This is a genomic window from Rugamonas aquatica, assembly GCF_009380215.1.
Lineage (GTDB): Bacteria > Pseudomonadota > Gammaproteobacteria > Burkholderiales > Burkholderiaceae_D > Rugamonas > Rugamonas aquatica_B.
Window position 1 is genome coordinate 450,547 of sequence record NZ_WHUG01000003.1, and the last position, 57,671, is coordinate 508,217.

A 57,671-nucleotide genomic window follows, 5' to 3' on the forward strand; every position below is an offset into this window, starting at 1 on the left:
TGGCCGCCGCTTCGGGTGCGCAAGCGCAGGAAGTGGTCCGCCTCGGCAACCTCAAATTCGCCCATTACGGCGCCGTCTCGTACATCAAGGAAATCGCGCCCAAGTGCGGCATCAAGGTGGAAGAGCACGTCTTCGCCAAAGGCCCGGACGTGATGCAGGCCATCCTGGCCGGCGAGCTTGACGTCGGCGCCACCGCTTCCGAGGCCGCCATCTCCGGCCGCGCCAACGGTGCGCCTATCTACGTGGTGGCCGGCTTCGCCAAGGGCGGCGCGCGCCTGGTCGCTCGTCCCGACAGCAACATCAAGTCCATCAAGGATTTGAAGGGCAAGCGCGTCGGCGTCACGCGCGGCGGCATCCATGAGGTGCTGCTGATCGCCGAACTGGCCCAGGCCGGCCTGACCGCCTCCGACCAGCCGGGCAAGGACGTGCAACTGGTGTTCCTGGCGTTCGCCGACCTCAACCAGGCGCTGATGGGCAAGAACCTCGACGCCATCATGCAGAGCGAACCGCAATCCTCGCAAGCCATCAACAAAGGCTACGGCGTGGAAGTGATGAAGCCCTACGACACGCCGATCGGCGCGCCGGTGCGCACCATGGTGATGAGCGAGAAGTTCTACAAGGAACACCGCGCCACCGCCGCCAAGTTCATGAACTGCTTCGTGCAGGCCACCAAGCTGTTCATCGACAACAAGCCGGTCGCCGAGAAATACGTGCGTGAAGTGATCTTCAAGAACCAGATCACCAAGGACGATTTCGACGACGCCATCAGCAACTCGCCGTACAGCTACGACATCAGCCCCGAGCACATCCAGATCACCACGGACGTGATGGCCAAGCACGGCACGGGCAAGATGCGCGCCGCACCGGTGGCCAAGGACTGGGTCAAGACCGACCTGCTGGAAGCGGCCAAGAAAAGCCTCAGCATTCAATAACGGAGACCCACCATGAGCAAGCAAGACTGGCGGCAAGCCGCCTCGGGCGCGGTTGTGCCCATCGTTATCATCGCCTTCTGGCAAGCCAGCGCCATGCTGGGCTGGATCAATCCGCAAGTGCTGCCGTCGCCGTTCGCGGTGGTGCACAAGTGGATCGAATACCTGCTGCCGCTGACCGCTTACGATCCGGCCGCGCAATCGTGGCTGAGCTGGGCGCTGTCCGGCGAACTGCTGGGCGACACCTTCAGCAGCATGTACCGCGTGATTGTCGGCTTCGCCATCGGCGCGGGACTGGCGCTGCCGCTGGGCTTGCTGATGGGATCGAGCCAGCGCATGTACGCCTGGTTCAATCCGCTGATGCAGGTGCTGCGGCCGATTCCGCCTATCGCCTACATTCCGCTGGCCATACTGTGGTTCGGCCTGGGCAATGCGCCGGCCGTGTTCCTGATCGCGCTGGGGGCGTTCTTCCCGGTGCTGGTCAACACCATCGCCGGCGTGCGCCAGGTGGACGGCATCTACATCCGCGCCGCCCGCAACCTCGGCGTCAGCCAGCGCACCATGTTTGTCCGCGTGATGCTGCCGGCCGCCGTGCCCTACATCCTGTCCGGCGTGCGCATCGGTATCGGCACCGCCTTCATCGTGGTCATCGTCTCCGAGATGATCGCCGTGAACAACGGCCTCGGCTTCCGCATCCTCGAAGCGCGCGAATACTTCTGGTCCGACAAAATCATCGCCGGCATGATCAGCATCGGCCTGCTGGGCCTGATCATCGACGTCGGCATGAACAAACTGAACAATCATTTGCTGCGCTGGCACCGCGGCCTGGAGAATTAAGATGACCCATATCGAAGTCAAAGCCGTCAACAAGGTCTTCAAGACCGACAGCCGCGAAGTGATCGCCCTCAAGGACATCAACCTCGACATCCCGCAAGGCCAGTTCGTCTGCCTGCTCGGGCCTTCCGGCTGCGGCAAGTCCACGCTGCTGAACGCGATTGCCGGCTTCTCGCTGCCATCGTCCGGCACCATCACGGCCGACCGCAAGCTCGTCACCGGCCCCGGCCCGGAACGCGGCATGGTGTTCCAGGAGTACGCACTATTCCCCTGGATGACGGTGGAAAAGAACATCGCCTTCGGCCTGGAAATCAAGGGCATGCCGCAAGCCGAGATCGCGGCCAAGGTCGACCAGCTGCTGGGCATGCTGTCGCTGAGCGACTTCAAGCACCGCTTCCCGAAAGACCTGTCCGGCGGCATGCGCCAGCGCGTCGCCATCGCCCGCGTGCTGGCGCTGGACTCGCCGATCATGCTGATGGATGAACCCTTCGGCGCGCTGGACGCGCTGACCCGCCGCAACCTGCAAGACGAGCTGCTGCGCATCTGGGCCGAGCTGAAGAAAACCATCATCTTCGTCACGCACAGCATCGAAGAGGCGATCTACCTGGCCGACCGCATCGTCGTCATGACTTACCGTCCCGGCACAGTCAAGCGCGACCTGATGGTGGACTTGCCGCGCCTGCGCGATCCGTCCGCTGCCGAGTTCAACGCCCTCAAGCGCGAGCTGGGCCAGCTGGTGATGGAAGAGCAGCAGCGCCATCACAACGACGAGATGCGCATGGCGGCGGTGGACTGAGCAGGTGCAGTAGAATCTGCGTATGCGCGCCCAAAAAAACCTGCTGCTGTTCGCCTTCACGTTCGCATGCGCGTTGGGCGTGATTGCCGGCTCCTACCTGGCCGGCACCTGGCGCGCGCGCGAAGAGCTACGGCAGCAGGGCCAGCGCCAACTGCAACTGATGGCGCCGGATCTGCAAACGCTGCTGCAAAAATATGAAACCCTGCCTTTCGTGCTGGGCTTTCAGCCCGACCTGATCGAAGCGCTGGCGCATCCGTCCGATGCGCCGGCGATCACCCGACTCAACAGCACGCTGCAAACCATCCAGCAGCAGGCCAAGGTCGGCGCGATCTACGTGATGGACCGCGACGGCCTGACCATAGGCGCCAGCAACTGGGACCAGCCGCTGGGCTTCGTCGGCAAGAACTTTTCCTACCGGCCTTACTTCGACGCCGCGCTGCACGGCAGGGCGGGGCGCTTCTACGGCATCGGCACCAGCACCAGCGAGGCCGGCTACTTCATCGCCCAGCCGGTGTACCGCAACGGCACGGCGGGCGGCCCTGTCACCGGTGTGGTCGCCGTCAAGATCAGCCTGGCCGATTTCGAACGCACCTGGCGCAGCAGCGACGACACCATCGCGCTGGCCGACAGCAGTGGCGTGATCTTCCTTAGCAACCGCCCGGACTGGATCTACCGCAGCCTGCACGCGCTGGACGCCGCCACTGAACGCCAGCTGGCGCACACCCAGCAATACACGGGACAGAAGATCACGCCGCTGAGCGGACGTGCCGACCTGTTCGTCACGCAATCGGTCGGCCAGCTAGGCTGGCAGTTGATGCTGTTTCCCGGCCAGTCGCGTGTGCTGCGCACCGGCGCGCAATGGGGCGCCGCCGCCGTGCTGCTGCTGGCCTGTGCCGCCGTGTCGAGCTGGGCGCTGCACCAGCGTCGTCGCCGACTGGAAGAACGCATGGCCTCGGCCGCTGCGCTGCGACAGGCCGCCGCCGAGCTGGACGACAAAATCGTCGAACGCACGCAGCAACTGCGCACCACCAACCAGCATCTGGAAAGCAAATACGCCAAGCTGCAGGAAACCGAACACCTGCTGCGCTCCACGCAGAACGAGCTGGTCCAGGCGGGCAAGCTGGCGATGCTGGGGCAGATGGCGGCAGGCATCACCCATGAACTGAACCAGCCGCTGGCCGCAATCCGCGCCTTCGCCGACAACGCCCGCGTGTTCCTGGAGCGCGGGCAGGGCGAGCAGGTCGCGGGCAACCTCGGCCACATCAGCGAGGCCAGCGCGCGCATGGGTGCCATCATCGGCCAGCTGAAGGGCTTTGCGCGCAAGGATGAAACGGTGGCGACGGTCCACCTGGCGGCGTCGGTGCGGGCCTCGGCGTTTTTGCTGGAGAGCGAATTCCGCCGCCACGCCGTCGCGCTGGAGATCGCCGCGTCCGACGGTCTCAAAGTGACGGGCGATAGCGTGCGTATTGAACAAGTGCTGATCAACCTGCTGCGCAACGCGCTCGACGCGGTGGAGACGGCCGAGCGGCGCACGGTCGTCATCGGCCTGGAGCGCGATGGCGCTTGCGCGCTGGTCAGCATCAGCGACAGCGGCGCCGGCATACCGGAGCAGGTGGTGGCGCATCTGTTCGAGCCGTTCTTCACCACCAAGCCGTCCGGCAAGGGATTGGGACTGGGGTTGGCGATCTCGTCGTCCATCGTGCAGGCCATGAACGGCCAATTGACGGCGCATAATCAAGCCGGCGGCGGCGCGCGCTTCGAGCTGCGCCTGCCGCTGCAAACCGAGGGAGCATAAAGTGCAGGCTATTTTGATCGAAGACGAAGCCGCGCTGCGCCTGGCCACCAGCCAGACGCTGGAACTGGGCGGCTTCAGCGTGCAGGCCTGCGCCAGCGCCGAGGAAGCGCAGGCGCTGCTGCGCGCCGACTATCCCGGCGTCATCGTCACCGACGTGCGGCTGCCGGGCCGCTCCGGCCTGGAGCTGCTGGCGCAGGCCGCCGCGATGGATGCGGAGTTGCCGGTGATCGTAGTCACCGGCCATGGCGATGTCGAGATGGCGGTGGCCGCGATGCGCAGCGGCGCCTACGACTTCATCGAAAAACCCTTCGCCGCCGAGCGCCTGCTGGACGCGGTGAAGCGTGCGCAGGAACGCCGCCGGCTGGTGCTGGAAAACCGTCAACTGCGCACCGCCCGCGCCCAGCATCCCGATGTGCCGGACCTGGTCGGCCGCTCGGCCGCCATCGAGCAGTTGAAAGTCCTGATACGCAACATCGCTCCGGCCGGCGTGGACGTGCTGATCAACGGCCAGACCGGCACCGGCAAGGAAGTGGCCGCGCGCCTGCTGCACGCGGCCAGCGGCCGCAAGGGCAACTTCGTCGCCATCAACTGCGGCGCGCTGCCGGAGTCGGTGTTCGAAAGCGAAATCTTCGGCCACGAGGCGGGCGCCTTCACCGGCGCGCAGAAGCGCCGCATAGGCAAGCTGGAGTACGCGCAGGGCGGCACCGTCTTCCTCGACGAGATCGAAAGCATGCCGATGGCCTTGCAGGTCAAATTGCTGCGCGTGCTGCAAGAGCGGCGGGTGGAAAGATTGGGCGCCAATGAGACGGTCGCGCTCGATTGCACGGTGGTCGCCGCGACCAAACTTGATCTATTACAGTTGAGCGCGCAGGGCCAGTTCCGCGAAGACCTGTATTACCGCCTCAGCGTGGTCAGCATCGACCTGCCGCGCCTGCGCGACCGCCGCGACGACATCCCGCTGCTGCTGGCCCACTTCGCCGCCGACGCGGCGGCCCGCTACCATCGTCCGCTGCCGGCATGGAGCGCGCAGCAGATGGCGCAATGGCAGGCGGCTGAGTGGCCGGGCAATGTGCGCGAACTGCGCAACTTCGCCGAGCGGCTGGTGCTGGGCATAGCCGCCACCGCTGTGGTTGCCGTGCCGGCGCCGGCGGCTGAGGGCGGGGTGCTGTCGCTGCCGCAGCAGGTCGACCATCACGAGCGTGAGCTGATCGTTCAGGCGCTGTCCTCCGTCGATGGCAACGTCGCGCTGGCGGCGGACAACCTGATGGTGCCGCGCAAAACCCTCTACGACAAGCTGAAGAAATACCAGATCGCCGCCGGCCGCAAATAGTCCGGGCGTAAAAAAACCGGCCGCTGGGGGCCGGTTCTTCTGCAAAGGCGGGCGCTTACTTGGCTGGCGCCGAAGCTTCTGGCGCGGCTGCTGCGGCCTTCGGGGCCGGAGCTTCAGGTTCCTTGAACTTGGCGCCTGCCTTGTTGGCCATGTAGACCACGGCGCGGGCGACTTCGACATCGTCCAGATCCGGGTTGCCGCCTTTGGCCGGCATGGCGCGCAGGCCTTCGATGGCGTGCTTGATGACGGTATCGTAGCCCTGGGCGATGCGGGCGCTCCAGGCGCCGCTGTCGCCGAACTTCGGCGCACCGGCGACGCCGGCGCCGTGGCAGGCTGCGCAGGTCGAGGTGTAGATGGCTTCGCCGGTTTGCAGCACTTTCGGCGCGTTCGAGTCTTTCAGGGTAAAGCCGGCGTCGGCGACGGGAGCGATACGGGTGGCGATTTCTTCAGCGGCCTGGCTGTTGGAGCCGGCGCCGGTCAATTTGTCTGCGGTCACGAACTGCACCAGCAGGATGATACCGATTACTGTGACTCCAAAGAAGCCGATAACGGCAGCAACAAGCTGCTTGGGCGTTCTGATGGCGGATTCGTGTTCGTTATGTGCGTCGCTCATGATTTCCTTAACAGACTAATTTCGAAGCCGGGTGGCGTGAGAAGAAATGGATCAACCAGCTGCCTTGCAAAACCTTCACCAAACGGGCGATTATAGACTCAAAAATGCCTGCATGGAAACGCAAAGATGCTCAAAACGACACTTTCCATGGACGGCCCTCGATAAAAACGGTATCCTACGGCACACTTCAGAAATTCCCCCAGCGCGGCTGTAGCTCAGTGGATAGAGTATTGGCCTCCGAAGCCAAGGGTCGTGGGTTCGATCCCCGCCAGCCGCACCAAAATTCCCCAAGTAAATCAATGAGTTTTGTGCCTAGACCCATAACCAGGCCTTTTGGCAAAGTTATGCGTCCGTTTTGCTGTGGCAAAGATATGCGTCCGAAGTTTAGCGACGACGATAGGGCGGGTTTTGCCGGATTACTACCGCTACTGCCCTCAAGGTATTCGTTTGCTCGAAGAGTTGACTTATTGCTGAGCAGTCTGGAAACGATATGAGCATGGGCGGTGCATCGATATCTCGTCGAGGGGCAGAAATAGCCTTGAAGTGACTATTTAGGGATGCAGATTCTGGAAGGGCCGAATACCTTTAGAGGTCCACCTAGGTCGGATACCGGCTTGGCGTCTAGCGCGAAACGCAGCGTCACAATCCCGTTACTTGAAGTGGGCTGTGGGGCTGCAGGCAGTCGCTGCGCGCTGCGTTGTGCCAGTCTATCCGCAGCCCGTTTCTTGTATTCGGCGACCATGCATGCTTCGTGCTCGTTCTGGGTCATCGCACCTCCTAATACAATTAGTTGTTACGATTTCAATCTTCCCAGCCACCAATCAGCAAACTTTAACAAGTCGCTATGTCGCGAGTCTACCCTAGTGAATTTCTCTTCAATGTTGGGGCTTCCATTTGCTTCTCGCAAGATCAACGCAGCGTGAATAGACGGGGAAATATTGCGGAGATATGGCAAGTAGTCGTCGACAAAAGCAATTGGCATAAGCTGCCGCAAGGCCTGAGCTTTCGGACTCACGTCGCCAACAGTGCTGGCGGTTGTGACAACTCGCTCAATCGGGAACCCATGGTCGCGAAGATTTTGTAGCCTCGCTTTTTGAAATCGCTCGTCCAGGGCGGTCACGCAAACCAGCTCGTAGCCGGCGTCAGAGAGGTTTTTGCAAGCGTCTTTTGCTCCACTAATAGCGGGAACAGTGCGCCAAAATTCATGATCAAAATACGAGCGGAAATGACGAAGGTCTTCACCATCTAGCCAGTGAACATCCCAACGATCGATCGGCCAATATGCGTCAGGATCCTTTAGGGCTGGGAGTGAGCCAAACGCTTTATGCCAGGCTGTGCGATATGCCGAGTGGAAGTCCAGCAAGACGCCATCGCCATCGAGACAAATGATCGGTTTCATGGTAGCCCCATTTTACGCTGCTATTTGGGACCGTGATCTATTGTCGGAGGCGGGGCCTCACGAGCCAGTCCCGCTGTCGTGCGGGTTCGATGTAGCGATGCCATCCTGTACGAACTCAAGCTCTGGCCGGCGTTACTGTAGCCGACTACAGCCTCACGTTCGATGAGTGGTAACTTCCATCCCATCACTGTCGGCACCCCCAATCAAGAAGTTGCCTTGACTCAGGACCAAGCCACGCAAAGCACGCTCGGAGGGCGAGTTGTGTATCTCACGCTTTCGCTGCTACAAAATCTACGATGAGTTCACACCCTTCGGCCGGGCAGATTTTGAAGTCGTAAGAGTGTCCTGGCTCAATTTTCCCTGCTCGACCAAGTTTCTTTATCGTGGCCGACGTGTATGTACGCCTGACTCGAGGACGCTCAATCTTCTGTCCGAATAGGATGAGCGGAGCCAAATACTCAATGTCGAATTGAATTACGTGGGGGATCAAGCACATGCGGTCAATTTCTTCGGGTTTCGCTCCGGGAAAAATTGAAATCTTGATCGTGGCTGTCGCCACCTTTTTTCCTCTAAGCCCCTTTTGGGAGAAGAGTGTGCGGTAAATTTCTTCGGCGAATTGGATTTCTTTTGCAGTAGCAGAAAATTTCTCATCGAAATCCACGTCGAATCCCAGCAATTCGAGTATTGCCCGGGCGTTTCGGATGTAGCGAAACAGCCAGTAGAACTTGCCGAATTCCGGATTGCTGGCGTTGAATGATCCACTGGCGGAAATCGCGGTCATTCCTTCGATTTCAATGTGCGTCAGAAGTCTGTCACCTCTTTGCATGGCTTCGTAGAATTCGTAGACCTTATTGAAATAAGGAAGGGACCGAAGTGGGCGCCCATACCAAGACGTAAGTTCAACAGTCGCGTTCACGGAGCAGGATTTTTTCGCGCCTGAAACAATGGGACAAGTTAGTGTGAAAACTATAATTCCACCAAATGCATTCCCGCGGAACGTAACTGACTCTGCTCCCCCGACCAGTTCTCCGTGTATGTCATCGACACGAAGAGGGCTGTTTTTTCCTGTGGTCTCGAAAACGCATTTAAGCACCGCAGCTTTTCGTGCATGGGTGCTAAGGACTAATTTTCCTGCTGAGCTTTCGTTGTGTTCAAAAAGGGGCGAGCCCTCGAATTTGACGGCGTCGGCATCGATTTCCAAATCTTTACCGTGTTTTATGAGATCGGAATATTTCTTCTTGAATTCGGCGCCGAAGTCGGGTTTTACTCCAAAAGACATGCTAACCGGCAGCCTCGGGTTGAACGTATAAGATGTGGACCCCGCTTGATATTGAACATCAACTGAAAACCTGGGATCGAGCTTCTCCATGGCCTCCGCTGTCAGCTTTCCGATGCGCGATACAGCATCGGAAAGTCCGATCTTCTTCAGACGTCCGAATGCAAGATCTTCCAACGCGGAATAGTCTTGTCTCGACAATGGAGGCTTGCCAAACTCCTCTTCGGCATGCTCTTCCGCCTTCTGTTTCCATTCGTTCAGGAGGCGGATGTGATAACGGTCGGCATCCCTATCGATTTTGGTCGCGCAATTTGAACAGAGCCAAATGGCGTTGTCGATGCCCGCTCTTTGATCCGGCGTGATTTCGTCGTCATAACGAGGGCCACCTCGTGCCGCCGCCGTGATATGAGCTGCGATGCCAACGTTGTTCGCTTTGTCGACCTTAACCGTCGGCCCTGAGGTGGGTACGCGGCAATCTGGATTCGAACATTTGGCGTTGACGCGCCGCTCTAGCGTCTTAATGATCGCACTGGAAAAATTGTCCCGGCCCGTTTTTTTCATGTTGGTACTTGATTGTGTGGGCTTGATTTTTGGTACCGCCGTACCGGAAACGATGACAACGATCAGGGATTCAACAGGATGCTGCTGCTTGCCCCGTCTACATAGCCATCCGCCGTGCCTGCCTTTGCACATTAGTAGTTTTTGGTCTTGTAGTCCGCGTCCTTTAAGTCTGGCCTCCAATCTGCACCGAGGTAATGATCAGCTGGTTGGTCACATTGTACATATGATTTTTGATACAACCAGTATCTCAACAGCGATTTGTCGAGTTCATCCACCACTCCTGTCATCTCCCTATTTTGCATCGCTAAGTCGGCTACGTCGGCCTTGAGATCTCACACACGGCTTTGAGATATTCTTGGAATATTTCCGGCCTGGCCAGGGCTAGTCCATGCTTTTTGATCTCTTGGTCAACCTTACGCCGAGTTGGATCAATACCAGCGGAGACAAGAGTAGCTACCGCTGCTCTAACAAACCTGACTCGTTCAGCCGCGGCGCTTTGAGCGGCAAGGCGGAAAGCACGTGTGCGTCTTTCACTGATGCGTTGGCACAGATCTGGAAACCAATATCGCAGTGCGCTGCGACCTAGGCCATATGGTAAGCCCGCCTCTCGCATTGAGGTCGTAAATGATTCTCTTGAGACTTTAGTATCCAGTTCCCGAAAATACTGACCGCGCTGCTGCTGAGTCAACTGTGGGCGACGAGCGCGCGAAACCACTTGTCCCACCTTCGATTGTGGCGGACGTAGACTGGGACCGGTTCGTCCCGCACAAAGATCAACCACGGGCGTGCTGAAGCCGTGTCCTAGCTGGAGAAGCTTTGGAAGACTTACTCGTTCGCCTTTGTCGAGCCAGCCGTTTAGCGCCCATTTATTCCATCCCATGGCATGGCATAGCCCTGCGCGTTTTCCTTGGAACTGTTCGGTGACGATACATTTTAGCGTGTTGCACAGGAAATCTCGCTTCACCGTTTTTTGCACTCTGGTTTGTTCATGCAACATGGCTTCGAGAATCTCTTCGTATCCTTGCGTTCGATTCGCGTCGACGTGAGAATTAAGGATAGCGGATGCGTCATTCGAGCGAGCAAGTGACGTTCTGCAATGATCGCATATTGACGCGTCGGCAATTCGTGGAACGAATGCTTGAGCTTTGCCACAACACGCACAGGTCTCCTCTATAGCGCAACCGTGCACGACGCAACGGCGATAGGGAGTCAAAGCCCAAAGCAGTGGCGTGTAGGTTTCATTATTTTCGTTAAGCTGGTCATGAAAACACATCGGACACCACCTTGGCCGTCTAGCAATGAATCCTTCGCTCTGTTCGGGAATGATGTCAGCCCAAGGAAGCATCGTAAGGATGTGAAGGTCAGTTCGTGATGTCAGCTGGTTGGCGGCCGCGGCTAGCAATTTCGCGTTTCTTCCTAGCCCGTTGATGGTTGCGGCATATCTGGTGTAGAACGTGTTGTCCGCCAATTTTCTTATGGCCGCATCTTCCTTGCCGAAAACGTATTTAATAAGATCGCGCGGGCTTATGCAATGTGCCCGAGCTAGACGGATCAGATAGGACGTTAGGGACTCCTGGCGATGACTGTTCATCTGCATCGGTACGATGTTGTAGAGCACGCTGCGGTTAAGTTTTGGCATGCCACTGTCGTTGGGCGAAGTATCTTCAAGCAGTAGCATATGCGCCTCCCACTGGATCGCGCGTCGCGGCACGTCGACCGACCGGCGGCCTTGTAGAGGTGCGCGGATTGGCACGCGGGATTGTCGGCAATCCCTCCTTCAGGAGTTTTTCAAGTTCATCTTCAGAGATGTCCGACAATTTCTGCTCGCCGACCAGGGCCTCCTCAATGATCGTCTTCAATGCTTTCTTTGTCAGCGCGAACGGCTTGATGAAGTCCCAATCGAATATCTTATTGTTTGTCTCCAGGTGTCGAGCATACGCTCTGGCGAGCCACTCTTTCAGTATCCCCACACAGCCACCGGAATATAGATAGAATTTTTCTGCGTGTGTTCCGAGCGCTGGATGTGTCGCAAGCGGCAGATGGTTCTGGAATGTCTGAAGTACGGCGTTAAAAGATGCTTGATCCTGCTTAGTGCGTTCGTCGTAACGAGGAAAATGGACAATCTCACTCCGTCGAACAAGTTGTCCACTTTGATCGCGGATGTCGAGCAGTCGGTAAGTTCCGATCAGAACAATTGTTGCCTTTGTTTCGATCGCCAGAGACTTCAGCGATTCAAACTGAAATTCCAGTTTCTTGGGATTGTTCACCATGAGAACGTGGTGTGCCTCATCGATGATCAGGACCTTCGTTCGACGGCGGCGCATGCATTCTTCTACCGAACGACGTAGGGCATCGGACGTCGTCTTCTCATGTAGAGACGAAGTTCTATCGCTGGGAAAGAAACTTAATTGACGAGGTGCTAGGACCTTCCGATCAATTAGCGGCTCCATAGCTCGACCGAGAAGCCGAACATAAAAGTCCTTCCAACTGAATGACGAACCGTTCGGTGCGATGGCGTTACCGTACAAGACGGGTACAAGGTCGAGTTCACTTTCCATTTGCGTTGCATATTGTTCTCGTACCTTGCGATACATGTGTGTTGCCAGCGTAGTCTTGCCAGCGCCAGTTGGCCCAGCGACCAAAATTACCTTGGGTGCCGCATGACCGGTAATTGCGCCCATCGCTTGTTTGAATGCATTTTGAAGTGCTGGGTGTGCGATAGTTAGCTTCTCGAAATATGTGATGCGCGCTTCAATCGAGTCGTCAAGCAGCGCTGCCGGGAATTGTTGGATATTTTTCATTGCAGCACCTCAAATGATTCGCCTGTGAATTCGCTCCATGGGGCTGCGTAACCGATGCTAGGTACATCGAGTGGATTGGCTTGTTGGGAGATATCATCGCGCTCAGAAAAATGTCGGAGCTGCGCATCGTGTTTTTGTTGGCGTAGTACTTCTTCCGTTTGATCGACGCCAGCCATGTACCTCGCAATCTCCTCGGCATTAATTTTTCTACGTCTTGCAGTACCAGAATTTTTGCCGCGAATCTCGCTTGAAATTAGCTTGATTTCGCGCTCGCTTCGACCGTCAAATACACCTGCGAACTCCGAAAGACATGGTCGCCACTCACCAGCAATAAAAGCATATGCCTTTGAGATGTTGAAAGGATCGTAGCGCGCGAATACTCGACTTCCTTCGTGTTTTGGATCACGCATCATCGGATGCCAGTAGTAGATGTAACCAATCTTGATGCCCTTTGCTCCGACGATCATCGCCGTTTCTCCTTTCACGTAAGGAAGACAGAGCAACTCGAGATCTGGTGTAATCGGGATCAGGCGTATCGACCGCAAGCCGGTTCTTTCCATACCGACTTTGATCGCGTCGTTCGGGCTTACGCCGAGCGCTGAGTGCTCCATGTTTCCATAGAGATCGTAAGCAAATTGCGCGAACTGAGGAATGAAGGTCGGCAATGTCCATATAGCCTGTGAACGTGGATCATGGGTCGCAGACATTTGGCGGGGGGGTTGTAGCGGCTTGTTGTTGCCCTGAAGGTTATGCAAAAACTGAGTGTTGCTAATGCCGAAGAAGCGCTCCATTACGGAACCAAAGCGGCTCTTGTGCGGCGGCCGGCTCTTCTTGGTGGTTCCGACGCGGGCCAGAAGCTGCTCGAAGTATTCGCACTCAAAGTCCTTGCCGTTGTCGACGACAATTGTTGCCGGCACGCGTCCATGCCGGCGAATGCATTCACGCATAACCAGCATGCAGCTGCGATAGCTAGGCGGATCAAACAGGACCACGAAGGCTAAGACCGCTCTGGAGTAAGCGTCGAGCATGAGGGTCAGCCAGGCACGGCCTAGCTTCTCGCCGAACTTGGTGCCCACAAGCTGTAAATCGATTTCTGTGTGATCGATGTGCCCGATTTCAAACGGACGGTCACCATGTCTTGGGGTGGAGCGATCAAGTACGAAATAAAATGGTTCATGCTTGTAAGCGGATCTCGCACCTTCGCGCGCCATGGTAAGGTCAAAATTTGTACGTGTACGCGCAATTTCGTTTCTGAATGCTTTTTCGCTCGGAGCAGTCAACCCTACGTCTTTGCATCGGTTAATGACGATTCCATAGCAAAGTGTCTTGGACTTCGCATGCCCGGTCATGAGCTCGTTCTCGATCACGTTTTGCATGACATCGATCACCTCTTGATCGAGTTTTCGTTGAGTGTTTCCTCGTTTTCCGGTCCTTGGAATTAGACCGATGAACGAGTCTCCATATATGACTTCGCCTCGCCGTTGGAGGTGCTTCCAATAGCGAAGCGTGCGAGCACTTCGTCCGCAGGAATTTCCATTAGATGTCGCCGAGTGTTCGAGTGCGGCGAAGCGCTTCGTCGCTTGCGCTAAATCGTCAGGCCCGGCTTGCATAACGACCTGTTCTGCCGCGAGCTGCGATTGATCACACGAGGTTGACACTCCTTTGATATCGCCGGATTTTACGAACTTCTCTACCTGCGCCCTCTGCAGCTTAAACACTCCTTGGTTTTGATCTTGAAGGTAGACATGCTCTTGGCTGACAGTCGTGATCGTGAACAAGTTCCCATCCCAGTCGATTTTTTCGTTAGCTGCGAAGTTCACAATACGCAAGTTCAGTTCTGCGGGAGAATGAGCGAGGACGCTGACGTCGCGAAGACGATGGGCGTTCGCAACCTCGCGGTTTGCATACACCTTGGTCCATACGGGTTCTGCCAAGAGTTGCTGCTCCAAGTCGACACAAAGATCATCGCGCGCGATGGCGGTGTAAATATTTTCGGTGTGAGTTGAACCAACTGCTGATATCAAGTCGGACAGCAGCCAGCAGTTCTTCTCTCTAAGCAAAGCAGAAAATTCGCTTTTTGCTATTTCGTAGTTTGGTGGCAATGGCGCGTTCCAGTAGTCGGAAAGAAACGTTAAATTGCGAATGTAGGTCCAGGGATTCTCGCTGGATGAACGTACTTTGAACCCTAGTCCAAATTGAGACGCGTAGTTCTGCGCCGGAGGGGAAGCCCAGCCCAATTCTGGTGTCCGCGTAAACATCTTCGATCCCTCCGCCGCGCGCTTAGACAGCCACTCTTCAAGCTTACATTCCACCCAACCGATAAAATCGTCTTGGATCACGAAGAAGTCCGGGGTCGTCAGATGCCCAGTCCGCTTTCCGGATGCATCGACATAATTTAGTTTGATCTGTTGGGGTTGGTCATAGAACTCGTATGTTTTTGCGTCATGATCCCAGAGATAGATGGCGGCCAGTTCGTTCTTATGGCTCTCTGCTTGGATCGTTACTCCCATTTTCTTACTCGGATAGCGGCAAGCGACATTGTTCATTTTGCTTCCCACCCTTCTGGAAGGTTGAGAAGCGCGTATACGCATGACGATTGCTTGCCCCTGCTCGGTAACGTTCATTCGTGTCATCAATTGCTTAAGCTCGATTTCAGTCAACATATTGCCTCCTGCATTTGCTGATTTACGGTATTGGACCCGCGTCTCACGTTGCTTGACGCAAGGTCGGCCAACGCCGTTCATGTGTTTGGTATGGACTTTTAATCCATGTTTTGACTATAGTTCGCACATTCCTCGATGCCACCCAATTTTTAGTTACATGTGTAACTCATTGATTTGTTAAGAAATAATGCGAAAAATAGTTAGAATTTCAGAAAATGAAGGGCGGCCAGTCCGCATGCGGTTTAGTCGGCTTCGTACAAGACTTTGGGCGGAAGCGGTTCGTCGGGCCGTCGGATGCCGGTGCTTCCAGGATCTGGAACTTGTATTGGGGATAGATGGGAGGTGGGAAGGAATTTGGTCTCGCTATAGCCGTGGCCTAGCTAGCCCGTCAGAACGTCATATCCGGCGAATAGAAAAGAAGTATCCAGGAACGGCTAAGCACTTTCTCGCGCGATTCTGGGATCTACTTCAGGAAAGAGAGTACACATGGGAGGAGCTCGATGCCTGCTTCTGGTCTCTTCCCGATGAGCTCCAGGCGCTGGCGCCAGGCGGAAGAAACGACTCATTTGGACACGTTCGGCAATCGAATGAGGATTTACAAAAGTTTATTGTGGAAATCCATATCGCGTTAGAAAGTCCTGATAACTATATGCATGCTCTGACTGCTCTGCTTTACGCGCTACGTCAAGCGTATATGAAGCGGGATGGTGTGATGGTGCTTTGGTACTACCTGGTGATTGCGGAAGTAAGCTCTTCATTATCACAGCACCTTGTCCTCGAACCCCTCTCGGTTTGGCTTATGCTGCATATTGTTGAGCCGATGAGATATATGAGATTCGGTGATCCGGAAATTGACGAAATATGGTTTCTACATCGTACCGATTATATTGATCGAACGAAGTCGACAGCCGAGAGTTTCAATTTATTGAAATGTCTGTTTGAGTTATGTTTAGCCTTGCATGGCTAGATTTGCATGCGACAGTGAGACCTCGCCAATTGCTAGGAAATCTCATGGATCCACGTAAGCCTTGTGTAGTAGCCATTGACCTAAACGCATTCCAAATCAATGAAAACACCACATTACTTGTGCAAGTTACCGATAAACAAACTGAGGAATCTAAGCAGGTGACGTTGGACCGTCAACAAGGGGAGGTGGTCGACGTAGCTATATCGGAATTTCGCGACGAACCAATGTTGCTGCGCGCGTCACTATTGAGCGGTGTTGTGACTTGGGAGAGCGAACTGAATCCTGATTGTCCGAAGAACGTTCTGAAACTTATACGAGCAGTTCAGTTTGCTCAAAAAATGCTGATAGGACGAGGTGGTTATAGCAGTAACAATGACTATACCGATAGCCAAGTGCCTCAGTAGCGCCGTGCTCGATAGCGAACAATTAAGATGTGAACTGTGCCGCTCGAAAGAGACGGTATTGTTATCGCTTACTGTTTGTCTTTTTCAAGGCACGGATCAAGGTCACCACTGCCTTGCGACCCTCGCACGAAAGTTGCTCAATTTCCATGAGGTCTGCATGTGCGAGTTGCGACATTTTTCTAACTGGGTCATCGAGTTTACTGGTGGAGATGACAGGTTCTCCCTCATTAGAAAAGAGCCAATCGATGTTGGCTCGCTTTCCATCTGGGGTTCTCCAACGCGATATTGCGAACAGTTTGTCGGGGCCGGGGATAGTCCTTCCATCCCTAACTGCGTCCAAAGTGCTCCGATTTGAGTAGCCGAGAATTTTGGCCGCATCTTGCCACTCTAGGCGTAGATGTTGCTCCACCATTTCAACGAAACGGGCGGATATTTCCTGTGTTATTTGTGGATCGACTTTGCCTCTCATGTTATTATCATACAGTAAATTATAAAAACATCTAATGAATCCTAACGCACTCAAACACTGTCAAGTATCAACTCCCCCAGACGTCGTAGAGATGATGTGGCGAATGACTCGCGCGCGCCGTGCTGTTTTTACCAATGTTTTGGATCTTGGCGCAGGTGACGGCCGATTTGCGATTGGTCGCGGTTCCTCCTCTTACGTAGGCTACGAAATTGATATTGAGAAAATTCCTCAATCTCGCGCTTCAGGGCGGAAATTTGAAAACCGTGATGTACTCGAGTGTGTCAAAAAGAACCATGATCTGTGCATAGGAAATCCACCATACATTCGGCGTGAATTAATTGACAACGAATGGCGGGCAAATGCTATCAGCATTCTTAAGAGCGAATCTGATGGAATAATTCCTCGTTCAGACGCAAATGCCTTTGTATATTTTCTGTGGCTTGCATTACTAAGAACAAAAAAAGATGGGTTGATTGTTCAACTTGTTCCATTTGAGTGGGTGAGCCGGCCCAGCGCAGGGCCACTTCGGCAGTTCATTAAAAATAACCAATGGAGTGTTGAGGTTTTTCGATTTTCATCAAATATTTTTGATCGAGTACTGACCACAGCGGCTATCGTAATTATTGATAAATCGAAAAAAAATAATGAGTGGAAGTACTTTAGTCTTGATAGAAATGGTCATGCTACGCCTACTGAAAACGCAACCGGAAGTGCGTCAATGGCACTGGAATACAGCGCACGAGGCGCCAATGCATATGCACTACGAGGACTCAGTCCTGGCGGACAGGATATCTATGTGCTGAATGAAGAGGCCCGCCTCTTTCAGGGTCTCAAGATAGGTACAGATGTTACCCCATGTGTGACCACTCTGCGACACTTGGACTCGTCACAACTCGCTTTGACCGAAACATTATTTGACAACGAATTTGTAAAGGCGGGTCTTCCATGTTGGTTGATTAGATCCGACAAAGACGAACGATCAAATGCACTTGAAAGCTACCTAGCTTCAGTCAAAGAGTCTGCGATGCGCTATACCACCAACTCTCTTCGCGGTGACGATTGGCATCGCTATCGAGCTCATCCAGTGCCTGACATTTTGGTAGCTTCCGGATTTCGTGAGAAGGCGCCCAAATCATTTCTGAACCATGCCGGAGTGATAACTCTTGGATCTGTCTACGCAGTCTTTGTTCAAGGTCGAGATCGTCAGGTTGCAACTCTCAAAGCACTTCGAAATTTTGATTTTGAGGCGCAGGTTGTAGCTCATGCAAAAGGGTTAAAGAAAATTGAGGTTAAACAACTTAATTCCGTATTGTCACGGATTGTTGTAGGATAGCCAATATCATTCCGTCGAAAACCATTTAGTAGGAAAAACGATGCAGCCACGCAAGAAACCGAAGCCGCTAACTGCGGTTTTCAAGGTCGAATCTGCACTGCTGGAGGAGCTTGGTGAGCGTTTAGTTAGCTCTGCAGAAGTTGCCCTCACAGAGCTGGTAAAGAATTCCTATGATGCCGATGCAACTTATTGCCAGGTGATGGTTAATCCGACGGAAATCACCATTGAAGACGATGGTAACGGCATGCGGTTGGACGACTTTCTTAACCTTTGGATGGTCATTGGTACACGAAATAAAGCTCGAAATGGACTGTCTCAAAAATACCAACGCAAGGTTTCCGGTTCTAAGGGGATTGGGCGTTTCGCAGGGCGATTTTTGGGTGAGAAGATGGTCCTTGAAACTGTTGCAAAAGATGGCAACGGAAAGCGCCGAGTCACAGCCATTTTTGACTGGCGATTGGTAGAGGCAAATGGCGATCTGCAGACAGTTACTGTCCCTTACAAAGTTGATGATGTGGCGCCCAGTGTAAAAGTTGGAACGACAATCACGATAACGGAACTGCGCACACGGATCGAGCCAGATGCAGTCAAAGAAATTAGCGAATCTTTGCTTAGTCTTGTGAACCCCGTTGATGGCTTCGAGAAACCAGATTTCCTGACGTCGAGAGCAGCGGCAAAGAACCGAAAGTTGGATCCCGGTTTTACCCCATACATTGGAGTTTCTAAGCTCGAAGGTAGGGAAAATTTAGCGTCTTCGCCAGCCGAAAAGATCTTATCTGGTTTCGTTGCCAAGGTTCGTATCGAGATTAGCGATTCTGGTGATGTTGATTTAAAAGTGCTTTGGAATCGAGGCGAAGAAGTAGTTCATGAGTTGCAGTCGTCGTTACGCAAGCTCTACGGCGTCGCCAACATTGGATCGCCCGTGTTGATGGACATCCGCTACTTTCCACAGCGAGGAGGTGTGCTCACTTCTTTGGGTATAGACGGAAGGATTGCCCGCAGCTGGCTTACGGCAAATTGTGGCGTAAAAGTTGTTGACAACGGTTTTCGAACTAAACCGTATGGCGATAAAGATGACGATTGGCTTGTGCAGAGTGCCGATAAGGCTATGAGTGCGCGGGCGGAGTGGCGATCTAGACTGATGAAGGAGTTTTACCCGCTAACGGGATTGCAGCTTTCTCCAAGAGATAATCCCATGCTGTACTTACCTGGTATTAATCAAGCGACGGGGATGATTCATGTCGCCACAGGAAAGTCGGCTGTGGCAGCGGTGGGTGCTGTCGGAAGCCCTAAGAAGGTTGATCTAATACTCACGCCTTCCATGGATCGACAAGGTTTTCTTAACAATAAGGCGTTCCAGATTGTTCGCGATCTCGCTCGGTTTGGGTTGGAGCTAATTGCATTCTACGATCATAAACAAGTACGTGAAGAAGAGCGCCGGCTGGAAGCCGAGTCGTTGCATAACGCAGAAGATGATCTGAAGGCAGCAGTTCGAGATATTGAAACTTCTAAGTCCATTCAGCCCGCTGAACGTAAGCGGCTTACGGGACTATTGAAGAATGCTAGTCAGAATTATGCTGAGGTTGATGCATATCGGAAAAAGACGCAAGACTCCTTAGAAATCATGTCCCTAATGGGAGTACTAGCTGGATTCATGACTCATGAGTTTGAAAAAACATTGTACCGCTTGACCGAGTCGACCAATATAGTCAGAAAATTAACAAAAAAACATCCGGAATTGCTGCCGGAATTGCAAGAACTTGACGTTTCACAGAAGTATCTTGAAACTTATTTGGACTATAGTCGCCTGTTTACCGAAAGTTTGGCGCGAACTGATCATAAGCCCTTCCTTGCTAAGGAGCAGATTGAGATGGTAATGGACACATTATCACCTATTGCCGTGAAAAATAAGATTAGTTTTGATATTCAAGTTGATGATGATACGTACGCACCAGCAATTCCAGTCGCGGCTTATAGTGGCCTGTTATTAAATTTAATGACAAATTCCATGAAGTCACTTATCGCTAGGGCGGATAAGGCTGAAAGAGTGATTAGAATTATTGCAATCAACACTTCAAATAAACACCGACTAATAGTTGCAGATAATGGGATAGGTATACCTTCACGCCTACGAGACAGAATCTGGGAACCATTATTTAGTGCGTCTACAAAGACTGATAGCCCTCTTGGCACTGGAATGGGGCTGGGGCTTGCGCTGGTAAAACGAGTTACAAATAATTTGAAGGGTAAAGTTGAATTAATGGACACCCCTCCTGCTGGATTCTCAACTTCGTTCTCTCTTGAATTGCCTCGAAAATGAATAATAATCAAAAAAAACTGCGTCTGATCTATGTGGAAGATGAGGATGAGTTTCGTTTGAACCTAATAACCACGCTGGAAAAGAAATTTGATTTAGCTTCTATTGATGTTGGCGAATTTTCCCAAGAGCAAAATGGCGGGGAAATCGGCGAACAATTTCTCAGCTGGTTAAAAAAAACATTGGGCGACAATCAGACTATCGACGGTGTAATTTTGGATAGCGATCTGAGTGGATTTTCCAATGGTATTTCTAAAGAAATGCTTCTTTCCGCATTTAGAATTATAGGGTTGCCGGTATGCCGTTACTCAAAGCGACAAAAACAAACTTCAAGTGAACGCCTTAAGCATTTTGCAACCTTGGCTTCTGAAGGTGCATCATCTATTCTTGTGCCCAGCTTCCTTCTGAACGGCCCCACGGAAAATACGCAGGCGCGGTCGGAACAGTTGACTGATTGGCTCTTTGCAACGTTTAGCGGCTTTTCATACCTTCGTGAAGCCTATTCAGGTCTAATAGAAACTGATATCGCGCAACATAATGCTGCAGAATTATTAGCTAAGTTGCTTAAGCGACCAAAGTTGGAATTGGATTTTGTTGGTTACACCGGCGCAAGCTTATTTTTCTTTGGGGATGCGATGGCAGCGCCAGAGGGTTCTTCTTCCTTGGTAGAGGAGCGAGCTCGCCATGTTTCTACAAGACTTGGTTATTGGCTAATGAATTATATAATTGCATTCCCGGGGCCAATTTTAAATTTACCGTCTGCGGCTGCACTTGTCGGTGTGAGAAGCGACACTATAGCGGTTGACTCTTTCAAAAAAGCGTTCCCCAATACCGACTACTCGGGCCCATTTTCCGGATGCCTTCCTTTATTTTTTAGAGAGGACATTGAGGACGTAATGTCAAATATGGGTATGTTTGGTATGGACGTATTAAAATCAGCAAAGATTAGTGACATGTTGCCGTTGTATGATGGCGAACCCTCTAAAAGCGGTGCATATTGTGTAGCGACGGATGCGTCAATCAAACGTGAAGACAGTGTCGGGCCTTTTGATTGGATTCCTCCAGGTGCGAGTGAGCTTTGCCGGATTGAAAAGAAGACATATGCGCGTTTTGGCCCTTGGCTAAATGTGTGAGGCAATATGATTGACATTAAAGACCGCCAGGGATTCGAAAGATTTTGGGGTAAATGGAAAAGGCAACTTAGTAGCTTGGTGACTGGAACAGGTGGCAAGCTTCTCTGCCCGGAGCAAGGAGACATGTCTTTTACTGAGACGGAAGATGGATTTGAGGTAAAACCAAAATATCCAGTTTGTTTTTTTTCAATTCCTCAAAAAAATAGCTCAGCCTCTGATAAATTAGTTGTCTTCATCGACGGCACTTTTGAATTTCGAAAAGGAAGCCAGAAGGGGGAAGCTGCGACATTGACTAGCACTCATAGTAACGTCGCATTTTTTAAACCGCGAGCGGATGCGGAAAGTCTCAAACTGGATTTGATAGATGCCTATCATTTTGATCATTTTAATGAGGATCCATTGAAAAGTGCGCCACATCCAGTATTTCATGCACAACGAAATATTCGGACGGACGATACTTTCGGTAAATTTCGCCAGGCTTTAAAAGAAAATAATAAAAATAGCGAAATTATTGATATGGATCAAAAGAGGAAAAATGATCTGTTTGGGTTGAAAACATTCCGGCTACCAACGCCTCAAATTGACCTTTTTTCTCTTTCAGCTATTTTAGCTGCCGATCACTTAACCGGGCAATGTCAAACGAACTCGAAAACGTATAAATCATTTAAAGATTTTCTTGATTGTATTAGTGATACCTCAGTTCAAGCGATTCAATTAAGTCATCAAAATGTAACTCGCGCTGAGTTGGCGGATCACTCCCATCGTTTTGTGTGGAAATGGTATTCGAGGCATTGAGGAAAGTGCTACTAAAATCAAAAGGACGGAGTCTTGTAAATGTTAACCCGGTCCTTGGCAATTCAACGATTCAATCTCGACTCATGTCAAGGATAGCCTGTAAAAGTAATGGATAGTCCGCCGCTACAGAATCAACATGATTCACTCCCCGAGCCCGTAGAGTTGGCGGCGAAAATCTCGCCATCAAAGGAATTGTTCCAAATATTTGATGCTGAACTGGATACCGCTGCGACGGCGGAGAGCCGCGGGCAGAAGGTCTATCAGAGCTTAAAGAGTGTCAGCAAGATGATCGGCGGTGAGTACGGCAATCGAGTAATCTACGAACTGCTGCAGAACGCTCACGATGCCCAACCTGGTGGGCAGGGTAAAGTTCTGATCCATCTCATCGTGAATTCTCCGCAGGAAGGGGAGTTGTTGATCGCGAACGGAGGCTCCGGGTTTACGCGAGAGAATCTGGACGCTATCCGGAACATCGCCAGCAGTACAAAAGAAGTTGGCGAGGGTATCGGAAACAAAGGTGTTGGCTTCCGAAGCGTTGAGGCGCTCACAAACGACCCCAAAGTGTACTCTTGCAGAGATGTCGCAAAGCTTCGCGGAAGTTTCGACGGATACTGCTTTCGACTTGCGACTCAGGCCGAAATCGAAGAGCGCATGATCTTTTTGGGCATGGAGGAGCATGCTATTGCCGTAGCAACGTCAATGCCGCGCTACTTGGCCGCTGTACCGATTGAAAACCAACCAGAGCACATTAGGACGTTTGCCTACGAAGGCTATGCCACGGTAGTCGCCTTACCTTTGAAGTCTGCTGAAACAGTAACCTTGGCCATCCAACAGCTGCAGGAGCTAATTAACGCTGAAGCCCCAGTATTGCTATTTTTGGACCGCATTGCTACTTTGACGGTCCAAGCAACAGGGGTCCCAGCAATAAGGCCGTCCCTTGTATTCACCCGTAAGGCGGACCCGCTTGCGCTTACTCTTACTGACGAGGCTGACGCTCAGTTCCAGGTCGTCGTGCTGGGCCCTGATCGGATGCGCTGGCTCGTGGCTAGGCGTACTCTTGGCATGGCGCAGGTGCTAGATGCTGTGAGACGCAGCATTAGTCTCGAAAGCAATATTGAGAGATGGTTGAGTTGGAAAGGTGAGGCGACAGTCAGCTGCGCTATTCCGTTAGATGGCGGTGGCTTGGCTAAAGGCCGGCTTTTCAATTTTCTTCCAATGAGCGCTGATTCTAAGTCCCCATTTCGAGGACATCTTGACGCTCCGTTCTATACATCTATCAACCGAGAGAGGGCTAGGAGTGACCTCCCTCTAAATATCTATCTGCTCAACATCGCCGCTGAAGTGTGTGCGGAAGCAGCTTTGGCGCTGAGGGAGCATGTCGAGCTACCTCCGCGCTGCATCGTCGATTTTGCAGCTTGGGTTCCTGCTGAATCAGCGCGAATTTCAGGCGCATTTAATCGTCGTGGAGTCGACATACGCTCTGCGGAGGTTTGGCCTACCACTGCTGGTGCCTGGAAGAGTTTTGGACACGTTGTTTCCTGGCCATCCGGCAGTTTCAAAGTCTTTACATCTGCTAGGGCAACGAAAGCGGGCGTGCCGCATATCATGAGCAGCAAACTGGCGCCTGATCGTGTGGAAGCCATTGATGCATTGGCACGCTGCTTCGAAACTTCCTGCACCCCGTCCCAACAGACAATGGCCAGCTGGGCTGAAATCATAGCCGAGTCACTCACTCCGTCACCAAAAGATGATCGTTGGGGGAAACTTTATTCTGAACTTCTTCATGTGTTTGGACCTCATGGGCTTAATTCTCTTGTGGGGCGCAGGATTCTCTTGGACCGGAACGCGACCGTAGTCGCTGCGGGCAAGGACGTGTATGTTAGGCATGATAGTGGCAGGCGGCGCAAAGGGGATGGCCCGCCTTTACCGCCGGCTGCATTAGCTCGCAAACTTACTATCCTAGCCGAGGAAATTATCGTTCGCGAAACAGCTGGGCCATTCGAGCGTGCAGGACTTTGGCGGCCATATGACGCGACAGAAATATTGGAGCGATTACCTTCGCTCTTCACTGAAAGACAGGCCGACTCTCGTCGCGAAGCCGCTTTGTTGTGGGCTTTTGATGTCTGGCGCCACGATGCTAATGCGGTAACACGCGTGCTGCGATCCGCAGATGTTCACGTTCTTACTGGCCTGGGATGGATTTCTGCATCGTCCGCATCATTCTCCCAGACGTGGACAGAAGTCGGGGCAGATCTCAGTGTATATCTTGGTGAAGCGCGGAGCATTTGCGTCGAGAGCGCTAACGCGGCACAAGCTATGCTGGTCGACATCTCGGCCTGGCCCGGTGATGCAAAGGGATTGAAGCAGGACTGGGTTCGATTTTTGATTTCTGCTGGTGTATCGGATGGGCTCATCCCAGTCCCCGCTAAGGTTCCCGATGGACCGATGGCCGGCTCAACTTGGGCATATTATTTTCGGACTGGCAAATTTCCGGCACTTGATGCGATTTGGCTTTCGAAGGCTAACTTTGTCGATCCCCATCACCCACAGACTTCCTATTGGCGCATGGGCCAAGCATGGACCCTTCCAGGTCAGTTGATCGTCGGTGGCCTGTCGGACGACGCTAGGCGCCGATTTGCTGTCTTAGTCGTTAAGCATTTGCAGTCGCACGGTAACAAGTACTTTACATTCTCCTTGCATAGACGAGGGCGTGAAGCACGACACCAAGATATTCAGACATACTTCACGCCGTTGGTAACCTTTTTGGCCTCGGCAGCTTGGTTCCCGATGGAGTCTCCGGGTACCCTTCAGTTTCATCCGATTGCAACGGGATGGTTATTAACTGAGCGACGCAGTGAGCCCAAGTTTATTGCGCAGGCTCCCGAAGAAATTGTGGCACTTCTTACTAAGGACGACGCTACCACAGCTATATTGTCAGATCGGCCGTTTCGCTTAAACGTGTGGAAGGCAAAATCGTCGGCACCTCAGCGCTTACAGGCTTTGGCTGAAGTCTGTGAAATCGTAACGCAGCATGAGCGCTCCTTGTTCCGTAAATTGTACGAGCAAGCATGGAAGGATTTGCTGGAGCTTGACCTAAAGCTTGTTAGCAATACCTCTTTGGTCGTAGAGCGCCCACCTGGGTTTGCGAAGCTAATTGGCAGCACTCCAAAAGTAAGTATCTATCTTCGGGATATTGGGGCGTCAGAACTCGCGCGGCTGTTGGCTGACACAGGTTCCCCCGTTCTGGCCGTCAGTTTCGAAATCACACCGAAGGCGGTCCAATCTAAGATAAATGTAGTGGGAACGTTCAATGCGTTGTTCGTTGCAGACGCGGAAGTAAGTCTTCTTGTTGATGGCGAACCATTTGAAGGTAGCGCGGGTAGCCCATCCCTGCTTGACTCAGTTCCTTGGCTGATGGAAGCTCTTCTGTTGGGTCACGAATTTGGCGCCGGTGGCTTTGAGCGTAACGTCAATTTGTTGCAGATCCAGGAACGTCTTCGAAGACTTAGACTTAGCAAGGTCAAATCGATCGTTTTGACATCTCAAACCGGCTCTGCTCAGGCGATGGAACGCTATCTACATCGTGATGACAGTCGCCCAACGCTACTGGTGACCGGAGCATTCGACTCCCGCCAGCTGGTTGAGTCAGCCAAAATTGTGTCGGCCTATTTGCATCCGAATCTTCACACGTTCGAGATGTTGCTAGTTCGCCTAGTTCTCTATTTGAACGATGATCAGGATCTGCGTGCACTTATTCCTACGGATGCACAATATGCAGCTGCTGCGCAGGCGCCAATTGAGACGGTACGAGATTACTTGGCTGCATTCCGACATGACGATGCCAGCAGGGTTGACGCCATCATACCGTTGCTGGCCTACTTTAGCAGCGTTGTGACAGCTCGGCAGGTCGGTGCATTGTTAATCGGCGAGCGCGTATCCAAGTGGCACGCTATTCTGGCTGAGGTGATCTCAGCCGAAACTGCTGAACGGTTGCTTCTCGAAACAGAAAAGAACTTGGATCTTTTCACGCTCATGCGAGAACTTGGCATCGATTATGCGCGGCTAAACGAATTGATTCTAGAACTTGGCAGGCCGTCCTTGGTCAGCGAGGCAGATCTGCGCAGACAATTCGAAGTCTGGAAGAACGATTTGCGCCCCCAGCTACTTGATTGCCTTCGCGAGCACTTTGTTGATAAGTTTGATTCCATTGTTGACTTCACTCCATATAGCGCGATGCGTGACCTTGAGATCCTCACTTACGACGAGGCTTGGAGCGGGTCCAAGCAAACGGTTGAGCGTATAGACGTTTTGGCTCGTGCTAATGAAGCGTTACCAGGATTGTTGTTGGGGAAGACTAATACCAAACTTCCCCCAGTCGGCGAGCTTAGAACAGTCAATCGCAAGGTCATCATGAAAGTTGCTATTCTTGCTAAGACCGTCTTTGATGCTATTGGCGTGCATCAGTTGCATGAGGTATGGAACAACGGCCCCGGCGATGTTGCGGCTGCTATGGATCGCACGGGTCTGTTAGATTTTCACTTTCTAAGCGAAGCCACAGCCCTCACTCTAATTGTACGTTCTGGCCTTTGGCCAAGAGGCACACCACAGTCACTCAGTTTGGTTGACCACGGTCTTACCGCAGAGGATGTTGCCAGTGCGCGAAAGCGTGTGGAGCAGCAACAGGTAGAGGAAAAGCGACGTAGAAATCTTATTGTGTACGGAGATGCAGAGTTTGATGCAAGCGATGCTGATTTTGCGAGGCAATTTGCTGAGATGGCTAGCCAGGCAATTTCGGTTGGCGGCTGGGCATCTCGTAGCACTCGACGACTAGCATCCCTCGTCGCCCAACCGGAGAAGGAAGTAGCCAGCAAAACGGGGAGTGGCCGTGGCATCTCTCGGCTTGCACCCAAAATTCCTGAAACAATTCGTGGCGCAATTGGCCTTGCTGGTGAACTTCTTGCGTTCCGGTATTTGGAAGCGAGGCATAAAAAGAATTTTACCGACAGCTGTTGGGTTTCGGAAAATCGCAGGAGTCTATTTCCAGAGAACGGAGACCTCACCTTGGGGTATGACTTTAGAGTCGTCACAACCGAGCGCGAATGGTTGTACGAAGTCAAAGCTACACCTGGCGATCTTTGTGAGTTTGAGCTGAGCGACAATGAGTACCGTCAAGCAATTTCAGCAGCACCAGATCGTTCGCGGCGTTACCGGATTTTGTTCGTCTTTAATGCTCTGGATCCTGCTCGTTGTCGAATTGTTGAATTACCCAATCCAGCTTCGGAAACAGGTAATTCTCTTTATAAGATCATTGGTCGCAGTTCGACGCGCATGCGATTTGAACTTGAAGAGAAGGGTAGGTAGTTGCCCCTAGCAGTGCGACGCCGAGCTTAATACGTCGCTGAGCAGCCGCTTAGCTAACCACGCAAGCCTTTCGCATCTGGCAGCACCTTCTGATACCAGCTCTGGCCGCACCCGGCGCCAGCGGACGCACGTGCCGTGCTGGTCCAGCTGCTTGGCGTTGATGGCCTAGTCGCAAGCGCAGCGCTTTTGGATCAGCGCGCCGCCGGTGGTCGCTTCAAGGTTGATGGCGTGGTGTTGCCGCTCGGAGCGGCTCCGTTGATGTTGACCTGGTAGTAGCGTTCGACCTGATTCAATTTGTAGTGCATGGTATATTTGCCCGTTCTTATAACGGAGGCGATATGCGATTTAATTTTGATTTCAACGATTCGAAATATTTAGCGGAAGTTTTTATAGAGCCGAAGACTGAATCTGCGACAGTCAAGATCAGTGAAAAAAACAGGAGCACGGGTGTCGCAGATACCATTGGTGCATATCTCCTCAATACGGTGCCACCAGATGAAATGGAAACGGAGAAAATGCAGCGTCGAATTGCGCAGCAAGCAATCGAACGTTTCGCCGGCGGAAGCCCTAAGAATTTCCACTTTAATTTCGACTTAACGAAACACGATGAGCCGATGAATTTGGATCTTGCTGGCTGATTGCATCACGCCACCCTCGCAGTTTCACGCTCGTGTATGAAATTCGCCAGGATCCGTGCCCGCGCCATCGGCGGACACACGTTGTTTCCGCATATGTGTACCTGCGCCGATTTCGTCAGCTTCACGCGCGGCAGCGCAAGTGGATTCCCCTCAGCCTGGTGGCCGTCCTTGCAGAGTTTGAGCGCGGGCAGGATTGCCTCCAGGCCATTGAAACCGGAGCACATGTCGGTGGTACTGGCGGCGAGCCAGACTGAATCGCCCTTGAGTTGACTAAACGCTCGTTAGCCTCAAAATACTGACCGAGGACAGCTTATGGTCGACGCCCAGAAGGCAAGAATATGGTTCCGGAATCTGGCAAGGGCAAAGTTATGGTTCCGGTCTGAAAAAATGCGGGCCAAACTGACTTAATATTTCACGGTGCCGGGTGGTGAACTGAGGATTTCGCGGCAAAGTTATGCCATCCGGTGGCGGCAAGGTTATGGGTCTAGGCACAAGTTTGTTACTGGAACCATAACTTCGCCGTTGGGCAAAGATATGATTCCAAGTCGCGTCCAGGGACCTTGCCCCGGACTATCCCACGTTTCAGTAGGTGTAGAACATGCGCTGGATTTCCTTGCTGTCGCTGGTCTTGGTCAGGGCCAGCATCAGCAGGATGCGCGCTTTTTGCGGGTTCAGCGTATCGGAAACGACGAAGTCCAGCTCGTCGTCATTGGCTTCGCCGTTGCGCGCCACGATGCCCTGGCCGACGCGCGCCGAACGCACGATCAGTACGCCTTGCTTGCGGGCCGCCGTCAGCGAAGGCACGACCTTGGAAGCCAGGCTGCCGTCGCCGACGCCGGCGTGGATGATGCCCTTGGCGCCTGCGCCCACCAGCGCGTTCAGTGCCACCGGATTGACGTTGGCGTAGCCGTAGACGATGTCGACCTGCGGCAGCGCGTCCAGCTTGCTGATGTCAAACTCAGTGTCGGCCGTGTGCTTGCGGGTCGACGCGTGGTAGAAGTAAGGCTTGTTGCCCTGGAAGTAGCCCAGCATGCCCAGTTCCGGGGTCTTGAAGCTGTCCGGGGTCGAGGTGTTGGTCTTGGTGACGTCGCGGGCGCCATGGATCTGGTCGTTCATCGCCACCAGCACGCCCTTGCCGACGGCTTCCTTGCTGGCCGCCAGCAACACCGCGTTGTACAGGTTGATCGGGCCGTCGGCCGACAGCGCGGTGCCCGGACGCATGGCGCCCACCAGCACTACCGGCTTGCGGCTCTTGACCACCAGGTCCAGGAAGTAGGCGGTTTCTTCCAGCGTGTCGGTGCCGTGGGTGATGACGACGCCGTCCACGTCGGACTGGGCCAGCAGCGTGTTGACGCGCTTCGCCAGCGTCAGCCAGTGTTCGTTGCTCATGTTTTCGCTGGCGATCTGGAACACTTGCTCGCCCTTGACCTGGGCCACCTTGGCCAGTTCCGGCACGGCCGCGATCAGGCGATCGACGCCGACCGTGGCGGCGGTGTAGCCGACCGTGGTGGTGGTGGTGGCGCCGCTGCCGGCGATGGTGCCGCCGGTGGCCAAGATGGTCACATGGGCCGATGGCGTGGCGTCAGCGGCGCGGACAGCTGGAACGGCCCCGGCCAAGAGCGCCAAGGCGCACAGCGCGGACAAAACACGGGAAGAAATAGGAACGAACATAGAGTCTCCAAGAAAGATAAGGTAATGGACAGGGTCTGATCCCGAAAGAGGCCAGACCCCGGTGCTGCTTTGTGGGTTTTATTCGCCGGGATGTCAGAACTTGTGTCGGATCCCGACCGCCAGTGCTCGCGATCCATTTCCAGCAGCCGGCGCGCTGCCGCCGCTGGAGGCATCGCCCACCACATTGGTGGCGGCCAGCTCGTTGCGGATGGTGCCGTATGAACTGTAGAGGTTGGTGCGTTTGGAAAGCGTGTAGGTATAGCCCACCGCAAACTGTCGTCCGCCCTGCTTGGTCGCGGAACGGTCCTGCTTTTTCACATACGAGGCCAGCAGCTTGCCCTGTCCGAGCGGCACGGAGGCGCCCAGCAGGAAGTCGCGGAAATCACCGCCGATGTCGTTCTTTTCGGTTTCAAACGCGGCGTGCACAGTCGCGGGGCCGAAGTTGTAGCTGGCGCCCAGCAAGACCTCTTTCAGCGTATTGAAAGAAGTGACCTTCAGGCTGTCATAGGCCAGGGTTCCCACCAGCGGGCCTGCGGCGTAGTCGACGGAAAAAGCGATGGTACGGCCCAAGGAGCTATCGCCGGCCTGTTCGCCGAAACCATACATCACGGTGGCCGACAGTCCATTCAGCTTGGGCGTTGCATAGCTGACGGTGTTATTGGTACGTGCCGTGCCGATGCTCATCAGGTTGGTGGCGGAGCCGGTAAAGCCGGTTTCAAAAGGATCGATGCCGTCCAGCGCGATGAAGATCGGGTTGCATTGACGGCCCAGGTTGATGGTGCCGGCGCTGGTAGTCAGGCCGACATAGGCATGGCGGCCGAACAAGGCGCCGTTCTGGCGCGCCTTGCCGGTGTCGAGATCGAGCCCGTTCTCCAGCACGAAGTGGGCGTTCATGCCATTGCCCAGGTCTTCCTGCCCCTTGAAGCCCAGCCGGCTGCCGGACTGCACGCCAGTGGCCAGCTTGGTGACCGAGCCTTCGGCGCCACCTGTTTCGCGGGCGATGCCCGCGTCCAGTATGCCGTAGACGGTGATGCCGGATTGCGCCGAGGCGGCGCCGGCTGCGGAGGCGAGCAAGAAACCAGCTACTAATGATGCTTTCATAAACGATCCAATAAGAGTGTGTGATAGGTACAAACACGCGACCGGGCGCACTGGAACGCCGCACCCGGGAAATCGAGGGCGCAGCGATACCCGCCGGACCTGCGGGAGCAAGGTCCGGGCTCGGTCAGCCGTGAGTTAGCGATGGAGTGGCGCGCAAGCGGCGCCGCCAGACAGGCGGTGCCGGCGCTTACGTCAGGAAGCTGGCCTGCGCGTTTGGGCGGGAATTACTTTGTTCATTTTTCTTTGTCTCCGTTGTTGTGTAGTAAAAAGCGATTCGAAGCGAATGACCGTCATCGAATATACTTTTCACAACAGAGATAGCACTATCCGTGCCATAGGAATGGCAAGCCGGACTATTGAACCAAGCTATTGATTACTTGAGGTTTTTTTGAGATGGGTGGGGCCAGGCGCCGGTGCCAGAGTATGAATTGTCATACTCGGACCGTGAGCTGAGTATTAATTTCGTTACCGCCGCCGCGAATTCACTTACGCGCCGTATGGAAGGTGATCGCGTAACCATCGGGATCAGCCGCGACAAAGAAGCGACCGAAGGGGCCGTCGGCCAGTGGGCTGAGGATCGCGCCGCCCCGCTGGACGACCAGGTCGTGCAATGCGTCAGCGTCGGCGCACGCAATCCAGAGTGCCATGCCGACACCGAGAGGCCCGGTTTCGGGAAGCACACGCAGAGGCACGCGCAGCGCCAGGGGGATAGGCTCAGTCTTGAAAATCACTGCACCCGGAGGACAGTGCTCCGAGGCCTCGAAACCGAAGATTTCGAGGTAAAACTTGCGCGAGGCGGCGAGGTCCCGCACTTGCAATGCAATGAAGTCGGGGCCGATTGGGGTTGTCATAGAAGCTCCTATTGAGTAATATAAGGGTCCTGATGTTAATGTAAGGTCCCTGATATGTCAACAGCAAAGCCAGCAGCTCGCAGCGGAGTCGACTGGATCGGCTACAACCTCAAGATCACGCAACATCGGTTGAGGCAACGCCTGGATGCCGAACTCGCGCGGGTCGGCATCACGGCACCGCAGAACGCCGTCCTGCTTGCCGTCGCGGGCAATCCGCGCATCTCGAATGCCGAGTTAGCGCGCGCGGCGTTCGTGACGCCGCAAACCATGCAAGGAATTCTGGTCAATCTTGAACGCGGTGGCCTGATTATGCGTAGCCCGCACCCGGACCATGGCCGGGTCATCATGACTGAGCTGACAGCGACGGGTCAAAAGGCTGTCGCCGAGGGCGCGAAGGCTGCGGACGTTGTGGAGCGGAAGATGCTCTCCACGCTGTCAGATAAAGAGGCGCAGCTTCTTTGCGAGCTGCTCAAGCGGTGTGCAGCTGCGCTGGATGACGAGGCCGCTACGCCTACGGCTTGATGTAGGCATAGCCTTCCAGCGCCTGCAAGCGGCTGATTTCCGCCACGCCGGATGGGACGATGGTCGCTTCCGGCAGCACCTTGTCCTTGCCGATGCCACGCGCTTTCAATGTGTTGTTGCAGACGCGGAACTGCACATGGCGGGCCGCCAGCTCCTGCACCACCACTTCATACGGATTGCCGTTCTTGTCCTTCTCACCTTCGAGCAGGAAATCGATGCCCGCGCCCAGCGCCACGACCACGATCTGCGCATTGGGGCTGGCGTCCAGGTGGTTGCGGATGTTGCGCAAGCCGCCCATGGCATTGCCGCTCTCGCTGAAGTGATAAACCACTTTTTCCACGCGCGGCGCCTCGGCGTGCGACGCCTGGGCGCACAGCAGCAGCAGGGGCAACATCAAAATACGGAACAGTTTCATTTGGACTCCTTGCCAGTTTGCAGAGATTCTTTTTCCATCAGCAGATAAGTGCCATAGGCGTTGAGCCGGTTGGCCTGGCTGAAAGCGGGATAGTCCTTGAACGCGGACCAGTCGGTGCGCGCATAGGCCTCTTCAAAGGATAGCAGTTCCTGCACGGCGTTGCCCATCTGTTCGCGCAGGTAGCGCAGATAGCGCTGGGTCAGCAGCATGTCCTGGCGCGGCTCACGCGAGGCCGGGCCGTGGCCGGGGATCACCACGGACGGCTGCGCATCGAGCATGCGGTCCAGCGCCTGCAGCCAGCGCTTGCTGTCCGCGTCGCCGACATACGGCAGGCGGCCGCTGAAGAACAGGTCGCCTGCGAACAAAACGTGGTCTTCCTCCACCAGCATCAGCAAGTCTTCCTGCGAGTGGGCGCCGCTGCTGTCGATCACGCGGAAGTGCAGGCCACCCAGTTCGAAGCGCCACAGCTGGCCGTCGGCGAAGTCCAGCCAGCGGTCGGCCGACACCAGTTCCGTTTGCTCGTTCACCCACGGCGCCAGTTCGGCGCGGCGCTGCGCCAGCCGTTCGCGCGCCAGGTCCGAGCGCAGATAGTCGCGGCCGTTGCGGTGGGCGGCGATCACCACACCGGGCTGGCGCAGCGCTTGCAGGCCGTAGAAATGGTCGGCGTGGTAGTGCCCGACGATCACCATCTTCAACGGAGCCTTTGTCACCAGGCGGATCGCCCGCAGCATGGCGGCGCCCAGCGCCGGCGTGGCCAGCGAGTCGTACACCACCACGCCGGCGGGTGTGACGACAAAGCCGGCGTTCGACATGAAGCCCTGGTTGGCCTGGCTGGCCATGCCGGCTTCCCCCTGGAAGTAGTAGACGTGGGGACTGACCTGGATCGGCTTGAGGACGATGTCCGGCGCGGCCTGGGCCGGCAGCACGGGCAGCAGCGCGGCCAGCAACAGCAATCGACGGAAGAGGTTCATTTGGTTTCCTTGGGCGAGGCGAGGGCGGCAGCTTGCGCCTGTTGCAGGCGGCCCTCCAGATAGGCGCCGTAAAAGCCGGCCTGGTCCAGACCGGGCAAAGGGGCGGCCAGCGTGCGGCCTGCGCTGCCGAGAAATAATACCGTGGGAAAGAAACTCACATGCAGCTGTCGCAGCACTTCGGCGATGGGCTGCTGCTGTCCGGCCGCGTCGATCAACTGCTCCACCGTATCGCTTTCCAGCTCGCGCAGCACCAGGCGCGGATCGCCTTCGCGCAGCAGCGGCGCCAGGTAGTTGCGCCGCACCTCCAGGCAATACGGACAATCCTTGCGCGACACCAGCAGCACCAGCACCGCCGATGAGGCCGCCAGCGCGGCCAGTTCCGCCCGCAGATCGCGCAGCGGCGGCAACAACGGAGAGTGCTGAGCGTCGGCCACGACAGCTCAGGCAGCCATGCCGGGATTGCCGGCCGTACCCACCAGCGTCGGCTGGTCGGGACGGCGTGCGCGCACCACCGAGTGGGCGCGCAGATAGGTTTCCATCACGTCCCAGATTGGCGGGCCGCTGGCGCCCTCGGCCACCGGCGCCCAGCCGGCCACCTTGTAGATCTTGTCCGCATCGAGCAGCTTGCCGTTCAGCCGCATGTCGCTGATGCGCCGGCCGGTGGCCGCCGCCGGCGTGCAGGTGTAGCTCATGCCGCCCACGCGCACCATGTCGCCGCCCTGCTGGTAGTAGGGATCGGGGTGGAACAGGTTGTCGCACACGTCTTCCATGATGGTCTTGATGGTGGCTCCGGTCATCTCGGTCAGCGTGGTGGCCGGGTAGGTAATCGCCAGCTGGTCCATCAAATCGCCGCGCGTGATGGGCGCGCCAGGCAGCAGCGACGTACCCCAGCGGAAGCCCGGCGAGAACGCCAGGTCGGCGCCCTTTACCGCCAGCAGGCCGTCGACGATCAGCTGGTCCCAGCTGCCGTTGAAATTGCCGCGCCGGTACAGCAAGCCTTCGGTGACGGCCAGCGTTTCATCCAGCCGGGCGCGGAACGGCGCGCGCACCGCATCGATGTGCGCCTGCATGGCGCGGTCGGCCGGCAGCAGATTGGAGAACACCGGCAGCAGGCGGTACTGGTAGCCCTGGATGCGCCCGTCGCGCACGTCGAAATCCAGCACGCCGAGGAACTTGCCGTTCGAGCCGGCATTGGTCACCAGCGTCTGCCCGCCCTGGTTGGACACCACCACCGGCGTCGGCACGCCATCGTGGGTGTGGCCGCCGAGGATGGCGTCGATGCCGGTGACACGGCTTGCCAGCTTCAGGTCCACGTCCATGCCGTTGTGCGACAGCAGCACCACCACCTTGGCGCCCTTGGCGCGCACTTCCTTCACCAGCGCCTGCAAGCGCTCCTCCTGGATGCCGAAACTCCAGTCCGGCACCATGTAGCGCGGGTTGGCGATCGGCGTGTACGGGAAAGCCTGGCCGATCACGGCCACCGGCACGCCGTTCATTTCGCGCCAGCTGTAGGGGGCGAACACGGCATCGCCGAAATCGGCCGTCACCACGTTCTGCGCGACGAAATCCACCTTGCCCTGGAAATCCTTCTGCACGATTTCCTGCACCCGCTGCGCGCCCAGCGTGAACTCCCAGTGCGGCGCCATGATCTCCACGCCCAGCAGCTTGGCGGCATCGACCATGTCCTGGCCCTTGGTCCACAGCGCCGTGGCCGAGCCCTGCCAGGTGTCGCCGCCGTCGCACAGCACGGCATGCGGACGGCTGGCGCGCAGCTGCTGGACCAGCGTGGACAAATGGGCGAAGCCGCCGACCTTGCCGTACACCTTGGCGGCGGCGGAAAAATCGAGGTAGCTGAAGGCGTGCGCGCGCGCCGTCTTCGGCGCGATCTTGAACTGCTTGAGCAAGGCGTCGCCCACCAGGTGCGGCGCCTTGCCGGCCGCCTCGCCGATGCCGAGGTTGACGCTGGGCTCGCGGAAATACAGCGGCCGCAGCTGGGCGTGGCAATCGGTGATGTGCAGCAGGCTGACGTTGCCGAACTTCGGCACCGCATACAGCTGCTCGGCGGCGCCGGGCGTGGCGGCCAGTGCATCCTTGCCCGCCAGTGCCAGGCCGCCGGCGCTGGCGATGGCCAGCATTTGCATGAATTCGCGTCGTTGCATGAGGTAGCCCGGCTAAGGATGAATTACTGGTTGACCGGCGATTCAGGCGCCAGCAGCAGCGCCATCACATCCTGCATCTGCTTCTCCGTCAGGATGCCGGCGGCGCCGAAACGCGGCATCACCGAACACGCCTGGAAGGCATGCGAGTTGTAGATCTTGGCCCAGGTGTACTTCAGGATTTCCGGCGTCGGGCCGCCGCGCAGCTTGCCGTACTGCTGCAAACTGGGGCCGATATTGCCGAAGGCGATTTCCTTCTTGTCCATCTGATGGCAGGCATAGCAATTGCCGCCGGCCGCCGTCCCTTTCGGATCGGATGATTGCAGGCCGCGCCCGTTCTGCGCGACCTTCTCGCCTTCCTTCCAGTCGCCCAGATAGTTGCCGTCGGCCGGATAGCGCACGGCGGCCGTGGCCTGCTGTTCGATCTGCTTGCGTTGCGCGGGCTTCAGCGGGCGCTGCGCATCCTGCGAGCACAGGCGCTGAGCCTCGGTCTGTTCCAGGCGGTCGACGGTGGCTTCGTTCTTGTCGCGGAACGAAGCCTTGAACGCAGCGAGGTCGGCGCTATCCTTGGCTGCCGGCCCGGCGGCTAGTGCAGCGCTGGAGGCCAGCATGCCCAGCAGGACTGCGGTGATGAGTTTGCTTTGCATGGACACTCCGTATCAGCGTTTCAAGCCCGGCGCTGCCATCACGCCGCCCTTGGCGTTGACGCCGAGGTAGGTGATCAGGTCGATGGCTGCCTGGGAGTTGTATTCCAGTTGCGGGAAGCGCTGCTGGCGGAAGCAGTCGGCCATGCGCCACTGCATGGTACGCACCGCGCCCTGGCTGACGCGGTAAGCGGGCCAGCTGGCAAAGGCGCCGCGTGCGGCGGCCGCCTGTTGCAGGTTCGGCAGGTCTTGCAGGCGGATGCGCTGGTCGTTCTTGCTGTGGCAGGAGGCGCAGGAAAAATCATGCGGGCCGGCGCGGTAGAAGAACGCTTGCTTGCCTCGTGCATACGCGGCCTTTTCCTCGGCATGCTGCTGCGGCAGATTGATCTTCACGTCACGCGAGGCGGCCGACACATAGGCCGCCAGCGCTTCCATGTCGGTGGCGCGCTCGCCCTGTTCGGAAAATGGTTTGCGCACGATGTCGGCCCGCTCAATGCCTTGCAGCGTCACCATGCAATGCACCAGGCGCGCTTCGGCGTCCATCACCTTGCCCGTGTCCTTGAAGTAGCGCGGTAGTTCGGCATAGGCGCCGGCAATGACGCCCGGGCCTTTGCCCAGGTCGCATGCTTCCAGCGTCGCCTGCTTGGGGCCGCGCTTGCTGGTCCACAGTACTTCGCCCTGGCCTTCCACCAGCTCGGCGGGATTGCCGTCGGCCAGCATGGCGCGGTACTTTGCGATTTCATCGCTGGTGCTTTGCGCTACGGCGCTGCCTGCAACGACCAGCCCCAACAGGCTGGCCCAGGTGACACGGGATAGTGGCATGGTGGCGGCCTCAGGCTACGGTGACTTGATCGGTGCGGCTTTCGCCCAGATTGTCCTGCCAGCTGACGCTGACCGTATCGCCCTTGGCGCCGCCCTTGAACTTGAAGGCGAGATAAGGGTTCTGCGAGACCGACTGGCCCCACTGGCATTGCAGCACCACGCGCTCGCCGTGCTTGACGGTGACGTCGGTGATGTAGTGCGCAGGCACCACGTTGCCGGCCGCGTCCTTGCGGATGCCGGCCTCCATCGGATGGGCCATCAGTACTTTTACTTCCGTAACGCCATTGGCGGCGTTGGCACGGATTTTCATTGGATCTGCCATGTCTGCTCCTGTCCTGATTCTGATTGGGGTCAGCCGCCGCAGCCGCCCAGCGTGACCTTGGTTTCCTTGGTCGCCGAGTACAGCTTGCCGTCGGCGGTCTTCACCACGGCCACCACGTTGGTGCTCTGGCCCATCTTCAGGCGGCTCTGCACGGCGGTGGTGGTGCCCTCAGGGATGATGAACTTGGCGGCCAGCGGGTTCGGGTTCTTTTCAACAAAGAAGTAGATTTCGCTGGTGCCGGGAATATTGGATGCCACGCTCACCGGCACCACGGCGCCGTTTTCAGCGATGTCGGGCGAGGTGATGACGATGTCCTTGCTGTCGGCCGGCGTGCCGCCGACGGCGGCCAGCGCATCGGCCAGGCTCTTTGCGCTGAAGCCTTCGCGGCCGGTGGCGGCCAGCGCTTGCCTGCTGGTCACGAGGCCACAGGCCACCAGCAGGCCCAGGGCCGAGCTGGTTTTCAATACGGTACGACGGGTGGGGTTCATGCAGTCTCCTGGTGGTTGCGGATAGGCCCGCTCATTGCGCGCCGCTGGCCAGCCATTGAACGATGGCTTGCATGTCGGCTTCTTTCAACTGGCTTTGCGGCGGCATGGGCATGGCGCCCCATGCACCGGCGCCGCCGCTGCGTATCTTGGTTTGCAAATAGGCGGCGCGGTCGGCGCGGCCCTGGTACTTGGCGGCGACATCGCGCAAGGCGGGACCGATAATTTTGTTGGTCACGCCGTGACAGCCGAGGCAGCCGTTCTTGCTTAGCAGTTGCTGAACGTCGCTGCCGGCGGCGGCCTTGGCTGGGACCACGGTCGGCGCAACTGCGGCTGCGGCAACGGCGGCGGCCGGCGCCAGCACGGCGCGCGCGGGACGCGTGGTATCGGTGCCGCGCACGCCGCCCAGTGGACGGTTTTGCTCGGCCAGATTGCCATGCGCGTTGCGGGCGAAGTCGGGCAGGCTGGAAGTCTGCTTGGCCTCGGTCGGGCAATTCGTCATGCAGGCGGTATTGAGCACATCGGGCTTGCCCTTGATGTCCCACAGGCCGGGCTGGCGCACCAGGCCGTCGCGGTTGGGAAGGCGCTTCTGCACGTCGGCGATGTTATCGTTGCTCAGCACGAAATCGGACGGCACGACGCCGCCCAGGTTCAGGATGTGTGCGGTGACGGCATACACCTCATCCGCGCTCAGCGACTTGGGCGCATCCCACGGCATGGCGCGGTTGATGTAGTCCCACAGCGTGGACAGGCGGGCCACCTTCATCAGCGTCGTGCGTTGCGGCACGCTGCCGTTGGACAGGGCCGCCACATGGCCGCTCTTGATATCGGCGTCGGTGGTGCCGCCCACGATGGGCGTGAACACCTCGTTCGATTCGCCAAAGCTGCCGTGGCAGCCGGCGCAGCGGTTTTCCCAGATCTGCTCGCCCTGGGCGACGGAACCCCGGCCTTTCGGCAGTCCCTGGAAATCGGCGCGCACGTCGATATCCCAGGCCTTGATTTCAGCCGGCGTGGCGGGGCGGCCGATGGCTTGCCATGGCGCGTCGGCCGCTTGCACCAGAAGGCAAGCGCCCAGCAGCGCGGCGGCGGCGAGTATCGATTTTTTCATCAGCTCACCTGCACGTTGGAGACTTCGCCGTTCGGCGACACCTGCCAGGACTGGATGGCGTTGTTGTGATAAATGGAGCGCGTGCCGCGCACGGCGCGCAGCTGGTTGATCTTGGGCTGCACATAACCGCTGTCGTCGATGGCGCGGCTTTGCAGCACGGCGTTGCCGCCATCCCACACCCAGTCGATATTAAATCGCGTCAAAGCCTTATTCTGCACCGGTCCTTCGATGCGTGCGGTGCGCCAGTTGCGGCCGCCATCCGTGCTGACATCGACGCGCTTGATGCGGCCGCGCCCCGACCACGCCAGGCCGCTGATGTTGTAGTAGCCGCGATCGAGCAAGGTCTGGCCGCCGGACGGCGTGGTGATTACGCTCTTGCATTCCTGGATCGAGGTGTACTGGCGATGCTGCCCGTCCGGCATCAGGTCGACGTAGTGGATGGTTTCATCCTTGGTATCCCACGGCTGGTCGCCCACTTCGATGCGGCGCAGATACTTGACCCAGCTGACACCCTGCACGCCCGGCACAACCAGGCGCAGCGGGTAGCCGTTTTCCGGCCGCAGCATTTCGCCGTTCTGGCCCCAGGCCACGATGACATCGTCCAGCGCGCGTTCGATGGCGATGGTGCGCGTCATGCTGGAACCGTCGGCGCCTTCGGCCAGTACAAAACGGGCGCGCTTGCGGTCGATGCCGCACATGTCGAGCAGGGTCGACAGCAGCACGCCCGTGTATTCCGAGCAGGCCAGCATGCCGTGCGTATATTGCACCGTCGGCAGCGCGACATTGCCCCACTCGGCGCCGGTATTGGCGCCGCATTCGATGAAGTGGATGCGCGACACGGACGGCAGGCGCATCAGGTCGTCCATGGTGAACACACGCGATTCGCGCACCAGGCCGTTAATCATCAGGCGGTGCTGGCTGGGGTCGATGTCATGCCAGCCTTGGTGGTGGCGTTCGAAGTGCAAGCCGCTCGGCGTGATGATGCCGAACAGTCCTTGCAGTGGCGTGAAACTGACGGAAGCCTGGCGCACGCGGGTCAGCCCCGGGCTTTCGCGGCGCAGCACATTGCCCTCCCACTTGGACGGCTGTCCATAGGGCTGGGCGGCGACTGGCTGGCCCAGGGTCTTGCTGTGCGCAGGCAAGGTCAGGATGGCGTCGTCGCCGGCCGCGTTCTGTGCGGCGGCCACGCCACCCGCAGCAACGCCGGCACCCATGGCCAAAGCCTTACCCATGAAGCTGCGGCGCGCGGTACGCGCCTGTGCATGCTGGGCCTCACCGAGATGATGCTCGGGGGCTTGCAACAGCCTGCCGATAGTGCGTAGCACATCCGTCACGGCCGGTCTCCTTGTGTTTTTATGGGGATAAGCTTAGCCTGTACAAGTTCCTCAACGCAAGAGATTTCCTGTCCCGTACTGTTGTCATAAATTTAAAATATCCAATCAGGGGAGAACACCGATGAAGTTACGCGACAAGATGGTGCTGTGCATGGCTGTGGTGTGTTGTGCTTTCCTCGTCGCGCTCGGGGTGGCGTTGATGGGCATGCAAAGCGCACGCAACCAGTTCCAGCAATTCCTGGAGGTGGATCAGGCTTTGTTGCAGACCACGACCAACCTCTACGCGCAAGGTCTGCAGATGGGACAGGCGCTGCGCAACGTGGTGCTCGATCCCAGCAACAAGGCCGGGATCAAGAATATCGAGGATGCCAGCAAATCTTTCGCAGAACACATGCAGGTGGCGCAGGGCCTGGTCGCACCGCAAAGCGAGGCCGGCAAGATGTTCGCGGACGTGGCGCAACTGCGCGAGAAACAGGCCGCGCTGCAAACGAAAATCATGGCGCTGGCCAAGGATGACCAGCCCGCTGCGATCCAGGTGTTGAACAAGGATGAGACGCCGGTCTGGCGCGTGATGCGCGGCCATCTGCTGGACTTCCTCAAGGCCAAGAAGGATGACGTCAAGGCAGCCGAAGCCAGCGTGATCGCCTCCACCCAGCGCACGCTGTGGATCAGTCTGGGCCTGGCGCTGGCCACGCTGGTGGCGGCCGGGTTGGTCACTTACTGGCTGGCGGCCAATGTGATGCGCCAGCTGGGCGGCGAGCCGGACTACGCGGCCGACATCGCGCGCCGCATCGCCGCCGGCGATTTCACCGAAGAGATACAGACGACCGGCGGCGATCGCGACAGCCTGCTGTCGGCCATGAAGTCGATGCAGCAAAGCCTGGCCGGCATCGTGGCCCAGATCCGCAGCGGCGCCGAGACCATTTCGACGGCGTCGAGCGAAATCGCCGACGGCAACCTGGACCTGTCCAACCGCACGGAGCAGCAAGCCACTTCGCTGGGCCAGACCGCCAGCGCGATGGACCAGCTGACCGGCACCGTCAAGCAGAATGCCGGCAGCGCGCGCCAGGCCAGCGGCCTGGTGGCGGCGACGGCGGCGGTCGCGGTCAAGGGCGGCGCGGTGGTGTCCGAGGTGGTGACGACGATGGGCGAGATCAATCAATCGTCGCGCCGCATTGTCGACATCATCGGCGTCATCGACGGCATCGCTTTCCAGACCAATATCCTGGCGCTGAATGCGGCGGTCGAAGCGGCACGTGCAGGCGAGCAGGGGCGCGGCTTTGCCGTGGTGGCGTCCGAGGTGCGCAACCTGGCCCAGCGCTCGGCGTCCGCCGCCAAGGAAATCAAGGAACTGATCGGCGTATCGGTGCAAAGCGTGGAGCAGGGCGCGCGCCTGGTCGCGCAGGCCGGCACGACGATGGACGAGATCGTGGCCAGCGTCAATCGCGTCAGCGCCATCATGGGCGAGATCGCCGACGCCAGCGAAGAACAGACCTCGGGCATTGAGCACGTCAACAACGCCATCGTCCAGATGGACCAGGTGACGCAGCAGAATGCGGCGCTGGTGGAGCAAGCCACGGCGGCGGCGCAATCGATGCAGCAGCAGGCCGCCGAGCTGGCCGGCGCCGTCAGCGTCTTCAAGCTGCGCCGCTAGGCCGGCTCATTTCTCTGCATTGTCATCAGTTGGTAATTTTGCAAAAGTACACTGACGACATGGAAGTTCCCGGCGTCGCGTTCTTGCGGCTCGGTTTGCAGTCCATGTGATCCCCACGCGACAGACGGGCGGACCCGGCGAGACATTTTCGTGTCCTTTCGAGACAGCGGCCGCACAGGTGAATCGTACGGCTGCCAGCGTAGGTAACATGAACTGTTTGCTAACTTGAAGTTGATGGGAACGATGGCAGCCTGACCGCCGCGCTATGATGGCTCGTGCGACCGGGGCTGCTGTACGTCGTAGTGCGAGAAAATCACATAATGAGCCATCTTGCAGAGACTCTGATCGGAGACACCCCATGTCGTACACCCGCTTTCACAAGAAGTCGTTGCCTACGCTGTTGTCCACTCTTGTCTTGCTCGCCGTTGGGAACCATGCGGCGGCCAGCACCCTGAACCAGAACGTTTCCTGGACCATCGACCGGCCAGGCACCAGCACCGTTTATCGCGTGGTGGCTTACGGCGATTCCATCTTTGCCGGCTACAACGGCTCCGTCACCAGCGCCGCCAAGTACTCGGCGCCGACGGTGGATGCGGAATACCTGTCCGCGCTGTGGAACGCCGATATCGAGAGCGTGCGCCGCACCAAGTCTGGCGCGGTCGCCTCGGATGTCTACAACAACAAGATCGTCGCCGAGCGTTCGTATATGCAGGCGAGTAACACCCGCGTGGTCGCCTTCGAAATGTGCGGCAACGATGGCTTGCAAGCCCGCACCGCTTTCAAAGGCCAGTCCGGCACCTGCGACGACAGCGTGCTGACGGCGGCGGAAAGCAGCTGCAAGACCTATGTCGCGGCCGCGATGGACTACATCAACGCCAACGCCTATTCGGGCGTCAAGCTCAAGCTGGTGTCGAATCTGCACTACCCAGGCTATGCAGCAGACAACGTCCAGAGCTCGTGCAAAGATCCATCCACCGGCAAGACCGTGAACATGCAGGACAAGTTCCTGCCGTCCCTGGTGCGCATCAACTTTGCGATGTGCGATCTGGCCCGCCAGAAAGGCTTTGCCTGCGCCGACAACTTCGCCCAGTACATGGGCGCGGACTATGACAGCAACGGCGACGGCAAGATCGACTCCGAGGCGCTGCGCTATGTCGCCGGCGAGAGCCAGGCCAGCTATGTCACCCGCATCACCACCACGCTGCGTTCGACGCTGCGCGACGCTAACACGCACTTCGTGTCGTCGGGCAGCAGCTACGACTACATCCAGTCGGACGACACCCACCCGACCTACAACGGCAGCACGGTAACGGCCGGTCTGTTCGGCGGCAGCACCGGCACGGGAGCGCCACGCTACAGCTCCTTCTCCGGCGGTAAGAATCCGATCTGGAATCAGTACGGCCACGAGCGGATGGGCTGGGCGGTGTCGACCTACAACGTCGCAACGCCTTGAGGCACAGCTGAGACTATCCCTTGGATAAGCCTCCGAGCACCTGGCATCCGCGCGCCGGCTATCTTGCCGTCGCGCTGGTGCTGGCCGTGATCGGCTGCGGCGTGCTGGTCTATCTGGTGACGACGCCCGACGCCAATCTGGTCGGGCCGCCGTTGTCTGCTCAGGCCAGCGCGGCGTCTGCCGCCGGGCCTCAGCCCGCGTCTGCTCCGGCGATACCGCAGCCTGTGGCGCAAGCCTCATCATCATCAACGCCGCCGCGCCTGCCGGAAGGCGACGCCGACCCGACCCGCGACCTGAAAAGCTATGTGGCCCGTGGCGAGAAGCCGACCATGCCCGAAGTGATAGAACGCCTGCATGAGCGCGGCGTGTACTCCGGCCTCGGCGCATTTTCTCCGCCGGGCACTCGTCCGCCCATGGTCGGACTGGCTGTGCCCGAGAACTTCGAACTGCCGCCCGGCTACGTCCGCCACCACCAGGCCACCGACGACGGACAGCGCATCGAAGCCATCCTGATGTTCGCGCCGGATTTCCAACTTTACGATGCCGCCCACCAACCGATAGCCATGCCCAAAGACCGCGTCGTACCGCCTGAACTGGCTCCGCCCGGATTGCCGATCCGGCGCATCGTCATTCCCAAGCCCGTGGACCCGACCGGCCCCGGCCGCTGAAAAACATGCGACAACTATTGAACTCTTCAACGACCCGTATGGCGGCCGGCATCCTGGCGAGCGCCGTTCTGTCGGCCTTGTATGCGCGTGGCGGCGCCGGTTGGCTGCTGGGCTTTGTGATGCTGGCGCCGTGGCTGTTCACGCTCAACGCCAGCCGCACGCTGGCTACAACGCTGGGCTGGGCCTACCTGATGTCGCTGGCCTTCACGGCGGCCGTGTTTCCCTGGTTCGGCACCGCGCTCGGACGCTACACGCAGACCGGCGCCACCACCGGACTGGCCGTGCTGCTGCTGGCCGCGCCCTTGTTCCAGCCGCAGTTCCTCGTGTTCGCGCTGGTGCGCCATGTGGCGGGACGCAGGCACGGCCCGCTGCTGCGCGCACTGGCTGCAGCGGCGGCGTGGGTCGCTGCCGAATGGCTGCTGCCCAAGCTGCTCGGCGACACGCTCGGTTATGGACTGTATCCATCCCGGTTGATGCGGCAGGGCGCCGCTGTGGCTGGCGGCGCGGGCCTGACAGTGTTGCTGTTGCTGGCCAACGAAGGCGTCGTGGCCGCGCTGGCGCATCGTCGCGATGGCTGGCGTGCGATCGCCCGGCCGCTCGCGCTGGCCGCGTTGGGGCCGCTGCTGTTGGCGGGCTACGGGCTGGCCGTGCTGCCGGATAAAGAGGGCAATGTCGTCGCCGGCAAGCCGCTGCGGGTGGGCCTGGTGCAGGCCAACCTCGTTGACTATGAAGGCATGCGCCGCCACAAGGGCGCCCGCGCGGTGGTGCAGGAAGTACTCGCCACGCACTTCGCCATGAGCTACGACGCGGTGGTGCGGCGCCATGCGGAAGTGGTGCTGTGGTCGGAGACCGCTTATCCGACCACGTTCGGCCATCCCAAGAGCGAGGCCGGTGCGGAGTTCGACCGCGAGATTCTCGCCAACGTCCGTGCCGCCGGCGTGCCCTTCGTGTTCGGCACCTACGATATCGACGGCGATGGCGAATACAACGCGGCCGCCTTCGTGCAGCCCGGCGCCGGCCTGACGGGTTTGTATCGCAAGACGCGGCTGTTCCCCTTCACCGAATACGTGCCTGACTGGCTGGACGGGCCGCGCCTGCGGCAGCTGCTGCCGTGGACCGGCAACTGGCGCGCTGGCAATGGCGCGCGGGTCTTCCCGCTGAAGCTCGCCGACGGCCGCGAGGTCCCGGTGCTGCCGCTGATCTGCCTTGACGATGTCGACGCCGGCCTGGCGATCACCGGCGCCAGGCTGGGCGCGCAGGCGATCATGACGATGTCGAACGATTCCTGGTTCACCACCGATCCCGAGGGCGCGCGCCTGCACCAGACGGTGGCGGCGTTCCGCAGCATCGAGACGCGGCTGCCGCAAGTGCGCGTCACCACCAACGGCTACAGCGCCGTGTTCGACGCCACCGGCAGCCAGCTGGCCGGCACGCGCATGGGCGAACCGGCGCTGGTGATCGCGGACGTGGTGCCAGGCCAGCCGGCGCCGACCTTGATGGTCCGCTGGGGCGACTGGGTAGGACGTGCCGCCTGCGTATTCCTGCTGTTGCTGGCGGCCAGGGCGGCCATTCCATCCTGGCGTTCGGAAGGCGAGGGGGCCTTGTCGCCCGCGCAGCCTGCCATGCGTTTCCCGGTTCGTGTCGCGGTGCTGCCGCCGGCGGCCCGGTTTGCCGCAGCGCTGTTGCGGGCCCTGGCGCGCGCGGGCCTGCTCGGCATCTGCGTGGCGCTGCTGCTGAACGAACCGTTGCGCACCAACACCCTGGCGCAGATCCGCCTGTTCAGCGGTCTGTTCCTCGCGCCGGAAATCGCCTCGTGGTGCGTGCTGCTGGCGTTTGCCGCGCAAGCATCGATCGATGGCGGCGTGCTGGTGCTGACGCGGGGCGCACAGCGCATCGAACTGGCGCTCGGCGAGATTGCATCGGTTGAGTTATGGCGCTTGCCGATTCCGGCCGCCGGTGTCGCGCTGCGGCTGGCGTCGGGCCAGCGTTGGCAGTATGGACTGGCGTTGGCCAACCCCATGGCGTTCGCCGTCGCGCTGGGACTGAAGCAGGAGCAGCCGGGCGCGGTGATGGGCGTGTATGCGCGCGCCCGTCTGGCGCTGCGCCGCCGCAAGCTCGACCGGCCGCTGGTCAAGTTCGTGCTGCTGCCGCTGGCGCTGGCGATACCCGCGTTCCACCTGCATCAGCATATCGCCTACGGCAGCGCGTTCGGCGAGTACTACACCTACGGATTGAAGGCGTATCTCACGGCGTTTTCGTTGTGGTGGGCCGCCTGGTCCATCGGCGTCGTGCTGAGCGCGGCCTTGCTGCGGGCGGCGATTGAAGTTGGCGCCTTGATGGCGGCGTTGCTGCGTCCCGGGCAAGCCATCGCAGTGCGCGGCTGGCTGGAGCGCGCCGGCCGCCTGGCCTTGTATCTTGGCCTGCCGGGATGGTTGCTGGCGAACCTGTACGGGACGTAGCAGGTTCGCCGCTTGCCGGGTGTTTACAACTGCGGCTTGTTGTCGCGCACGGTATTTTCGAGATTCTTTTTCTGTTGCTCGCGTGCGGCCGCCTCGGCATTCAATGTGCCGACGTCATGCTGCAGTGGCGGCGCGACGATTTGGACCGCATACCGGTCGAGCATGTCCTGATTGCCGGTGCGCAAAGCCGAGGTGTTGATGGTGATGGCCATGGAGCAGGTCGGCGCGTACTCTTCATAAACACTGATGTTGTCTGAAATCGGGGTGTACCTTGAGTACGGTACTTCACGGCAGGGAGTGTAATTGAAGTTGGTACTGAACGACGCGATCTGCTTGCCCGCCATATCGTACACCCACGCCATGTTGACCGTGATCTTGTCGCGATACATGACCTGGCCGCCGGGTTGGTCATATTTTGTCTTCAGCGACTGGACCAGGGTATCTTTCAGTATAGCCTTGCTCGGTGGCAGGGCTTGGTCGCGTTTGATCGCCCAGACTGTACCCCCCTCGTTGAACAGCACACTGAAGAAATCCGCGCCCTTGGGATCGCTGGTATTGGCTCCGACCGATGCCTGGAAGCCGACCTCCCGCTTCGAGCCAGGATGGATGATGGGGATGAACTTGTAACCGGGATTGAGCTTTTGCACCGCCTGGCGCGCTTCGTTGGCGGTGAGGCCGACCCGGATGCCGGCGATATCCGGTCCACCTGAGCTGAGCAGCGACGCCGGCATGGTCCTGCCGGTGGCGGCTCCAGCCTGCGCACTGCCGCCGTTGGCCGTCGCCGTGGCGCTGGCTGGCTCTTTGCCCAAGCCCTTGTCCACGCTCTGCTTGACGATTTGTTTCAGGTCGATGCCGCCGTTAGCTTGGCTTTCCACCGAAGCCGTCAATGCCAGCGCGGCGATAAAGAGTGCCGAGGTTTTCATTCTTCCATCCTTATTTATTCGATAATGTTAATGTACAACATTTTGCGCGGCGCGCGCCAGATCCGGTTTCAACAGGACTGTTATGATGGTGGTTCTTTCGCCAACATTATGATGAGGTGAGACCATGGAATTACTGGACGCATACTTTGCGCGCATCGGCTACACCGGCCCGCGCACCCCCACGCTGGACACGCTGCGCGCCTTGCAGCAGCTGCACCCGGCCGCGATACCCTTCGAAGCCATCGACGTGCTGCTGGACCGCCCGGTGCTGCTGGCGCCGCAGGCGGTGGACGCCAAGCTGATCCACGCCGGGCGCGGCGGTTACTGCTTCGAGCAGAACAGCCTGTTCCAGCGCGTGCTGAACGCGCTGGGCTTCAAGGTGGAGCCCCTGATCGCCCAAGTGCGCTGGATGGCCGGCCCCGAGTCCCAGTACCGGCCGCGCACGCACATGGTGCTGCGGGTGACGGTGGACGGCCAGCCCTGGCTGTGCGATGTCGGCTTCGGCAGCTGCGTGCTGACGGCGCCCATCCGCTTCGACCTGACCACGCCGCAATCCACGCAGCACGAGCGCTTCCGCCTCACGCCGCAGGGCAACGAGCATTTGCTGGAAGCGCTGCTGGGCGATGACTGGATGCCGGTCTACATGATCTCCCCGGCGCCGTGCCGCGAGGGCGACTACGAGATGGCGAACTTCTACTCGTCGACCTATCCGTCGTCGCACTTCCGCCACGACCTGATCGTCGCGCGCAGCACGCCGGAAGCCCGCCACGCGCTGCTGCGCAACCGCCTGACGATACGCCGCCCGGATGGCGGCGGCGAGCGCCGCTACCTGTCGGCCGACGAGCTGGAAGCGGCGCTGGCCGAGATTTTCCTGCTGCCGGTGACGCCCGACTGGCGCCCGGTGCTCGAACGCGCGGCGGCGACGGTATGGGAGCAGCAGGGCGGCTAGCGTGCGCCGCGTAAATTTCCTTTCCGATAATCTTCCCCTATAATTGCAATATTTGCATGCTTTTACGATAAGGGGATCAGATTGAAAAAATTACTGGGATTCTTCTGCGGCATGGCGCTGCTGGGCGCCGCCGAAGCCAAGGTGGTCACGTATGATTTCACCATCACCGTCCAGCACATCACCGAGATGGACCACGGCGCCAACCCGGTCTACGTGCAATCGAGCACCCGTCCCGGCGCGCTGGTGTCGGTCGGCGAGCAGGTGCACGGCACGTTCAGCTTCAACACCGAGACCCCGCTGAGCGTGGTCTACCAGCCGCCGGTGCAGGCCAACGGCACCTGGCTGTTGTACTCCGACTCCGTGAACTACAAGAATCCGATCGACGCCGTGTTCCAGAACAGCGGCCTGCACACCACCTTGCCCGCCGGCGTCAAGGTCAACAGCACCGTGCAGGTGGCCGACAACGCCACCACCTTCCACAATGGCGATGTCTTCTCGTTGATTAACAGCGCGTCCTACAAAGGCGAGATCTTCACCCACAACATCGAGCTGGGCGACAGCACCGGCGCGGTCTTCAACAGCGCCGCGATTCCCCAGGCGCTGAACTTCAGCCAGTTCAACTACGGCAGTTATGGTTTCTCGCGCATGTCGGTCGACGGCCTGTGGGTGGAAGTCGACGGCGACATCTCCAGTCTGACGCTGTCGCCAGCGCCGGCGGTTCCCGAGCCATCCACCTACCTGATGCTGGGCGCCGGCGTCTTGCTGCTGGCCTGGCGCAGGAAGGCGCGCGCCTGACCGCCGAGTCCATCTTTGCCCCGGCGCGGCCCACCGCGCCGGATTGGTGATTGTGGCAATATCCGTTTGGCTGTAGAATAGATGAGAATAATTCCCATTCTCAAATATGGCAGCCACGGACACGTCACTCAACTTCAGCGCCTTGTACAGCGAGCACCACTGCTGGCTGCAGCGGTGGTTGTACGCCAAGCTGGGCAATGTCGGCGATGCCGCCGACCTGGCGCAGGACACCTTCATCCGCATCCTGGGACGCGGCGACCTGCCTGCGTTGCAGGAGCCGCGCGCCTTCCTGAGCACCGTCGCCAAGGGCATATTAATCAACTGGTACCGGCGCCAGGCGCTGGAGCGCGCCTATCTGGAAGCACTGGCCACGCTGCCCGAGCCCGAAGCGATCTCCCCCGAACAGCAGTTGCTGATCCTTGAAACCCTGCACGAAATCGACGCCATGCTCGATGCCTTGCCGGCCAAGGTCAAGCAAGCCTTCCTGATGTCGCAGCTGGAGGGCTTGCGCTACGACGAGATCGCCGCGCAGCTGGGCCTGTCCGTCATCACCATCAAGCGCTACATGAAGCAGGCTTACCTGCGCTGTCTGCTGGCGATGGAGAGCGCGTAGGCATGGCCGCGCCGATAGCGCCGCGCGCGCTGGAGCAGGCGGCGGAATGGCTGGTCCGCTTGCAGGACGGCGCCACCGAAGCCGATCACGCGGCCTGCGAGCAATGGCGCCGCAGCGATCCCGACAACGCACGGGCGTGGGAACGCGCCGCTACGCTGCTGGGCAAGTTCGACGGACTGCCGAAGGCGCTGGCGATGCCGGCGCTGCATCGTCCCGCCGTGGCAGGCCGCCGCGCCGTCGTCGCCCGCGTGGCCGCCGCGATCGCCGCCATCCCCGCAGGCTGGCTGGGCTGGCGTTACGCGCAATCGCAAGTCTGGGCGCCGGACATCGGCACCGCCGTCGGCGAACGCCGCAGCGTCACGCTGGCCGACGGCACGCAGCTGACGCTGAACACGGCCAGCGCTGTCGATATCCGCTACACCGGCACGGAACGCCTGCTGCTGTTGCGCAAAGGCGAGATCCTGATCCAGACCGGGCACGACGGCGCGAACCGTCCGTTCCGCGTGGCCACCGCGCACGGCACCTTGCAGGCGCTGGGCACCCGCTTCAGCGTCCGCCTGCATGAGGACGACACCGCGCTGGCCGTGGAGCAGGGCGCCGTTCGCATCACGCCGGAACATGGGCAGGGCCTGGTCGTCGCGGCCGGCCAGCAAAGCCGCTACACAGCGCGCAGCGCGGCACCGCCGAGCGAGCTGGACGCAGGCAGCTCCGCCTGGACCACCGGCATGTTGCTGGCCGACCGGATGCGCCTCGACCGGTTGGTGGCGGAACTGTCGCGCTACCGTGGCGGCTACATCGGCGTCGACGCCCGCGTAGCCGGCCTGCCCATCTCCGGCGCCTTCCCCGTGGCGGACAGCGAGCGCGCGCTGGACATGCTGGTCTCGACCTATCCCATCGATGCGCTGTCGCGACTGAACGGCTACTGGATCACGCTGGCCCCGCGCCAGGAAAAATAATTGCCGTCCGCCTGATACTTTTTCGCGGCTCGGCTGGCAAGGAGATTGAACCTCTCTATCTGCCAAACAAAGGAAGTCGCTGCAATGTCGAATACCTCTGCCACCCCGTCCGCGCACCGTCTGTCGCGCGCCGTACGCATCGCCGTGCTCAGCATGTCGCTGGCCGCCGCCAGCGTGGCCGCTGCCGCCGAGCCCGCACCGCAAACCTACCAGATCGATGCAGGCCCGCTGGGCCGCACGCTGTCCACGATCGCGGTGGGCGCCGGCATGCCGCTGTCCTTCGACCCGGCGTTGACCGCCGGCCTGAACAGCCCAGCGCTGAAGGGCAGCTACACGCCGCGCGCCGCGATGGAACGGCTGCTGGCCGGCAGCGGCCTGGCGCTGGTCGGCCGCAGCGACGGCACGCTGACGCTGCAAAAGCACGCACCTGCCCCGTCCACCTCGGCCACCGCCATCGCCGGTGCCACCACGCTAGCGCAAGTTGAAGTGCACGGCATGGGCGAAGGCAGCAACGGCACGCCAGGCAAGATCCGCAGCAGCGGCGCTACCGGCCTGGAGCTGTCCGTCCGCGATACCCCGCAAGCCATGAGCGTCATCGGCAGCCAGCGCATCCACGACCAGGGCCTGGAAACCTTGCAGGACGTGGTCGCGCAGACCACCGGCATCACGCTCGACCATTCCTCCACCACCCGCGAGACCGACCAGCTGTTCTCGCGCGGCTTCGCGGTCGACACCTATCTGTTCGACGGCATTCCGACAACAAAGCTGGTGGAGCCGACCAGCTTCGACGCCAACATCTACGAGCGCATCGAAATCGTGCGCGGTGCCGCCGGCCTGATGGGCGGCACCGGCAGCCCTGCCGCCGCCATCAACCTGGTGCGCAAGCGTCCAACACGCGAGCTGCGCGCCGAAGCCGAATTGCAGGCCGGCAGCTGGGACCGCTATCGCGCGCAGGCCGATATCTCGGCGCCGCTGAGCGACGATAAAAGCGTGCGCGGCCGCGTGGTCGTGGCCGAGCAGGAGCAAGGCTCCTTCATCGAGCGCTACCGCCAGGACAAGGACTTGTTCTACGCCATCGTTGAAGCCGACCTGGGCCACTCGACCCTGCTGAGCACCGGCCTCAGCTATCAGCACGAGCGCCTCACCGGCGCCAGCCGCCGCTTCGCCGGCTTTTACAGCGACGGCAGCCAGACCGACTTTCCGCGTTCGACCAACAGCGCTTCCCGGGCTTCGTACTACGACCGCAAGCAAAGCCTGAGCTTTGTCACGCTGGAGCATTTCTTCGACAACGACTGGAGCGCCAAGCTGGCGCTGAACTACGCCGCCAACCAGTACGACGCCGAACAGGGTTACGCCATGCGCGGCCAGCTGGACAAGCGCACCGGCGCCGGCCTGTCGCTGTGGCAGACCAAGTGGGACAGCAAGCCGCAGCAGCTGTCGATCGACGCTTACGCCAGCGGACCGTTCACCGCCTTCGGCCGCCAGCACGACCTGGTGTTCGGCATGAGCGCATCTAACACCAAGACCACCGGCCCGACCTTCCCGGCCTGGGTGCTGCCCGGCTTCGACGCCACGGTGCCGAATTTTTACACCTGGAACGGCAACTCGCCCACGCCCAACTACAACGGCACCATCAACGGCAGCAATCTGGAGAAGGAGCGCTCGCTGGCCGGATACGGTTCGGTGCGCCTGCGGCCGACCGATGCGCTGTCGCTGATACTCGGCATGCGCGTCACCAACTGGAAGCGCGATACGGAAAGCGTGTCCTTCGGTTCGCCGACCGTCAGCGACAGCTTCAGCAAGAACGGCAAGCTGACGCCGTATGTCGGCGCGGTCTACGCGCTGACGCCGGACTGGTCGACCTACGCCAGCTACACCAGCATCTATTCGCCGCAAACCTACCGCGACCGCGGCAACAGCCTGCTGCCTCCGCTGGAAGGCAATAACACCGAGCTGGGCATCAAGGGCGACTTCCTCAACGGCCTGCTGAGCACCAGCGCCTCCGTGTTCCACATGCGCCAGGACAATCTGGCGGAAATGGATGCCGACGAATTCCTGCTGCCAGCGGGCGGCGGCACCTATGCCTACCACACGGTCAAGGGCGCGACCGCGCAGGGCTTCGAGCTGGAAGTGTCGGGCCAGCTGCGGCGCGGCTGGCAGCTGACGGCCGGCTATGCGCGTTCGCGCGTCGAGGACAGCAGCGGCAAGCGTTTGCAAACCAGCCAGCCGCTGAACAACCTCAAGCTGTGGAGCAGCTATGAATTGCCCGACGTCGGCAACGGCCTGACGGTGGGCGGCGGCATCAACTGGCAGGGCGAAATCTATACCGACAACGCCGGCCCCAACCGCGAGCGCTTCACCCAGAGCAGTTACGCGCTGGTGTCGCTGATGGCGCGCTACCGCATCAGCCAGCAGCTGTCGGCCACGCTGAACGTCAACAACCTGCTGGACAAGCACTACTACTCGTCCGGCGGCGGCGGTTTCTATGGCGATCCGCGCAACGTCATGCTGTCGCTGAACTATCGCTTCCACTGACATGCCTACCGTACTGAACCGCACGCTGGCCGCAGTCTTGGGCGGCTATCTGCTCGCCGCCGCCGGCGCGGTGCTGCTGGCGACGCTGGGCGATGGTCCCGGCGTCGCGGCCGGCGACGCCATGCTGGGCGGCGCGCTGCTGGGCCTGGCCTTGTACGCGCCCGCCATCATCTGGGCCTTCGCCGCGCGCAGCGCCTTGCGCGCATGGGGCGGCCTGCTGGGCGCCAGCCTGCTGCTGGCAATCGCCGCCTACGCGCTGGCCGTCGTGCCGAGAGGGATGCCATGAGTCTTCCACAGCAGGGGCTGCGCCAGCGCATGGCGTGGCTGCATACCTGGGGCGGCCTGTGGGTGTGCTGGCTGTCGTTCGCGATCTTCCTGACCGGCACGCTCAGCGTATTCGTCGATCCGATCTCGCATTGGATGCGGCCTGAACTGGTGGAACAGCATGCCGAAGAATCGGCCTTCGCGCCCAGCGGCCACGATGCGCAGCTGGCGCACGGCGTCCGCCATTTGCAGCAGCAGGCGCAGGGCAGCAGCATGTGGGAGCTGTGGCCGCGCGCGGGCGAGCGGGAGTTCCAGGTGTTCTGGATCAACGCCAGCGGCTATTATTCCGACGCCCATCTGTCCACCGTGACCGGCGCCGAAGTGCCGGACGACGCCGGCAAGGTGCGCGACACCAGCGGCGGCAACCACTTCGTCGAATTCCACCACGCGCTGCATGCCGGCAGCATTGGGCTGTGGATCGTCGGCGTGGCGTCGGCCGCGATGCTGGTGGCGCTGATCTCGGGCGTGATTACGCACAAGCGCATCTTCAAGGACTTCTTCACCTTCCGGCCGGGAAAGGGCCAGCGCTCCTGGCTGGACGCGCACAACCTGCTCGGCGTGCTGACGTTGCCGTTCTTGTTTGTCATCGTCTACAGCGGGCTGGCGATCAGCTGGAGCACCTATATGCCGGCCGTGATCTGGGCGCAGGAATTGCGCACCGGTGAAAAAACCAATGTCCGCGACTACGGCCCGGTGAGCCAACCGAGCGGCCGCCCCGGCGCGATGACGCCACTGGCGCCGCTGGTGTTGCGGGCCGAGCAGACTTTCGGCAGCCCGGTGTACGCGGTGGTGGTCAACCATCCGGGCGACGCGGCGATGACGGTGCAGGTGTACAGCAGCACGTCGCCATCCAGCCAGCAGGGACAGCTGCTCAGTACGCGCGGCATGATGACCTTCGACGGCGTCAGCGGCGCGCTGCTGGCGACCCAGATGCCGCACGCGGTGCCCGCCAATCCGGCGCGCGCCACCATGCGTACGCTGGACGAGCTGCACCGCCTGCACTTCGCCGGCGCGGTCATCCGCTGGCTGTACTTCCTGGCCGGACTGGCGGGGACGGCGATGATGGCGGTGGGCGCCATCCTGTTCATGGTCAAGCGGCGGGTGAAGTCGCTCAAGGAATTCGGCGCGCGCACGCCGCAGGTGTATCGCCTGATCGACGTGCTCAACGTGGCGTCGGTGGCGGGCTTGCCGCTGGCATGCATCGCCTACCTGTGGTCCAACCGCTTGATCCCGCTGGCGCTGGCCGAGCGGCACGAATGGGAAGTGGCGGCCTTCTTCGCCGCCTGGCTGGCGGCGCTGGTGCATGCCGCGTGCCGCCCCGCCGCGCTGGCGTGGAGCGAGCAGTTGTGGACGGCCGCCGCGCTGTGCCTGCTGCTGCCGGCGCTGAACGCCGTCACCACCGGCCAGCAGGTGTTCGGCTACCTGCTCGCGGGCGATATCGAACGCGGCGGTGTCGAGCTGGCGGTGCTGGCGTTCGGCGCCGTGCTGGCCGTCGCGGCGCTGCGCGCTGCGCCCAAGGTGGCGTACCGGGGAAAGGCGGTGGCGTCATGAATTACGCACTGACCGTGGCGGCGGCCCTGCTGTTGGCCAGCTCCGGCATGACGGCGCTGGCGCTGGCGATCGACCGCCATCACCGCCAGGTCTACGGCGCCGACGCCACGCCGGGCGCGCGCCTGGTCTTGCGCGTCGCCGGTGCTGTGCTGCTGGCGCTGGCGATCTGCCCGTGCGTGCTGCTGTGGGGTGCTGGCGCGGGCATCGTGGCGTGGACCGGCATGCTGACGGCAGGCGCGCTGGTGCCGGCGCTGGCGCTGGCCTACCATCCGCGCAGGAAGTAGACCGAGGGACTTAGCCCACAAAAAAAGTTTGCATCGGCGCAACACTCATTGCGGCGATCCAGACGGCATTTGCTAGAATGAGGCTCGGATTACTGCGGTCGCCTCCCATGCCATGAGTCGTTTCTACGCATTCCTGTTGCTGTTCGGTCTCGCTGCCGGTTCCGCCTGCGCGGCCACCGTGCAGGTGTGCGCCGACCAGGCGGAAATGCCGCCGCTGGTGTTCGCCGAACGCATCGATGGCCAGCGCAGCGACAAGGTGGTGGGCGCCAGCGTCGACCTGCTCAAGCTGATCGGCTCGCGCCACGGCTGGCAGGTCAGCGTGCAGCTGCTGCCATGGGCGCGCTGCCTGGCGCTGGTGGCCGATCATCGCATGGACCTGGCGCTCAACGCCGGCCAGACCGACGCCGGCAACAAGCTGGCGCTCAGCGATGTCTACTTCACCATGCACAATGTGTACTTCTATTCGCGCCGGGCGCGGCCGCAAGGCTTGACGCTGCAAAAGCTCAGCGATGTCAACAACTACCACTTGTGCGGCCTGGGCGGCTACCAGTTCGAAGCCTACGGCATCCCCACCAGCAAGGTCGACCGGGGCGTCACCGTCGGCTATGAACAGCTGATCGGCAAGCTGCACCTGGGCCGCTGCGACTTGTTCATCGATAGCCGCGAAACCATGGCCGGCCAGTACCTGATCAACCCCAAGCTGCGCAGCCTGCTGGTGGATGGCACGCTGGTCAGCCAGCCGCTGCCGGATTCGCCATTGCGTCCGCTGTATTTCGCCGTGGCCGCCGGCGGTGCCGATGCCGCGAAGCTGCTGCAGAATCTGAACGAAGGCCTGGCGCGCCTGGGCAAGACGCACGAACTCGACAAGCTGCTGGCCCGCTACCTGGAACCCTAACCGACACGCACGGAGGCTGGATGCACGCCACTTCCCCCTTGAATCAGGCCATGCTGCTGGCGCTGCTGGGCGGCGCATGCGCCTTGCCCGCGCGGGCCGCGGAACCGCCGTCCGATCCGGTGCAGCCGATGTGGTCGGTCAACGGCTTCGGCACGGTCGGGCTGGCCCATTCGGACCAGCATGCAGGCGACTATGTGTTCGACAATCTGCAACCGTCCGGCAGCGGCCGCAACCGCCAGTGGACCGGCGATGTCGACAGCCGCCTCGGCCTGCAACTGACGGCCAATTTCACGCCGCAGCTGTCCGGCGTGGTGCAAGTGGTGTCCGAGTACCGCTCGAACAACCGCTACCAGCCCTTCATCAGCTGGGCCAACCTCAAGTATGCGATGACGCCGGACCTCAGCGTGCGTGTGGGGCGCATCGGGCTGGCCAGTTTCATGGCGTCGGATTCGCGCCGGGTCGGCTACAGCAATATGACGGCGCGTCCGCCGATCGAGGTCTACCGCCTGCTGGCGCTGAAGGAAAGCGACGGCGTCGATGCCTCGTACCGCACGCACTTCGGCGGCTTCAGCAACACCACCAGCATCCTGTACGGCAAGCGCACCGTCACCAACACGCGCGGCGTCGACGTGCATTCCACCGCCGTCATGGGCGTGTTCGACACGCTGGAGCGCGGTCCGCTGGTACTCCACGCGGCCTATCAGCAGCGCGATGTCGACAACCAGAATCCGCCGCGCGGGCGCTTCATGTCGCTGGGGGCGGCATGGGATCCCGGGCCGTGGTTTGTGTCCGGCGA

At 59.1% G+C, this 57,671-nt stretch carries 49 protein-coding genes and 1 tRNA gene (2 of these 50 only partly in view); 29 read left to right on the forward strand and 21 right to left on the reverse strand.

Annotated features, from left to right (window positions below; genetic code table 11):
• The 5 genes in view from GEV02_RS10095 to GEV02_RS10115 are tightly spaced (at most 22 nt apart) and all read left to right on the forward strand, a layout consistent with a single transcriptional unit that may run on beyond the window.
• On the forward strand, window positions 1–932 hold the 3' portion of the coding sequence (locus tag GEV02_RS10095; RefSeq protein ID WP_152837858.1) for an ABC transporter substrate-binding protein. The gene continues 37 nt to the left of window position 1, outside the view; 932 of the gene's 969 nt are visible here — the last part of the coding sequence; its start codon lies off the left edge, out of view; it ends in the stop codon at window positions 930–932.
• A gap of 12 nt (window positions 933–944) precedes the next feature.
• Complete coding sequence (locus GEV02_RS10100; protein WP_152837859.1) at window positions 945–1,766, forward strand: ABC transporter permease; 822 nt, start codon at window positions 945–947, stop codon at window positions 1,764–1,766.
• Window position 1,767: 1 nt separating this feature from the next.
• On the forward strand, window positions 1,768–2,559 hold the full coding sequence (locus GEV02_RS10105) for an ABC transporter ATP-binding protein (protein WP_152837860.1): 792 nt from the start codon (window positions 1,768–1,770) through the stop codon (window positions 2,557–2,559).
• 22 nt (window positions 2,560–2,581) lie between these two features.
• Window positions 2,582–4,354: a sensor histidine kinase gene (locus tag GEV02_RS10110; protein ID WP_152837861.1), complete on the forward strand. Its 1,773-nt coding sequence runs from the start codon at window positions 2,582–2,584 to the stop codon at window positions 4,352–4,354.
• Window position 4,355: 1 nt separating this feature from the next.
• Window positions 4,356–5,684 (forward strand): sigma-54-dependent transcriptional regulator, encoded by a 1,329-nt coding sequence (locus tag GEV02_RS10115; protein ID WP_328595774.1) that lies wholly within the window; start codon window positions 4,356–4,358, stop codon window positions 5,682–5,684.
• Between the two features lie 55 nt (window positions 5,685–5,739).
• Here the strand turns inward: GEV02_RS10115 and GEV02_RS10120 are convergent, their stop codons facing one another.
• Window positions 5,740–6,297, reverse strand: coding sequence for a c-type cytochrome (locus GEV02_RS10120; RefSeq protein WP_152837862.1), 558 nt, complete (start codon window positions 6,295–6,297; stop codon window positions 5,740–5,742).
• Between the two features lie 204 nt (window positions 6,298–6,501).
• Between GEV02_RS10120 and GEV02_RS10125 the strand changes: the two genes are divergently transcribed.
• A tRNA-Arg gene (locus GEV02_RS10125) sits at window positions 6,502–6,577 on the forward strand.
• Between the two features lie 513 nt (window positions 6,578–7,090).
• Here the strand turns inward: GEV02_RS10125 and GEV02_RS10130 are convergent.
• From GEV02_RS10130 to GEV02_RS10150, 5 genes are all read right to left on the reverse strand, one after another.
• A complete protein-coding gene (locus GEV02_RS10130; protein ID WP_152837863.1) occupies window positions 7,091–7,696 on the reverse strand; it encodes an HAD family hydrolase in 606 nt (201 codons plus the stop codon).
• 268 nt (window positions 7,697–7,964) lie between these two features.
• Window positions 7,965–9,665 carry a hypothetical protein gene (locus GEV02_RS10135; protein WP_152837864.1) on the reverse strand — a complete coding sequence of 567 codons (1,701 nt, stop codon included), beginning with the start codon at window positions 9,663–9,665 and terminating at the stop codon, window positions 7,965–7,967.
• A gap of 181 nt (window positions 9,666–9,846) precedes the next feature.
• On the reverse strand, window positions 9,847–11,211 hold the full coding sequence (locus tag GEV02_RS10140; RefSeq protein ID WP_152837865.1) for a TniQ family protein: 1,365 nt from the start codon (window positions 11,209–11,211) through the stop codon (window positions 9,847–9,849).
• Window positions 11,198–12,334 carry an AAA family ATPase gene (locus tag GEV02_RS10145; protein ID WP_152837866.1) on the reverse strand — a complete coding sequence of 379 codons (1,137 nt, stop codon included), beginning with the start codon at window positions 12,332–12,334 and terminating at the stop codon, window positions 11,198–11,200. The genes GEV02_RS10140 and GEV02_RS10145 overlap by 14 nt, the downstream gene beginning before the upstream one ends.
• Window positions 12,331–14,997 carry a Mu transposase C-terminal domain-containing protein gene (locus GEV02_RS10150; protein ID WP_174999035.1) on the reverse strand — a complete coding sequence of 889 codons (2,667 nt, stop codon included), beginning with the start codon at window positions 14,995–14,997 and terminating at the stop codon, window positions 12,331–12,333. The genes GEV02_RS10145 and GEV02_RS10150 overlap by 4 nt, the downstream gene beginning before the upstream one ends.
• A gap of 187 nt (window positions 14,998–15,184) precedes the next feature.
• On the opposite strand from GEV02_RS10150, the gene GEV02_RS10155 reads away from it, so the two are divergent.
• Window positions 15,185–15,964 carry a hypothetical protein gene (locus GEV02_RS10155; RefSeq protein WP_152837868.1) on the forward strand — a complete coding sequence of 260 codons (780 nt, stop codon included), beginning with the start codon at window positions 15,185–15,187 and terminating at the stop codon, window positions 15,962–15,964.
• A gap of 44 nt (window positions 15,965–16,008) precedes the next feature.
• On the forward strand, window positions 16,009–16,368 hold the full coding sequence (locus GEV02_RS10160) for a hypothetical protein (protein ID WP_152837869.1): 360 nt from the start codon (window positions 16,009–16,011) through the stop codon (window positions 16,366–16,368).
• Window positions 16,369–16,429: 61 nt separating this feature from the next.
• Here the strand turns inward: GEV02_RS10160 and GEV02_RS10165 are convergent, their stop codons facing one another.
• Window positions 16,430–16,837 carry a hypothetical protein gene (locus tag GEV02_RS10165; protein WP_152837870.1) on the reverse strand — a complete coding sequence of 136 codons (408 nt, stop codon included), beginning with the start codon at window positions 16,835–16,837 and terminating at the stop codon, window positions 16,430–16,432.
• Between the two features lie 34 nt (window positions 16,838–16,871).
• On the opposite strand from GEV02_RS10165, the gene GEV02_RS10170 reads away from it, so the two are divergent.
• From GEV02_RS10170 to GEV02_RS10195, 6 genes are all read left to right on the forward strand, one after another.
• Window positions 16,872–18,170 carry an Eco57I restriction-modification methylase domain-containing protein gene (locus GEV02_RS10170; RefSeq protein ID WP_152837871.1) on the forward strand — a complete coding sequence of 433 codons (1,299 nt, stop codon included), beginning with the start codon at window positions 16,872–16,874 and terminating at the stop codon, window positions 18,168–18,170.
• 40 nt (window positions 18,171–18,210) lie between these two features.
• Window positions 18,211–20,490, forward strand: a complete 2,280-nt coding sequence (locus tag GEV02_RS10175) for a sensor histidine kinase (RefSeq protein ID WP_152837872.1) — start codon at window positions 18,211–18,213, stop codon at window positions 20,488–20,490.
• Complete coding sequence (locus GEV02_RS10180; RefSeq protein WP_152837873.1) at window positions 20,487–21,620, forward strand: hypothetical protein; 1,134 nt, start codon at window positions 20,487–20,489, stop codon at window positions 21,618–21,620. The genes GEV02_RS10175 and GEV02_RS10180 overlap by 4 nt, the downstream gene beginning before the upstream one ends.
• Window positions 21,621–21,626: 6 nt before the next feature.
• On the forward strand, window positions 21,627–22,415 hold the full coding sequence (locus tag GEV02_RS10185; protein ID WP_152837874.1) for a hypothetical protein: 789 nt from the start codon (window positions 21,627–21,629) through the stop codon (window positions 22,413–22,415).
• A 108-nt stretch (window positions 22,416–22,523) separates the two neighbouring features.
• Window positions 22,524–27,776: a sacsin N-terminal ATP-binding-like domain-containing protein gene (locus GEV02_RS10190; protein ID WP_152837875.1), complete on the forward strand. Its 5,253-nt coding sequence runs from the start codon at window positions 22,524–22,526 to the stop codon at window positions 27,774–27,776.
• Between the two features lie 338 nt (window positions 27,777–28,114).
• Window positions 28,115–28,414, forward strand: a complete 300-nt coding sequence (locus GEV02_RS10195) for a hypothetical protein (RefSeq protein WP_152837876.1) — start codon at window positions 28,115–28,117, stop codon at window positions 28,412–28,414.
• A gap of 582 nt (window positions 28,415–28,996) precedes the next feature.
• On the opposite strand, the gene GEV02_RS10200 is transcribed toward GEV02_RS10195, so the two are convergent.
• The 3 genes from GEV02_RS10200 to GEV02_RS10210 all read right to left on the reverse strand — a co-directional run bounded on the left by GEV02_RS10200 (window position 28,997) and on the right by GEV02_RS10210 (window position 32,037).
• Window positions 28,997–30,085 carry a type II asparaginase gene (locus tag GEV02_RS10200; RefSeq protein WP_152837877.1) on the reverse strand — a complete coding sequence of 363 codons (1,089 nt, stop codon included), beginning with the start codon at window positions 30,083–30,085 and terminating at the stop codon, window positions 28,997–28,999.
• A 93-nt stretch (window positions 30,086–30,178) separates the two neighbouring features.
• A complete protein-coding gene (locus GEV02_RS10205) occupies window positions 30,179–31,186 on the reverse strand; it encodes a porin (RefSeq protein ID WP_152837878.1) in 1,008 nt (335 codons plus the stop codon).
• Between the two features lie 482 nt (window positions 31,187–31,668).
• Window positions 31,669–32,037: a VOC family protein gene (locus GEV02_RS10210; RefSeq protein ID WP_152837879.1), complete on the reverse strand. Its 369-nt coding sequence runs from the start codon at window positions 32,035–32,037 to the stop codon at window positions 31,669–31,671.
• Window positions 32,038–32,091: 54 nt separating this feature from the next.
• Between GEV02_RS10210 and GEV02_RS10215 the strand changes: the two genes are divergently transcribed.
• Window positions 32,092–32,559 carry a MarR family winged helix-turn-helix transcriptional regulator gene (locus tag GEV02_RS10215; protein ID WP_152837880.1) on the forward strand — a complete coding sequence of 156 codons (468 nt, stop codon included), beginning with the start codon at window positions 32,092–32,094 and terminating at the stop codon, window positions 32,557–32,559.
• Here the strand turns inward: GEV02_RS10215 and GEV02_RS10220 are convergent.
• Genes GEV02_RS10220 through soxC form a run of 10 tightly spaced genes read right to left on the reverse strand, consistent with a single transcriptional unit; the run spans window position 32,549 to window position 40,816 of the window.
• Complete coding sequence (locus GEV02_RS10220) at window positions 32,549–32,974, reverse strand: DsrE family protein (protein ID WP_152837881.1); 426 nt, start codon at window positions 32,972–32,974, stop codon at window positions 32,549–32,551. The two genes, GEV02_RS10215 and GEV02_RS10220, sit on opposite strands and share 11 nt — an antisense overlap.
• Window positions 32,971–33,945 carry an MBL fold metallo-hydrolase gene (locus GEV02_RS10225; RefSeq protein WP_152837882.1) on the reverse strand — a complete coding sequence of 325 codons (975 nt, stop codon included), beginning with the start codon at window positions 33,943–33,945 and terminating at the stop codon, window positions 32,971–32,973. Before GEV02_RS10225 ends, GEV02_RS10220 begins: the two co-directional genes overlap by 4 nt.
• Window positions 33,942–34,379, reverse strand: a complete 438-nt coding sequence (locus GEV02_RS10230; protein ID WP_328595775.1) for a thioredoxin domain-containing protein — start codon at window positions 34,377–34,379, stop codon at window positions 33,942–33,944. Before GEV02_RS10230 ends, GEV02_RS10225 begins: the two co-directional genes overlap by 4 nt.
• A gap of 6 nt (window positions 34,380–34,385) precedes the next feature.
• On the reverse strand, window positions 34,386–36,104 hold the full coding sequence (gene soxB, locus GEV02_RS10235) for a thiosulfohydrolase SoxB (RefSeq protein ID WP_152837883.1): 1,719 nt from the start codon (window positions 36,102–36,104) through the stop codon (window positions 34,386–34,388).
• Between the two features lie 23 nt (window positions 36,105–36,127).
• Window positions 36,128–36,748, reverse strand: a complete 621-nt coding sequence (gene soxX / locus GEV02_RS10240) for a sulfur oxidation c-type cytochrome SoxX (protein WP_152837884.1) — start codon at window positions 36,746–36,748, stop codon at window positions 36,128–36,130.
• 12 nt (window positions 36,749–36,760) lie between these two features.
• Window positions 36,761–37,567, reverse strand: coding sequence for a sulfur oxidation c-type cytochrome SoxA (gene soxA, locus GEV02_RS10245; RefSeq protein ID WP_152837885.1), 807 nt, complete (start codon window positions 37,565–37,567; stop codon window positions 36,761–36,763).
• A gap of 10 nt (window positions 37,568–37,577) precedes the next feature.
• Window positions 37,578–37,889 carry a thiosulfate oxidation carrier complex protein SoxZ gene (gene soxZ / locus GEV02_RS10250; RefSeq protein ID WP_008443707.1) on the reverse strand — a complete coding sequence of 104 codons (312 nt, stop codon included), beginning with the start codon at window positions 37,887–37,889 and terminating at the stop codon, window positions 37,578–37,580.
• A gap of 29 nt (window positions 37,890–37,918) precedes the next feature.
• Window positions 37,919–38,377: a thiosulfate oxidation carrier protein SoxY gene (gene soxY, locus GEV02_RS10255; RefSeq protein WP_152837886.1), complete on the reverse strand. Its 459-nt coding sequence runs from the start codon at window positions 38,375–38,377 to the stop codon at window positions 37,919–37,921.
• 31 nt (window positions 38,378–38,408) lie between these two features.
• On the reverse strand, window positions 38,409–39,482 hold the full coding sequence (locus tag GEV02_RS10260; RefSeq protein ID WP_152837887.1) for a c-type cytochrome: 1,074 nt from the start codon (window positions 39,480–39,482) through the stop codon (window positions 38,409–38,411).
• Window positions 39,482–40,816, reverse strand: a complete 1,335-nt coding sequence (soxC, locus tag GEV02_RS10265) for a sulfite dehydrogenase (protein WP_328595776.1) — start codon at window positions 40,814–40,816, stop codon at window positions 39,482–39,484. The genes GEV02_RS10260 and soxC overlap by 1 nt, the downstream gene beginning before the upstream one ends.
• Before the next feature lie 121 nt (window positions 40,817–40,937).
• Between soxC and GEV02_RS10270 the strand changes: the two genes are divergently transcribed.
• From GEV02_RS10270 to lnt, 4 genes are all read left to right on the forward strand, one after another.
• On the forward strand, window positions 40,938–42,470 hold the full coding sequence (locus tag GEV02_RS10270; protein ID WP_152837888.1) for a methyl-accepting chemotaxis protein: 1,533 nt from the start codon (window positions 40,938–40,940) through the stop codon (window positions 42,468–42,470).
• A 358-nt stretch (window positions 42,471–42,828) separates the two neighbouring features.
• On the forward strand, window positions 42,829–43,923 hold the full coding sequence (locus tag GEV02_RS10275) for an SGNH/GDSL hydrolase family protein (protein ID WP_152837889.1): 1,095 nt from the start codon (window positions 42,829–42,831) through the stop codon (window positions 43,921–43,923).
• Window positions 43,924–43,943: 20 nt separating this feature from the next.
• Window positions 43,944–44,591 (forward strand): hypothetical protein, encoded by a 648-nt coding sequence (locus GEV02_RS10280; protein ID WP_152837890.1) that lies wholly within the window; start codon window positions 43,944–43,946, stop codon window positions 44,589–44,591.
• Between the two features lie 17 nt (window positions 44,592–44,608).
• Complete coding sequence (gene lnt, locus GEV02_RS10285; protein WP_235922728.1) at window positions 44,609–47,050, forward strand: apolipoprotein N-acyltransferase; 2,442 nt, start codon at window positions 44,609–44,611, stop codon at window positions 47,048–47,050.
• 23 nt (window positions 47,051–47,073) lie between these two features.
• Here lnt and GEV02_RS10290 read toward each other — a convergent pair whose 3' ends face one another.
• Entirely contained in the window at window positions 47,074–47,973 is a 900-nt protein-coding gene (locus GEV02_RS10290; protein ID WP_152837891.1) for a hypothetical protein, read from the reverse strand.
• 124 nt (window positions 47,974–48,097) lie between these two features.
• Here GEV02_RS10290 and GEV02_RS10295 point away from each other — a divergent pair, with 124 nt between their 5' ends.
• The 10 genes from GEV02_RS10295 to GEV02_RS10340 all read left to right on the forward strand — a co-directional run.
• Window positions 48,098–48,922 carry an arylamine N-acetyltransferase family protein gene (locus tag GEV02_RS10295; RefSeq protein ID WP_152837892.1) on the forward strand — a complete coding sequence of 275 codons (825 nt, stop codon included), beginning with the start codon at window positions 48,098–48,100 and terminating at the stop codon, window positions 48,920–48,922.
• An 81-nt stretch (window positions 48,923–49,003) separates the two neighbouring features.
• Window positions 49,004–49,717: a PEP-CTERM sorting domain-containing protein gene (locus tag GEV02_RS10300; protein ID WP_152837893.1), complete on the forward strand. Its 714-nt coding sequence runs from the start codon at window positions 49,004–49,006 to the stop codon at window positions 49,715–49,717.
• 106 nt (window positions 49,718–49,823) lie between these two features.
• On the forward strand, window positions 49,824–50,330 hold the full coding sequence (locus GEV02_RS10305) for a sigma-70 family RNA polymerase sigma factor (protein WP_152837894.1): 507 nt from the start codon (window positions 49,824–49,826) through the stop codon (window positions 50,328–50,330).
• A 2-nt stretch (window positions 50,331–50,332) separates the two neighbouring features.
• Entirely contained in the window at window positions 50,333–51,286 is a 954-nt protein-coding gene (locus GEV02_RS10310) for a FecR domain-containing protein (protein ID WP_152837895.1), read from the forward strand.
• Window positions 51,287–51,370: 84 nt separating this feature from the next.
• Complete coding sequence (locus GEV02_RS10315; RefSeq protein ID WP_152837896.1) at window positions 51,371–53,821, forward strand: TonB-dependent siderophore receptor; 2,451 nt, start codon at window positions 51,371–51,373, stop codon at window positions 53,819–53,821.
• A gap of 1 nt (window position 53,822) precedes the next feature.
• Window positions 53,823–54,107, forward strand: coding sequence for a DUF3649 domain-containing protein (locus GEV02_RS10320; protein WP_152837897.1), 285 nt, complete (start codon window positions 53,823–53,825; stop codon window positions 54,105–54,107).
• Window positions 54,104–55,696 carry a PepSY-associated TM helix domain-containing protein gene (locus GEV02_RS10325; RefSeq protein WP_174999037.1) on the forward strand — a complete coding sequence of 531 codons (1,593 nt, stop codon included), beginning with the start codon at window positions 54,104–54,106 and terminating at the stop codon, window positions 55,694–55,696. Before GEV02_RS10320 ends, GEV02_RS10325 begins: the two co-directional genes overlap by 4 nt.
• Window positions 55,693–55,980 (forward strand): DUF3325 domain-containing protein, encoded by a 288-nt coding sequence (locus GEV02_RS10330; RefSeq protein WP_152837899.1) that lies wholly within the window; start codon window positions 55,693–55,695, stop codon window positions 55,978–55,980. Before GEV02_RS10325 ends, GEV02_RS10330 begins: the two co-directional genes overlap by 4 nt.
• A gap of 112 nt (window positions 55,981–56,092) precedes the next feature.
• Window positions 56,093–56,875 (forward strand): substrate-binding periplasmic protein, encoded by a 783-nt coding sequence (locus GEV02_RS10335; RefSeq protein ID WP_152837900.1) that lies wholly within the window; start codon window positions 56,093–56,095, stop codon window positions 56,873–56,875.
• A gap of 20 nt (window positions 56,876–56,895) precedes the next feature.
• Window positions 56,896–57,671, forward strand: partial view of a porin gene (locus GEV02_RS10340; protein WP_152837901.1) — the 5' portion only. 334 nt of this gene lie beyond the right edge of the window; the window shows 776 of its 1,110 coding nt (coding positions 1–776); the start codon lies at window positions 56,896–56,898; its stop codon lies off the right edge, out of view.

Excerpts from the sequence above, each read along its gene's own strand:
- GEV02_RS10270 (WP_152837888.1), top strand. The coding sequence starts at position 40,938 with ATGAAGTTACGCGACAAGATGGTGCTGTGCATGGCTGTGGTGTGTTGT.
- GEV02_RS10165 (WP_152837870.1), bottom strand. The coding sequence starts at position 16,837 with ATGAGAGGCAAAGTCGATCCACAAATAACACAGGAAATATCCGCCCGT.
- GEV02_RS10310 (WP_152837895.1), top strand. The coding sequence starts at position 50,333 with ATGGCCGCGCCGATAGCGCCGCGCGCGCTGGAGCAGGCGGCGGAATGG.
- GEV02_RS10210 (WP_152837879.1), bottom strand. The coding sequence starts at position 32,037 with ATGACAACCCCAATCGGCCCCGACTTCATTGCATTGCAAGTGCGGGAC.
- GEV02_RS10200 (WP_152837877.1), bottom strand. The coding sequence starts at position 30,085 with ATGTTCGTTCCTATTTCTTCCCGTGTTTTGTCCGCGCTGTGCGCCTTG.
- GEV02_RS10275 (WP_152837889.1), top strand. The coding sequence starts at position 42,829 with ATGTCGTACACCCGCTTTCACAAGAAGTCGTTGCCTACGCTGTTGTCC.
- GEV02_RS10305 (WP_152837894.1), top strand. The coding sequence starts at position 49,824 with ATGGCAGCCACGGACACGTCACTCAACTTCAGCGCCTTGTACAGCGAG.
- GEV02_RS10110 (WP_152837861.1), top strand. The coding sequence starts at position 2,582 with ATGCGCGCCCAAAAAAACCTGCTGCTGTTCGCCTTCACGTTCGCATGC.
- GEV02_RS10100 (WP_152837859.1), top strand. The coding sequence starts at position 945 with ATGAGCAAGCAAGACTGGCGGCAAGCCGCCTCGGGCGCGGTTGTGCCC.
- GEV02_RS10295 (WP_152837892.1), top strand. The coding sequence starts at position 48,098 with ATGGAATTACTGGACGCATACTTTGCGCGCATCGGCTACACCGGCCCG.
- GEV02_RS10335 (WP_152837900.1), top strand. The coding sequence starts at position 56,093 with ATGAGTCGTTTCTACGCATTCCTGTTGCTGTTCGGTCTCGCTGCCGGT.
- GEV02_RS10320 (WP_152837897.1), top strand. The coding sequence starts at position 53,823 with ATGCCTACCGTACTGAACCGCACGCTGGCCGCAGTCTTGGGCGGCTAT.
- GEV02_RS10260 (WP_152837887.1), bottom strand. The coding sequence starts at position 39,482 with ATGAAAAAATCGATACTCGCCGCCGCCGCGCTGCTGGGCGCTTGCCTT.
- soxX (WP_152837884.1), bottom strand. The coding sequence starts at position 36,748 with ATGCAAAGCAAACTCATCACCGCAGTCCTGCTGGGCATGCTGGCCTCC.
- GEV02_RS10215 (WP_152837880.1), top strand. The coding sequence starts at position 32,092 with ATGTCAACAGCAAAGCCAGCAGCTCGCAGCGGAGTCGACTGGATCGGC.
- GEV02_RS10140 (WP_152837865.1), bottom strand. The coding sequence starts at position 11,211 with ATGCTACTGCTTGAAGATACTTCGCCCAACGACAGTGGCATGCCAAAA.
- GEV02_RS10170 (WP_152837871.1), top strand. The coding sequence starts at position 16,872 with ATGAATCCTAACGCACTCAAACACTGTCAAGTATCAACTCCCCCAGAC.
- GEV02_RS10325 (WP_174999037.1), top strand. The coding sequence starts at position 54,104 with ATGAGTCTTCCACAGCAGGGGCTGCGCCAGCGCATGGCGTGGCTGCAT.
- GEV02_RS10160 (WP_152837869.1), top strand. The coding sequence starts at position 16,009 with ATGGATCCACGTAAGCCTTGTGTAGTAGCCATTGACCTAAACGCATTC.
- GEV02_RS10195 (WP_152837876.1), top strand. The coding sequence starts at position 28,115 with ATGCGATTTAATTTTGATTTCAACGATTCGAAATATTTAGCGGAAGTT.
- GEV02_RS10180 (WP_152837873.1), top strand. The coding sequence starts at position 20,487 with ATGAATAATAATCAAAAAAAACTGCGTCTGATCTATGTGGAAGATGAG.
- GEV02_RS10130 (WP_152837863.1), bottom strand. The coding sequence starts at position 7,696 with ATGAAACCGATCATTTGTCTCGATGGCGATGGCGTCTTGCTGGACTTC.
- soxZ (WP_008443707.1), bottom strand. The coding sequence starts at position 37,889 with ATGGCAGATCCAATGAAAATCCGTGCCAACGCCGCCAATGGCGTTACG.
- GEV02_RS10190 (WP_152837875.1), top strand. The coding sequence starts at position 22,524 with ATGGATAGTCCGCCGCTACAGAATCAACATGATTCACTCCCCGAGCCC.
- soxY (WP_152837886.1), bottom strand. The coding sequence starts at position 38,377 with ATGAACCCCACCCGTCGTACCGTATTGAAAACCAGCTCGGCCCTGGGC.
- GEV02_RS10315 (WP_152837896.1), top strand. The coding sequence starts at position 51,371 with ATGTCGAATACCTCTGCCACCCCGTCCGCGCACCGTCTGTCGCGCGCC.
- GEV02_RS10145 (WP_152837866.1), bottom strand. The coding sequence starts at position 12,334 with ATGAAAAATATCCAACAATTCCCGGCAGCGCTGCTTGACGACTCGATT.
- GEV02_RS10330 (WP_152837899.1), top strand. The coding sequence starts at position 55,693 with ATGAATTACGCACTGACCGTGGCGGCGGCCCTGCTGTTGGCCAGCTCC.
- GEV02_RS10105 (WP_152837860.1), top strand. The coding sequence starts at position 1,768 with ATGACCCATATCGAAGTCAAAGCCGTCAACAAGGTCTTCAAGACCGAC.
- GEV02_RS10205 (WP_152837878.1), bottom strand. The coding sequence starts at position 31,186 with ATGAAAGCATCATTAGTAGCTGGTTTCTTGCTCGCCTCCGCAGCCGGC.
- GEV02_RS10135 (WP_152837864.1), bottom strand. The coding sequence starts at position 9,665 with ATGTGCAAAGGCAGGCACGGCGGATGGCTATGTAGACGGGGCAAGCAG.
- GEV02_RS10150 (WP_174999035.1), bottom strand. The coding sequence starts at position 14,997 with ATGTTGACTGAAATCGAGCTTAAGCAATTGATGACACGAATGAACGTT.
- soxA (WP_152837885.1), bottom strand. The coding sequence starts at position 37,567 with ATGCCACTATCCCGTGTCACCTGGGCCAGCCTGTTGGGGCTGGTCGTT.
- GEV02_RS10185 (WP_152837874.1), top strand. The coding sequence starts at position 21,627 with ATGATTGACATTAAAGACCGCCAGGGATTCGAAAGATTTTGGGGTAAA.
- soxB (WP_152837883.1), bottom strand. The coding sequence starts at position 36,104 with ATGCAACGACGCGAATTCATGCAAATGCTGGCCATCGCCAGCGCCGGC.
- GEV02_RS10120 (WP_152837862.1), bottom strand. The coding sequence starts at position 6,297 with ATGAGCGACGCACATAACGAACACGAATCCGCCATCAGAACGCCCAAG.
- GEV02_RS10175 (WP_152837872.1), top strand. The coding sequence starts at position 18,211 with ATGCAGCCACGCAAGAAACCGAAGCCGCTAACTGCGGTTTTCAAGGTC.
- GEV02_RS10155 (WP_152837868.1), top strand. The coding sequence starts at position 15,185 with ATGCGAAAAATAGTTAGAATTTCAGAAAATGAAGGGCGGCCAGTCCGC.
- GEV02_RS10225 (WP_152837882.1), bottom strand. The coding sequence starts at position 33,945 with ATGAACCTCTTCCGTCGATTGCTGTTGCTGGCCGCGCTGCTGCCCGTG.
- GEV02_RS10220 (WP_152837881.1), bottom strand. The coding sequence starts at position 32,974 with ATGAAACTGTTCCGTATTTTGATGTTGCCCCTGCTGCTGCTGTGCGCC.
- GEV02_RS10290 (WP_152837891.1), bottom strand. The coding sequence starts at position 47,973 with ATGAAAACCTCGGCACTCTTTATCGCCGCGCTGGCATTGACGGCTTCG.